This is a genomic window from Streptomyces alfalfae (assembly GCF_004127445.1).
In the GTDB taxonomy this organism is placed as follows: Bacteria; Actinomycetota; Actinomycetes; order Streptomycetales; family Streptomycetaceae; genus Streptomyces; species Streptomyces alfalfae.
The window spans coordinates 1-55,262 of sequence record NZ_QEXM01000048.1 but is presented as its reverse complement, the minus strand read 5'-3'; the positions used below and the strand labels follow the sequence as shown (position 1 = coordinate 55,262).

Below are 55,262 nucleotides of genomic sequence, written 5' to 3'. Positions count from 1 at the left end.
GACAGGGTCAGCGTCAGCATGACCGTGGCGCCGGTCAGACCGGCCGTGGCGGCGGAGCCGACGACCGACACGAAGGCGATGAGCAGGTACTCCTTGACGCCCAGGTTCACGTCGAAGATCTGCGCGACGAAGATCGCGGCGATCGACGGGTAGATCGCGGCGCAGCCGTCCATCTTGGTGGTGGCGCCGAAGGGCACCGCGAAGGAGGTGTACTCCTTCGGCACGCCGAGCCGCTCGGTGACCTTCTGGGTGACCGGCATCGTGCCGACCGAGGAGCGCGAGACGAACGCGAGCTGGATCGCGGGCCAGGCGCCCTTGAAGAACTGGAGCGGGTTGACCTTGGCGACGGTGGCGAGCAGCAGCGGGTAGACGCCGAACATCACCAGGGCGCAGCCGATGTAGATGTCGGCGGTGAACGTCGCGTACTTGCTGATGAGGTTCCAGCCGTAGTCCGCGATGGCGAAGCCGATGAGGCCGACGGTGCCGATCGGGGACAGCTTGATGACCCACCACAGGGCCTTCTGGAGCAGCGCGAGGACGGACTCGGAGAGCTCCAGGATGGGCTGCGCCTTGTCACCGATCTTCAGTACGGCGATACCGGCGACGGCGGCCATGAAGACGATCTGGAGGACGTTCAGCTCGGTGAAGGGCGTGATGACGTCCGTCGGGATGATCCCGGTGAGGAAGTCGATCCAGGAGCCCGCGTGGTCGGGGGCCTTGCCGTCCTTCGGGGTGAGGCCGGTGCCGGAGCCGGGGTTGGTGAGCAGGCCGATGGCGAGGCCGATGGCGACCGCGATCAGCGACGTGACCATGAACCACAGCAAGGTGCGGGTGGCCAGGCGCGCCGCGTTGTTGACCTTCCGCAGGTTGGTGATGGACACCAGGATCGCGAAGAAGACGAGCGGGGCGACCGCGAGCTTCAGCAGGCCGATGAAGGTGTCGCCGACCTTGGAGAGGGTGGTGACGAGCCAGGAGATGTCCTGGCTGCGGGCGAGCCAGCCGAGCAGGACGCCGAGGACGAGACCGCCGAGGATCTGCGCCCAGAAGGGAACCTTGAGGAACTTGGGTATCCGGAAGCCGGGGTCGGGCTTCTCGGGGCCGCTCGCCTGGTCGGCGGGCGTCGCGGAATTCGCGGACACGGACACACTCCGGTGAGGTAAGTCAGGGGGTGGGGGACGTACGGGAGCGGCGACCGCGAAGGGTCAGCGGCGTCGCTGCAGCGGGTCACATTCAGACGTGACAGGCCGCGGACATGCAGCGGCAGAGGTCGACATGCAGGCGCGCCACGAGCGGGACGCTCATGGCGTGGCGGTGCGCTGCTGCTGTCTTCATGGCCAATACGTTAACACTCGTACTTTGAGAACATCAAAGGCCTTGTTTGAGGGAAGCGGTGCTTCCGGTCCCCGGCCCGCAGCGTCCGGCCCCCGGCCCACTCCCCGCCCGCCGCCGCGATCCGGCCGGAACGCACGGGACCCCGGCCCCGGAGCGAGCTGCTCCGGAGCCGGGGTCCCGGCGACGTGTGTGACGAAGCTTACGAGCCCTGCGCCTGCGTCCGGCCGCCCCGCGAGTCGGCCTTCGCGCGCGCCAGGTCGTCCGCGACGTCCTCCTGGGTGCGGTTCGCCTCCAGGTTGGCCTTGGTGCGCTCCACGCGCGCCACCACGGTCTCCGAGGCGCGGTCGCGCTCCTTGCGCAGGACCACGAAGCTGATGGGCGCCGAGATGACGAGCGCGAGCAGCAGCACCCAGAGCAGGTTGGAGTCGCCGAGGCCGCGCGGCAGGATTTCGGCGTAGACGAGGCCCCAGACGACCAGGAAGCAGCCCACGAAGATCCCGAGGCGCATCAGCGTGTAGCGGAGCATGTCAATCCACTCTTCCGTTCCGAAATGGGCCCGAGCTGGACGAGCCCTCCCAGTGAAACACGGGCGGCTCGCCGCCCGGCAAGGGGGGCGGGCCCCGGCGGCGCGGGCCGCTACCGCAGCGGCAGCACCATCATGATGTCCTCGCGGTCGTCGTCCGGCGCGAGGCGGATGGCGTCGGGCACCCGGCCGACCTCCTTGTAGCCGCAGGAGGCGTAGAAGTTCTCCAGGCCGGTGCCGCCGCGGCAGGTGAGCCGCACCGCCTCCACGCCCTCCAGGGAGCGGGCCGCGTCCTCCGCGGCGGCCAGGAGGTCGCGGCCGTAGCCCTTGCCCTGGTGGCGGGGGTGGACCATGACGGTGTAGAGCCAGATCCAGTGCCGCATGAGGCGGTGGGTGTTGTGGGTGAGGAAGGCCGTCGCGGCGACGGCGCCCTCCTCGTCGTACCCCACGAGCAGCCGCGCCCGGCCCTCGGCCATGGCGACGAGGTGCCTGACGAACTCGGGGCGTATCTGCTCGGCCGTGGCGGGCGGCACGAAGCCGACGGCCCCTCCCGCGTTGGTGACGTCCGTCCACAGGGTGAGGACGCCGTCGCGCAGGTCGGGGCCGACCGGCGGGTCGAGGTGGAACGTGAGCGGCATACGGACCTCAGACCCGCATGGCCTGCGGGGACTCGCGCAGCAGCGGGTCGGGGCCCTCGTACTCGCGGATCGCCTCGTAGCGCGTGTTGCGCTCGACCGGCCGGAAGCCGGCCTCGCGGATCAGGTCGAGGAGGTCCTCGCGGGTCAGCTTGTTCGGGGTGCCGAAGTTGTCGGCGTCGTGCGTGATCTTGTACTCGACGACCGAGCCGTCCATGTCGTCGGCGCCGTGCTGGAGGGCGAGCTGCGTGGTCTGGAGGCCGTGCATGACCCAGAAGACCTTGACGTGCGGGACGTTGTCGAAGAGCAGCCGGGAGACCGCGAAGGTCTTCAGGGCCTCGGCGCCGGAGGCCATGGTGGTGCGCGCCTGGAGGCGGTTCCTGACCTTGCCGTCCTTCATGTCCACGAAGTCGTGCTGGTAGCGCAGCGGGATGAAGACCTGGAAGCCGCCGGTCTCGTCCTGCAGCTCACGCAGGCGCAGGACGTGGTCGACGCGGTGGCGGCGCTCCTCGATGTGGCCGTACAGCATCGTGCACGGGGTCTTCAGACCCTTCTCGTGCGCGAGGCGGTGGATGCGCGACCAGTCCTCCCAGTGGGTGCGGTGGTCGACGATGTGCTGCCGCACCTCCCAGTCGAAGATCTCCGCGCCGCCGCCGGTCAGCGACTCCAGGCCCGCCTCGATCAGCTCGTCCAGGATGTCGGAGGCCGACATCCCGGAGATCGTCTCGAAGTGGTGGATCTCGGTGGCCGTGAAGGCCTTCAGGGAGACGTTCGGGAGGGCCTTCTTCAGCTCGCTCAGCGAACGCGGGTAGTACCGCCAAGGCAGGTTGGGGTGCAGGCCGTTGACGATGTGCAGCTCGGTGAGGTTCTCGCCCTCCATCGCCTTGGCGAGGCGGACGGCCTCCTCGATGCGCATCGTGTACGCGTCCTTCTCGCCCGGCTTGCGCTGGAAGGAGCAGTAGGCGCACGAGGCGGTGCACACGTTGGTCATGTTGAGGTGGCGGTTGACGTTGAAGTGCACGACGTCGCCGTTCTTGCGCGTGCGCACCTCGTGGGCGAGGCCGCCGAGCCAGGCGAGGTCGTCCGACTCGTAGAGGGCGATGCCGTCCTCGCGGGTCAGCCGCTCACCGTCCCGGACCTTCTGCTCAAGATCGCGCTTGAGACCTGCGTCCATGCCCTCGCCCTTACCTCTCCCAGCGACCTACGTCAGACCTGCGGCGGATCGATCCGCGACCCGCCGCAAACTCCCGCCCACCGTACTCCGCCCGCCTCACTCCTCCTCGGGCAGCTCTCCGACCCGGTTCTCCCACTTGGTGGAGAGCACGATCGTGGTCCGCGTGCGGGAGACCCCGCGGGTGCCGCTGAGCCTGCGGATCGTCTTCTCCAGGCCGTCCACGTCGCTGGCCCTGACCTTGAGCATGTACGAGTCGTCGCCCGCGATGAACCAGCAGTCCTCGATCTCGTGCAGGTCCTTCAGGCGGCGGGCCACGTCCTCGTGGTCGGCGGCGTCGGAGAGCGAGATGCCGATGAGGGCGATGACGCCGAGACCGAGGGAGGCGGAGTCGACGGTCGCGCGGTAGCCGGTGATGACACCGGCCGCTTCGAGGCGGTTGATCCGGTCCGTGACGCTGGGCCCGGAGAGGCCCACGAGCCGCCCGAGTTCGGCGTACGAGGCGCGGCCGTTCTCCCGCAGGGCCTGGATGAGCTGCCTGTCGACGGCGTCCATAGGTGCGATGCCTTTCATTATTCAGCGATACCGCGAGTCTATGTGTAGAATCTAAGGCGCAACAGGGTCTAGTCCCTGTAAATCTTTCTCAACTTCAGCCGATCAGCAACGATCCTTCAAACGATCACTCAGGAGTGAGTCACCCCGTGTACTCGATCGAGATGGCCTACGCCCGTATGCGCGAGCTTCAGGACCTGGCCAACCGCTCGCGTGCCCACCAGATCGCCGCGCCCAAGGACGGCCGCAAGAAGCGCGCCGCCAAGAAGCGCTAGACCCCCCGGGAGCCCGAGCCGCCTCCGGAATGGCCGGAGCCGAGCTCTCCCTCCCAACGGCGGTACAGGCTGTGCGGCACTCCCGCCGCGTCCAGCGTCCGCCCGGCGACGAAGTCCACCAGGTCCTGGATGTGCGTCGCCCCCGCGTAGAACGCCGGAGAGGCGGGCAGCACGATCGCGCCCGCCTCGTCCAGGCTCACCATGTGCTTCAGCGTCTGCCCGTTCAGCGGCGTCTCGCGCACGCAGACCACCAGCCGCCGGCCTTCCTTGAGCGTCACGCTCGCCGACCGCTGCAGCAGGTCCTTCGAGAGCCCGAGCGCCACCCCGGCCACGCACGCCGTGGACGCCGGCACGATCAGCATCCCCTTGGCCGGGTACGACCCCGACGAGGGGCCCGCCGCCAGATCGCCCGCGGGCCAGTGCCGCACGTCGTCCACGGCCACGTCGAACGTGTCCGGCTTGCCGTCCGCCCCCCGCGCGAGCCACTGCCGCAGGTCATCCCGCCAGTGCGCGTCGCGGAAGGAGATGCCCGTCTCGTCGAGCAGCGTCAGGCGCGACGCCCGCGACACGACGAGGTCGACGCTCTCGCCCGCCGCGAGCAGGGCGCGCAGCACGGCCGCCGCGTACGGCGTCCCCGAGGCGCCCGACACCCCCACGATCCAAGGCCTACGCTGCGTATCTCCTGGATTCACGCTGTGAAGCCTATCCGGCGGCCGTTCAGACGGTGAGCCCGCGTACGAGCAGATCGAGCAACGCGCAGACGAACAGGGCGATTCCGATGAAACCGTTCACCTGGAAGAAGGCACGGTTCAGCCGGGTCAGGTCGTGCGGCCTGACGATCGTGTGCTCGTAGACGAAGGCGCCCGCGACGACCGCGAGGCCGAGCCAGAAGAACACGCCCGCCCCGGTGGACGCCGCGTACCAGGCGAGCAGCGCCGTGGTCACCAGGTGGCAGCCGCGGGCGCCCCAGATGGCGGCCGGGACGCCGAAGCGCGCGGGCACCGACTTCACGCCGACCTCGCGGTCGGTCTCCACGTCCTGGCAGGCGTAGATCAGGTCGAAGCCGCCGATCCAGACGCCGACCGCGAGGCCGAGGATCACGGCCTGCCCCGACCACTCGCCGGTGACCGCGATCCAGGCGCCGACCGGGCCCATGGCCTGCGCGATGCCGAGGATCGCCTGCGGGAAGTTCGTGAACCGCTTGCCGTAGGGGTAGACGACCATCGGGATCACCGCGACCGGCGCGAGCGCCAGGCACAGCGGGTTGAGCAGGGCCGCCGCGCCGAGGAACACCACGAGCGCGATCAGCGCGCCGGTCCACGCGGACTTCACCGAGACCGCGCCCGTGACGAGCTCGCGGTGGGCGGTCCTCGGGTTGCGCGCGTCGATCTCGCGGTCGATGACGCGGTTCGCCGCCATGGCGAACGTCCGCAGCCCCACCATGCAGACGGTCACCAGGAGCAGCCGCCCCCAGTGGATGTTCTCGTCCAGCAGGAACATCGCCGTCAGCGCGGCGATGTAGGCGAAGGGCAGCGCGAAGACCGAGTGCTCGATCATGACCAGGCGCAGGAACGCCTTGGTGCGTCCCGGGCGCGGGATGGCCGCTGAAGCGGAACTCACAGCCCGTACTCCTTCCAGCGGCGGTCGACCTTCGCCGCCGTCTCCGGGTCGGACTCGACCATCTCCGGCCAGCCCCCGTCCCGTGTGTAGCCCTCCTCGGGCAGTTTGCGGGTGGCGTCGATGCCCGCCTTGCCGCCCCAGAACTGCTGGTAGGAGGCGTGGTCGAGGTGGTCGACCGGGCCTTCGACGACGGTGAGGTCGCGGGCGTAGTCGGTGTTGCCGAGCGCCCGCCAGGAGACCTCGTGCAGATCGTGGACGTCGCAGTCCTTGTCGACGACGACGATGAGCTTCGTCAGCGACATCATGTGCGCGCCCCAGATGGCGTGCATGACCTTCTGCGCGTGCTTGGGGTACTTCTTGTCGATCGAGACGATCGCGCAGTTGTGGAAGCCGCCCGACTCCGGCAGGTGGTAGTCGACGATGTCCGGGACGATCACCTTGAGCAGCGGCAGGAAGAAGCGCTCGGTGGCGCGGCCCAGCGGGCCGTCCTCGGTCGGCGGGCGGCCGACCACGATCGACTGGAGCAGCGGACGCCTCCGCATCGTCACGCAGTCGATCCTCAGTGCGGGGAACGGTTCCTGCGGCGTGTAGAAGCCGGTGTGGTCGCCGAAGGGGCCCTCCGGCAGCATCTCGCCCGGCTCCAGCCAGCCCTCGATGACGACCTCGGCGTGCGCGGGCACCTGGAGCGGGACGGTCTTGCAGTCGACCATCTCCACGCGCTTGCCCTGGATGAACCCGGCCAGCATGTACTCGTCCATGTCACCGGGCAGCGGCGCCGTGGAGGCGTACGTCACGGCCGGCGGGCAGCCGAACGCGATGGCCACGGGCAGCTTCTCGCCCCTGCGGGCAGCCACCTGGTAGTGGTTGCGGCTGTCCTTGTGGATCTGCCAGTGCATGCCGATGGTGCGCTTGTCGTGGCGCTGGAGCCGGTACAGGCCGAGGTTGCGGACGCCGGTGTCGGGGTCCTTGGTGTGGGTCAGGCCCAGGTTGAAGAAGGAGCCGCCGTCCTCGGGCCAGGTGAACAGCGCGGGCAGCTTCTCCAGGTCCACGTCGTCGCCGGTCAGGACCACTTCCTGCACCGGCGCGTGGTCCGACTTCACCTTCTTCGGCGGCACGTGCGTCATCGCGCCGAGCTTGCCGAACGCCTCGCGCACCCCGACGAAGCCGTGCGGCAGCTCCGGCTTGAGCAGGCCGCCGATCTTCTCGCTGATCTCGGCGTAGGACTTCAGGCCGAGCGCCTTGAGCAGGCGCCGGTCCGTCCCGTACACGTTCATCGCCAAGGGCATCGCCGAGCCCTTGACGTTCTCGAAGAGGAGCGCGGGGCCGCCGGACTTCTGCACCCGGTCGACGATCTCGCCGACCTCCAGGTACGGGTCGACCTCGGCCTTGATGCGCTTGAGGTCGCCCTCGCGCTCCAGCGCCCGGAGCAGGGAGCGAAGATCGTCATAAGCCATGCATTCCAGTATCCGGCACCGGCTACCCTGGCCCCGTCACCGGGGGCACGCACACGCCCCCCGCCGCCACCCTTGGGGGATCGCGCCACCATGCTCAGGTATCTGCCGTTCCTGCTGGTCCTGGCAGTGTGGATCTATGCCTTCATCGATGTCCTGAACACTCCGGAGAAGGAGGTCAGACACCTGCCCAAGGTGGTGTGGGTCATCATCGTGCTGCTCTTCGGAGAGGTGCTGCTCGGCCCCATCGCCTGGTTCGCGACGGGCAAGGCGCGGCGCACCCGGCCCGGCGGCGTCGCCGGACGCGGCCGGACGACGTGGGTGGCGCCCGACGACAACCCGGAGTTCCTCAAGTCCCTGAAGGACGAGGACCCGGACGAGAACAAGCGGGACAAGGGCGGCGAGGGCTGAGCCGCCGTGGAACTCCGGCTGCTCGTGACCTTCGAGTAGATCGCCACCGTCCTCGGCTTCACCCGTGCCGCCACCGAGCTGAAGTACGCCCGGTCCAGCGTGACCAGCCAGGTCAAGGCCCTGGAGACGTCGCCGGCGCCGGTGAGCGGCTGCTGCCCTACGCCCGGCGGATCATCGGCCTGACCGAGGAGGCGCGGGCCGCCGCCGTCGGACGCGGAGGAGCACCAGGAAGAACGGCTGCGTGCGGGGGACGACGGTGGCCAGGGAGATCGAGGTGGCCTCGTACGCCCGGAAGAGGAACACCCAGTTGCAGACGGTGAACACCCGGCCGGGCGCGGCGAGGCCGAGCTTCCCGGGGGTGAGTCCGTGGTCGCGGAAGCAGCCGCGGGCGAAGGCGTACGCGCCGAGGGCGAGGGCGTCGAACAGGACGCGGAAGAACACGTCGTCGAAGGCGGACGCCCCCGACTCGACGACGAACGCCGAGGGTGCCGGAGAGCGTCATGGCGGCGGTGAGCTGGGCCGTGCCCGTGCGTTCGGCAGACGTGGTCGGTGTCGTGCCGGTGACGCTACGAACGGGCACAAGGCGGGGGCGGCCGAGGCCGCCCCCGCCTTGTGCCGGCCCGGGGTCAGACCCCGGCGTACGAGTGCTTGCCGGTGACGAAGATGTTCACGCCGTAGTAGTTGAACAGCCAGCAGGCGAAGGCGATCAGGGCGAGGTAGGCGGCCTTGCGGCCCTTCCAGCCCGCGGTCGCGCGCGCGTGGAGGTAGCCGGCGTAGGCGACCCAGGTGATGAAGGACCAGACCTCCTTGGGGTCCCAGCCCCAGTAGCGGCCCCAGGCGTCGCCCGCCCAGATCGCGCCCGCGATGATCGTGAACGTCCAGAGCGGGAAGATCGCGGCGTTCAGGCGGTACGAGAACTTGTCCAGCGAGGCCGCCGAGGGGAGCCGCTCCAGGACGGACGTGGCGAACTTGCCCGGCTGTCCGCCGCTCGCGAGCTTCGTCTCGTAGCTGTCCCGGAAGAGGTAGAGCAGCGCGCCGACGCCGCCGACGTAGAAGACCGCGCCGCAGAAGATCGCCGTGGAGACGTGGATCCACAGCCAGTACGAGTGCAGGGCGGGGACCAGCTGGTCGCTCTCGGTGTACAGGACGGTGACGGCCAGGCCGAGGTCGAGCAGGACCGTCGTGACCAGCGGCAGGCCGAGCCAGGCGACGTTCTTCTTCAGCACGAGCAGCGTCAGGTACACGCCGACGGCGACGGTGGAGAAGGTGATGCTGAACTCGTACATGTTGCCCCACGGCGCCCGCTGCACCGACAGGGCGCGGGTGAGGACGCCGCCGAACTCCAGGAGGAACGCGAGCACGGTGAGCGACACCGCGATGCGGCCGTACAGGTCGCCCTTCTCGTCGCCCGCCGACGCACCCGGACCGTCCGGCACGTCCCGGGAGCCGGTCACGGACCGCGTGACGACCTTGGGCCGCTCCAGGGTGGCGGTGCCGCCGCCCGTGGCCTTCGCGGTCACCTCGGGGGCCTTGGCGGCGGTCTTGGCGGGGGTCAGCGCGGCGGCGGTGCGGGCGACCTTGCTGCGGCTGCCGAAGAGCCACTCCGCCATGTGCGCGAAGAAGGCCAGGAGGTAGACGGCCATCGCCGAGTAGATCAGCACATTGCTGATGCGCGCGAGGTCCTCGTTCGGTTCGGCGGCGGCCAGGGTGGTGGCGAGATTCACTTCTCAGCCCCTTCGGCAGGTACGGCATCGGGGTCGGAGCCGGAGACGGTCTCCGCCTCCGGGGCGTGGTTCGGTTCGGGCGCGCTCGGTGCCTCGTCGTGCAGACGGGCGGCGAGGTCGGCGAGTTCTTCGGGGAGCTTCGCGGACTCGCTGCGGCCGAGGCCCGCCATCTCCACGACGGTCACGCCGTCGGCGCCCCGCACCGCGCGCACCCAGACGCGGCGGCGCTGGATGAACAGCGATCCGGCGAGGCCCGCGATGGCGGCGACCGCGCCGACCAGCGCCCACAGGGAGCCCGGCTCCTGCGAGATCTGGAAGGTCGCCCACTCCTTGATGTCCTTCTCGAAGGTGATCGAGCCCTGGCCGCCGGGCAGCTTCATGGTCTCGCCGGGCAGCAGCCGCTTCTTGAACAGCTCGCCCCGGGAGTCCTTGAACTTCGTCATCTTCCGGGTGTCGAGCTGGTACACGTTCTGCGGGACTCCGGAGTCCACACCGAGGCTGCCGTGGTACGCGGAGAGCGCGAGCACGGGGAAGTCCGGGGCGGGGAACTGCGAGAACATCTGGCCCTTGCCCTCGCCCGCGAACGTCGGCACGAAGAAGGCGTTGAAGCCGAGCTGCTCCTTCTTGCCGCTCTTGTTCTTGTAGCCGTCGAGGACCTTGATGGCGCCGGTCGCGGTGCCGTTCTGGTCGATGGGCAGCAGCGGCACGGAGTTGCGGTAGACGACCTCGCCCTTGCTGTCGCGGACGGTGACCGTCGGGGCGTAGCCGTGGCCGATGAGGTAGACCTTCGAGCCGTCGATCTCCAGCGGCTTGTTGACCTCGATGGACTTCTTCTTCTCGGGTCCGTCGACGCCCTCGGAGTACGTGACGTTCGCCCGGTAGGTGCGGGGCGTGCCGCGGTTGGGGCCCGACTTCTCGTACGTGCCCTCGAAGTCGTCGAGCTTGAAGCTGAACGGCGCCAGCTCCTCGGTGTCGAAGAGGCTGCCGGACTTGAAGTCGTCGTACTGGCTGAGGGTGTTGGCGAAGCCGTCGCCCTCGGTGATCAGCTTGCCGCCCTCGGACTTGAACAGCTGCCCGGCGGCGAACGCGATCAGCATCACGATCAGCGCGATGTGGAACATCAGGTTCCCGGCCTCGCGCAGATAGCCCTTCTCGGCGGCGACCGAGCCCGCGGCGGTGTGCGCGCGGAAGCGGCGCTGCTTCAGCACCGCGAGCGCGGCCTCGTGCACCTGCTCGGGCTCGGCCTCGGTGCGCCACGTCGTGTACGCGGGCAGCCGCGTCAGCTTCTTCGGGGCCCCCGGCGGCCGACCGCGGAGCTGGCCCACGAACTGCCAGGTGCGGGGCACGATGCAGCCGATGAGGGAGACGAACAGCAGGATGTAGATCGCGGAGAACCACACCGAGCTGTAGACGTCGAAGAGCTGGAGCTTGTCGTAGAGCGGCCCGAGCGTGCTGTGCCGGTCCATGAAGTCCTGGACCTTGAGCTCGTCCACGTTGTTCTGCGGGATCAGCGAGCCCGGGATGGCGCCCAGCGAGAGCAGCAGGAGCAGGATCAGCGCGACCCGCATCGAGGTGAGCTGCCGCCAGAACCAGCGGAACCAGCCGATGACGCCGAGGGAGGGCAGGTTCGGCGCGTCCTCCTTGGGCGCGGTCGAGAGCTGCGCGCCCGCCGCGTCGAGGCCGCTCTGCTCGCTCTGCTCTTCGGGGGCTTCGGTCTTGCTCATGGTTCAGATCCCCACCGAGTAGCTGTTCGACCAGACCTGCATCTGCTGCACGACGCTGTCCCACACGCCGGTGACGAGCAGCAGGCCCGTCGCGATCATCATGATGCCGCCGACGCGCATCACCCACGCATAATGCCGCTTCACCCACGCGAAAGCGCCGAGCGCCTTGCGGAAGGCGACCGCCGCGAGGATGAACGGGATGCCGAGCCCGAGGGAGTACGCGACCCCGAGGATCGCACCGCGCTGCGGGTTGGCATCGTCGGCGGCGAGGGCGAGGACGGAGGCGAGCGTCGGGCCGATGCACGGCGTCCAGCCCACGGCGAAGAGCGCGCCCACTATCGGCGCGCCGATCAGCCCCACCGTGGGCCGTTTGTGGAAGCGGAACTCGCGCTGGGTCAGCCAGGGCATGAGCCCCATGAAGAAGAACCCGAGCACGATCATCACCACGCCGAGCACGGTGTTGATCGTGCTCTGGTGCTCCTTGAGGGTGCGTCCCAGCGCTCCGAAGAAGACGGTGGCGGAGACGAAGACCACGGTGAAGCCGAGCACGAAGAGCCCGGCGCCGGCCGCCATCCGGCCGCGCCGCGCCTCGCCGAGGTCCTGGCCGCTGACCCCGGTGACGTACGACAGATAGCCCGGCACGAGCGGCAGGACGCAGGGGGAGAAGAAGGAGACGAGGCCGCCGAGCACGGCGACCGGGATCGCGAGGAGCAGGGCCCCGCTCATGACGGTCTGGTTCGGTCCCGTGATGGCCGCGAGGGTCGACATCACTTCTCCGCGAGCACGGGGGCGATCATCTTCCGCAGCTTCTCCTCGTTCAGCGGCTGCTGCGAGCGGGCCGCGATCTCGCCGTCACGGTCGACGACGAGTGTCGAGGGGATGAAGTTCGGGTTCATCGTGCCCTTGGGGAAGCGCAGCATCAGCTTGCCCGTCGGGTCGTACAGGCTCGGGTAGTCGACCTTGTGCGCCTTCTCGAACGCGAGGGCCGGGCCGCGCTCGGGGTCCCGGGTGTTGATGCCGACGAACTCGACGCCCTCGGACTTCGTGTCGGCGGCCACCTTCACGAAGTTCGGCGCCTCGGCCCGGCACGGCGCGCACCAGGAGCCCCAGACGTTGATGACGAGGATCTTGCCCTTGTACGCCTTGGCGAGGTCGAGGTGCTCGCCCTCAAGGGTCTCGCCGTCGAGGGAGGGCAGCGGCTTGCGGTCCGCCTTGGCGGCGGTGGCGATGCCGTCGGAACCTGCGACGAAGTTCGTGTTGCCGCCGCCGCCCGACGTGCCGCCCGAGCCGCAGGCCGACAGGGTCAGTGCGGCGACCGCGGCGCCGGCGGCCAGCAGGGCGGCACGGCCGCTGCGGCCACCGGCGCGGCGGCTACGGCTGAGGTCGGTGCTGTGGGGGGCGCGGCGGGCGGCACTCATGTGAAAAGTTTCGCATGTCTGTTTCGGGGATCTTCCGCACCCCCCGCGGTCGCGGAAAGTCCCATTTCAGAACGGTTGCCGAACGCCCGTCAGGACGTCTTGCCGAGCGCCTTCCAGCCACCCGCCGGCGCCTGGCCGACCTCAAGGCCCTGGAGCCGCTCCAGGACCTTGGGGTCCTGCACGTCGAGCCAGTCGCAGAACTGCCGGAAGGAGACGAGACGCACGTCCTTCTTGCCCGCGATGTGCTTCAGGGCCTCCTCGACGGCGTCCATGTAGATGCCGCCGTTCCACTCCTCGAAGTGGTTGCCTATGAAGAACGGGGCGCGGTTGGACTCGTAGGCGCGCTTGAAGCCGGCTATGTAGGCGTCGGTGGCCTGCTTGCGCCAGCCCGGGTAGTTGGCCGGCGGCGCCTTCGTGGAGTTCTTCGACTGGTTGGCGAGGATGTTGTAGTCCATCGACAGGACCTCGAAGGAGTGGCCGGGGAAGGGCACGCCCTGCAGCGGCAGGTCCCAGACGCCCATCTTCTTCTGCGGCCACTTCTGGCGGCCGCCGGGCGAGGACGCGTCGTAGCGCCAGCCCAGCTTCTTCGCGGTCGGCAGCAGATTGTCCTGGCCGAGCAGGCACGGCGTACGGCCGCCGACGAGTTCCTTGTCGTAGTCGAAGGGCAGCGGCGGCAGATCGGTCCAGCCGGTGTTCGTCCGCCACTTCTTCACGAACGACGTGGCCTGGTCTATCTCGTCCTGCCATTGCGCGGGCGTCCAGTTGGCGACGGTTCCCGTGCCCGAGCAGAAGTGCCCGTTGAAGTGCGTGCCGATTTCATGGCCTTCGAGCCATGCCTGGCGAACGTACTTCAGCGTCTCCTTGATGTGACCGTCAGTGAGATATCCGATGTCGGAGGCGCCGACCGAGTTGTTCGGCGGCCGGTACATGCGCTTCTTCGATTCCGGGAGCAGATAAAGCCCGGAGAGGAAAAACGTCATGTGCGCGTTGTGGTCCTCGGCGAGCTTCAGAAAGCGCGGGAACAGTCCGTTGCCGACCTCGCCCGCGCCGTCCCAGGAGAAGATGACGAACTGCGGGGGCGTCTCGCCCGGCTGCAGCGGCACCGGCTTGGCGGGCTGGTGGGGCTGGGGGCCCGTGTACGCGGTGGACCCGTCGCCGATGGGCTTCACCGGGTGCTTTCCGGCGCCGCCCTGCCCGTCCTTGGCCTTGTCCGCGGGCCCCGAGGAGTCGCCACCGGCCCCGGAGCCGCATGCCGCGAGCCCGAGAGCGGCGGCTGCGCCCGCTCCGAGTCCGAGCATTCCCCTGCGGCTGATGTCGAGCATTCCATCCCCATTCGTCGTGCCCCTGGCCCCGTCCGCTGTATGTGCCATGCAGACGGTTGACCAGTTAGAGGGCATGACGAAGTGCGGGGTTCCAGCACATCGTCCTTATTTAAGGAGTTTTACCCGCAGAGCCCCTTCAAGGGCCCGGAAAGAGACATACAGTCGCCGCGTGATCACGTGACGTGAATAAGAACGCGACGGCCCCCGGGAGGAAACCGCACCGCCTCCCGGGGGAAAGCCGTCAGGCCCCGAAGGCCTTACCGGCCGCCTTGTCCTTGCCCTTCACCGGCTTCGCGCCGGCGAGGAGATGGGCGGGGACGAGATCGCGGGCGGGCTCCGAATAACCCACCGAGACGATGCGGTCACCGCGGTAGGTGAACGTCGTCAGGGAGGCGAGCGTGCACTGCCGCTTGCGCGGGTCGTGCCACAGCCGCCGCTTCTCCACGAAGCTGCGCACGATCCAGATCGGCAGCTGGTGGCTGACGCAGACCGCCTCGTGCCCGCGCGCGGCGTCCTTCGCCGCGTCCAGGGCGCCCATCATCCGGACGACCTGCTCGACGTACGGCTCGCCCCAGGAGGGCTTGAAGGGGTTGACGAGGTGCTTCCAGTTCTCCGGGTTCTTCAGGGCGCCGTCGCCCACGCCGAAGGTCTTGCCCTCGAAGACGTTGGCCGCCTCGATGAGCCTGCCGTCCGTCGCGAGGTCGAGGCCGTGCGCCTTGGCGATCGGCGTGGCCGTCTCCTGGGCGCGGTCCAGCGGCGAGGCGACGACGTGCGTGACGTCGCGCTGGGCCAGGTGCTCGGCGACCCGGTCGGCCATCCGCCGGCCGAGCTCGGAGAGGTGGTAGTCGGGCAGGCGTCCGTACAGGATGCCGTCCGGGTTGTTCACCTCGCCGTGGCGCATCAGATGGACGACGGTCAGCTCGTCGCCCGCTGCCGTGCCGCTCATGCCGCGACCTCCGTGGCCTGCGCCGCGGCGCGCGCGGCGGCGGGCAGGGCGGCGGCGATCCGCTCGACCGCGCGCTCGTCGTGGGCGGTGGACACGAACCAGGACTCGAACGCCGAGGGCGGCAGGTAGACGCCCTGCGACAGCATCGAGTGGAAGAAGGCGGTGAAGCGGAACGACTCCTGCGCCTTCGCGTCGTCGTAGTTGCGCACGGGCTCGTCGGTGAAGAAGACCGAGAACATGTTGGACGCGTTCTGCACCGTGTGCGCGACGCCCTCCTTGCCCAGCGCCGCGCCCACCAGGCCCCGCAGCTCGGCCGAGACCGCGTTCACCTTCTCGTACGCCGCGTCGTCCAGGAGGCGCAGCTGCGCGAGGCCCGCGGCCGTCGCGACCGGGTTGCCGGAGAGCGTGCCCGCCTGGTAGACGGGGCCCGCCGGGGCGAGGTGCGCCATCACGTCGGCGCGCCCGCCGAAGGCCGCGGCGGGGAAGCCGCCGCCCATGACCTTGCCGAAGGTCATCAGGTCGGGGCGGACGCCGTCGACGCCGAACCAGCCCGCCTTCGACGTGCGGAAGCCGGTCATCACCTCGTCGGAGATGTACAGCGCGCCGTTCTCCCGGCAGAGGTCCGCGAGGCCCTGGTTGAAGCCATCGCCCGGCGGCACGACGCCCATGTTGCCCGGCGAGGCCTCGGTGATGACGCAGGCGATCTGCCCCTCGTGCGCGGCGAAGGCGGCGCGCACGGCGTCCAGGTCGTTGTACGGGACGACGATGGTGTCGCCGGCCTGGGCGCCGGTGACGCCCGGCGTGTCGGGCAGGCCGAGGGTCGCCACGCCCGAACCGGCGGAGGCGAGCAGGGCGTCCACGTGCCCGTGGTAGCACCCGGCGAACTTGATCACCTTGGCGCGGCCGGTGAAGCCGCGCGCGAGGCGGATGGCGGACATGGTGGCCTCGGTGCCGCTGGAGACCAGCCGCACCTGCTCGACGGGCTCGATGCGGGCCACGATCTCCTCGGCGAGCGCGACCTCGCCCTCGCCGGGCGTGCCGAAGGAGGTGCCGCGCGCGACGGCTTCCTGGACTGCGGCGATGACCTCGGGGTGCGAGTGGCCGAGGATCATCGGCCCCCAGGAACACACGAGGTCGACATACTCGCGGCCATCCGCGTCAGTCAGGTACGGACCGGCACCGGACACCATGAAACGGGGCGTACCACCCACAGCGCGGAACGCGCGCACGGGAGAGTTCACACCGCCGGGCGTCACGGCCGCCGCACGGTCGAAAAGAGTCTGCGAAACTGGGGCGCTATACGGGAAGCTCACACGAGCCATGGTGTCAGAGGGTTCGAGCATCCTGCGGACAGGTGTTTCACTCCACGTTTTAGCGGGTGAACGTGGGGGAGGTCACTGACACGATGATCGGGTTGCGTGGCGGGGGCCGCGAGGCCTAGAAAAGACAGGGCCGTGCCGCCCTGGCAAAGCAGTCGGGTGGAGATATGCATCGCGGTGGCGGACTGGGCGAGGGGACCGAAGGCCTGGGCCCGCGGCGTGCCCGGCGTGGCAAGCACCGACGCGACGCGGAAGCACAGCCCGCGCAGGCGTCCGAGCAGGTGCGGGACGCCTCCGGCGAGTCCCGGCGGGACCGGACCAGCAGCAGGAGTGGCGGGGTGGGGGTGACGTACAAGTACTTCGGCGCCCCGGACGGCGCGACGGCCGCCCGCGTGCCCATCTCGATGCGCCCCGAGGAGCTGGGCGGGGACGAGCTCGGCATGGGCGGCATGTTCACGAAGATCAAGCCGGAGACGATGGCCGCGATGGTCCTGACCGGCATCGAGGGCATACCCCTGCACAGGGTCCCCCCGCTGGAGCTGGTCGTCCTCCACCCCGACTACGCGGTGGTGAAACTCCCGATGACCGTCGTCGACCCCCTGCGCGGCGTCGGCGAGGAGTCGGTGGGCGCCGCCGCCTTCATCTGGTCCACGGTCCCCGACCGCGGCGGCCCCCGCGACGCCTTCAACGTCTACCAGCTCCTCCACGAGTGGCAGGACTTCAGCCACCGCCTGCACGACGCCGGCCACCAGGCGTACTGCCTGGTGTGGCCCTGAGCGACCGCCGGGTCCGCACCCACCGCACCTGACGCGGCTACCGCTGCCCGAGCGCCGCGAGCTGTTCCGCGAACGGCACGACCGGCTCCGGCGCGGACCGGTCGGGCCGCTCGGCGGGGCGCATGAGGCGCGCCAGCTCCGCGCCCGCCCGGTCGATCCGCCCGGCGAGGCCCTCCGCTCCCCAGTCCTCGGACGCCGCGTAGACCCCGGTGGGGACGACGACGGCCCGCAGGTAGGCGAAGAGCGGACGCAGCGCGTGGTCGAGGACCAGGGAGTGCCTGGCCGAGCCGCCGGTGGCGGCGACCAGGACCGGCTTGCCCGCGAGGGCGTCCTTGTCGGCGCCGCTGACGGCGTCGAAGAAGGACTTGAACAGGCCGCTGTAGGAGGCGGAGAACACCGGCGTCACGACGATCAGGCCGTCCGCCTCGCGCACCGCCTCGATCGCGGCGCCCAGCGCGGGGCCGGGGAAGCCGGTGGTGAGGCTGTGCGCGATCTCCACGGCGAGGTCGCGCACCTCCACGACCTCGGTCTCCACCTCGGCGAGGGGCCCGCCGGCCGCGGCTTCGGCGAAGGGCCCGGTGGCCGCCGCGAGGCGGTCGGCGAGCAGCCGGGTGGACGAGGGCGTGCTCAGCCCCGCCGATACGACGACGAGCCTCATGCCGTCACTTCCTTCCGGGTCCGCCGGCCGACGCGGGCGGCGTGGGTGGGGGCGTCCGGCACGTTCGCCGGGCGGTTCTCGGCGAACTCCTCGCGCAGCACCGGGACGACCTGCTCGCCGAGGATGTCGAGCTGTTCGAGGACGGTCTTCAGCGGCAGGCCCGCGTGGTCCATCAGGAACAGCTGCCGCTGGTAGTCGCCCACGGTGTCGCGGAACGACAGCGTCCGCTCGATCACCTGCTGCGGCGAGCCCACGGTCAGCGGGGTCTGCTCGGTGAACTCCTCCAGGGAGGGCCCGTGCCCGTACACCGGCGCGTTGTCGAAGTACGGCCGGAACTCGCGCACGGCGTCCTGCGAGTTGGCCCGCATGAACACCTGGCCGCCGAGCCCCACGATCGCCTGCTCCTCGGCGCCGTGCCCGTAGTGCGCGTACCGCCGCCGGTACAGCTCGACCATCCGCTTGGTGTGGTCCGCGGGCCAGAAGATGTTGTTGTGGAAGAAGCCGTCGCCGTAGTACGCGGCCTGCTCGGCGATCTCCGGGGACCTGATCGAGCCGTGCCAGACGAAGGGCGCGACGCCGTCCAGCGGCCGGGGCGTGGCCGTGAAGGACTGCAGCGGCGTACGGAACTTCCCCTCCCAGGTGACGACGGACTCGTCCCAGAGGCGGCGCAGGAGCGCGTAGTTCTCGACGGCGAGGTTGATGCCCTCGCGGATGTCCTTGCCGAACCACGGGTAGACCGGGCCGGTGTTGCCGCGCCCCATCATCACGTCGACGCGGCCGTCGGCGAGGTGCTGGAGCATCGCGAAGTCCTCCGCGATCTTCACCGGGTCGTTGGTGGTGATGAGGGTGGTCGAGGTGGAGAGGACCAGCTTCTGCGTGCGGGCGGCGATGTAGCCGAGCATGGTCGTCGGGGACGACGGCACGAAGGGCGGGTTGTGGTGCTCGCCCGTCGCGAAGACGTCGAGCCCGACCTCCTCGGCCTTGAGCGCGATCGCGACCATGGCCTTGATGCGCTCGGCCTCGGTCGGCGCCCGGCCGGTGGTCGGGTCGACGGTCACGTCACCGACGCTGAAGATCCCGAACTGCATGGTCGACACGGCGACCCACCTCCGCAGGTTGTTTATGGTTCAACTATACCTGCGGAACAGGGCCGGAAGGTTCCGTATTCCCCGGGGGCCGCCGGCCGCCTACCGCCCCCAGCGCGGGTCACGGCCCGTGGCGGCAAGGAGGCGCTCGAAGGCGGTGGCCCCGGCGGGGACGGGCCCGGGCTCCCCGAAGACGCCCGCCTTGCGGGCCATCGGGCCCATCTCCTCCACGGCCGTGGTGAGCCGCCGCACGACCGCATCCTCCCCGGCCTCGAAGGACTGGCCGGTGGCCGTGGCCAGGTCCCAGGCGTGCACCGACAGGTCGAGGAGCGCCATGCAGCCCACCGTCTCGGCCGGCATGTCCATCGCCCCCGTCGTGCCCCGGTCCGCGCCGGGCGCGGCCCAGGCGGCGACGAGCCTGTCCGCCTCGGCGGCGAACCGGTCACGCCAGTCCCCGCCCTCGGTCACGTAGGCGGGCGTCACCGAGAAGTCCGCGTCCCGCTTGGCGGCCAGCTCCTGGAACTGGACGACGACGTGGAAGAGGTGGTCGACCAGGGAGCGCACGTCGTACTCCGCGCACGGCGTGGGGTCGGCGAGGCGGTCGTCCGGCAGGGCGCGGACGACCGGTACGGCCCTGCCTGCGGCCAGGGCGAGTAGATCACTGATGCTGAGTGCGGCGGCACCGCCGCTGTCCGAGGTGTCCATGGGTCCGACGGTACGGAGGCGGGGCGGGCCACGGCTTGAACAAACGCGACGACACCCGTCCCTCGGTGACGCGCGCTCCCGCCCCGGCCGTGCCGCCGTTCTACGATCCCGTCATGCCCGACGCCCCACGCCGCGACACCCGAGGCATCGTCGACGCCGACGGGCTCTTCTCCCGGGTGCGGTTCCGCCGCCACGCGCCCGCCGAGGCGCTGCGCCCCTACCTGGAGCACTACTGGCTCATCGACTGGGACCTGCCCGAGCCCTACGCCTCCCACGTCGTCCCGCACCCCAGCGTCAACGTGGTCTTCCGGTCGGACGCCGGGCCGGGCGGGTCCGGGGAGGTGGCCGGGGTCGCTCCGGAGCTGTTCGGCACGAAGCTGGAGGGGCGGGGGCGGGTGTGCGGGGTGCAGTTCCGTCCCGGCGGGTTCCGGCCGTTCGCCCCCGAGCACCCCGTGGCGGAGTGGACGGGGCGCCGGCTGCCCCTGCACGAGGTGTTCCCCCGGGCCGCCGACGCCGCCGAGCCGATCCTCGCCCCCGACGACGAGCACGCGCGCGTGGCGGCGCTCGACGCCTTCCTGCTGGGCCTGTCCCCCGTGCCCGACCCCCGGGCCGACCTCACCATGGGGCTCGTCGACCGCATCCGCGAGGACCGCTCGATCCGGCGCGTGGCGGCCTTCGCCGACGCGCAGGGCCTGTCGGTACGGGCACTGCAACGGCTCTTCACCGCGTACGTGGGCGTGGGCCCCAAGTGGGTCATCCTGCGGTACCGCATCCACGAGGCCCTGGAGCGCGCCGAGTCGGCGTCGGACGTGGACTGGGCGGACCTCGCGGCGGAGCTCGGCTACGCGGACCAGGCCCATCTCGTACGGGACTTCACGGCGACGGTGGGGGTGCCGCCGACGGCGTACGGGGCGCGGTGAGGGGCGGGGGCCGGCGGCTGCCCGGGAGGCCTGGAGACCGGCCCCGCCACCACCGGCCGTGTCGCGCGGCTGCCCGGCCCGCGCTCCGGTTCAGCGCGGCCCGGGTGGGGCGGCTGCGGGGCGGGGGGAGCCGGGCGCGCGGCCGGGACGCGTGGCCGGGGGCGGGTGCGTGCCACCCTGGGGCCATGGTGATCGTCCGTTCCGCCGCTCTCTTCGTCCTGGCCGCCGCCTTCGAGATCGGCGGCGCCTGGCTCGTCTGGCAGGGCGTGCGCGAACACAAGGGCTGGGCCTGGATCGGCGCCGGCGTCATCGCCCTCGGCGTCTACGGCTTCGTCGCCACCCTCCAGCCCGACGCCGAGTTCGGCCGCATCCTCGCCGCGTACGGCGGTGTCTTCGTGGCGGGCTCCCTCGCCTGGGGCATGGCCGCCGACGGCTACCGCCCCGACCGCTGGGACGTCACCGGCGCCCTGATCTGCCTCGCGGGCATGGCCGTGATCATGTACGCGCCGCGAGGCCGCTGAACCGCCCGCATATCCTGGCTGCGGACCGGCGGCGCCGATGCCACCGGCCCGCGACGACCGCCCGCCAAGCCCGAGGAGCGCCCATGACCGCCGCAGCCAACCGCATCGCGATCGTGACCGGCGCGAGCAGCGGCATCGGCGCCGCCACCGCGCGCGGCCTGGCCGCCGCCGGCTACCGCGTCGTCCTCACCGCCCGCCGCAAGGACCGCATCGAGGCCCTCGCCGCCGAGCTGACCGAGGCCGGGCACGAGGCCATGGCGTACGCGCTCGACGTCACCGACCGAGCGGCGGTGGACGCCTTCGCCACGGCGTTCAAGAAGATCGCGGTCCTGGTGAACAACGCGGGCGGCGCCCTCGGCGCGGACACCGTGGCCAAGGGCGACCCGGACGACTGGCGTCAGATGTACGAGACGAACGTCCTCGGCACGCTGAACGTCACCCAGGCGCTCCTGCCCGCGCTCACCGCGAGCGGCGACGGCACGGTCGTCGTGCTCTCCTCCACGGCGGGCCACGGCACGTACGAGGGGGGCGGGGGCTACGTCGCCGCCAAGCACGCCGAGCACGTCCTCGCCGAGACCCTGCGCCTGGAGATCGTCGGCACCCCGGTCCGCGTCATCGAGGTCGCGCCCGGCATGGTGAAGACCGAGGAGTTCGCGCTGACCCGCTTCGGCGGCGACGCCGAGAAGGCCGCGAAGGTCTACGCCGGCGTGGCCGAGCCGCTCACCGCCGACGACGTGGCGGACACGATCACCTGGACGGTCACGCGCCCGCCGCACGTGAACATCGACCTCCTGGTCGTCCGCCCGCGCGCCCAGGCGTCCAACACCAAGGTCCACCGGGAGTCGTGACCATGACGCTCCCCGGCGACGAACCGGGCGCCCCCGCCTTCTCCCCGCACTCCCCCGACCCGCTCGAACGCCTGACGCACGAGTACGAGAGCCGCCGCCTCGCCGAGGAGAAGAAGAACGAGCGCATGGTGTGGTGGTACCTCGCGTACTTCCTCTTCGGCATCCACATCGTCGCGTTCGTGATGATCTACGCCGTCACGCACACGAAGTAGCCCGCGCGAGGGCGGCGGCTCAGCCCTTCACGCAGATGACCTGCTTCAGCTTCGCCACCACCTCGACGAGGTCGCGCTGCTGGTCGATGACCTGCTCGATCGGCTTGTAGGCGGCCGGGATCTCGTCCACGACGCCCGAGTCCTTGCGGCACTCGACGCCCCGCGTCTGCTCCTCCAGGTCCCGCGTCGAGAACCGGCGCTTCGCGGCGCCCCGGCTCATGCGCCGCCCCGCGCCGTGCGAGGCGGAGTTGAAGGACGCCTCGTTGCCGAGACCCCTGACGATGTACGAGCCGGCGCCCATGGAGCCGGGGATGATCCCGAGGTCGCCGCCGCCCGCCCGGATGGCGCCCTTCCGCGTGACGAGCAGGTCCATGCCGTCGTACCGCTCCTCCGCCACGTAGTTGTGGTGGCAGGAGATCACCGGCTCGAAGGCCACCTTCGCCTTCTTGAACTCCTTGCGGACGACGTCCTTGAAGAGCCCCATCATCAGCGCGCGGTTGTACTGCGCGTACTCCTGCGCCCAGAACAGGTCGTTCCGGTACGCCGCCATCTGCGGGGTGTCCGAGACGAAGACCGCCAGGTCGCGGTCGACCAGGCCCTGGTTGTGCGGGAGCTTCTGGGCCACGCCTATGTGGTGGTCGGCCAGTTCCTTGCCGACGTTGCGCGAACCGGAGTGGAGCATCAGCCAGACCGCGCCCGCCTCGTCGAGGCAGAACTCGATGAAGTGGTTTCCTCCGCCGAGCGTGCCCATCTGCTTCACGGCACGTTCGTGACGGAACCTGACCGCTTGTGCGACCCCGTCGAAGCGGCCCCAGAAGTCGTCCCAGCCCGACGTGGCCATGCCGTGGATGCGGCCTGGCGCCACCGGGTCGTCGTGCATCGCCCGGCCCACCGGGATCGCCTGCTCGATCTTCGACCGCAGGCGGGACAGGTCGCCCGGCAGGTCGTTCGCCGTCAGGGAGGTCTTCACCGCCGACATGCCGCAGCCGATGTCGACGCCGACCGCCGCCGGGCAGACCGCGCCGCGCATGGCGATCACCGAACCGACCGTCGCGCCCTTGCCGAAGTGGACGTCCGGCATGACCGCGAGTCCCTTGATCCAGGGCAGCGTCGCGACGTTCTGGAGCTGCCGCATCGCCGATTCCTCGACCGACGCCGGGTCGGCCCACATCCGGATCGGCACTTTCGCACCGGCTACTTCCGCGTACGACATATCGCCCTCATTCCCCCGTAATTAACTACAAGCCTAGAAGCGCAAATACCGGAGCCAAAGTCGACGAAAGGGGTGACGGAACGGCATCTACGGCAGCGCGTGCGATAGACATTGTGTCCACCGGTCGCCCACCAGCGGCAACCGAATATCCAGTGACGAGAGGGGCCATCACGGTGCAGCGGAAGGTCTACGTACCCGGTGTCGCCGCGCTCCTCGCGGCCGTGCTCGCCGGCTGCACCGGTGGCTCCGGCCTCGACGACTCCGGCGACTCCAAGCCGGGCGACACCGGCAGCACGAACGCCCCGGCCGAGCCGGGCAAGTACCAGACGCTGCCCGAGCCCTGCGGCGAGGTCGAACAGGGCACGCTCGACGCCATGCTGCCGGGCATCGCGGAGATGGAGGACGAGGAACAGCGCGAGAAGGCCTACGAGGGGACGCCCACGGTCACGTACGACACCGACCGCCGCGTGGGCTGCCGCTGGAAGGTCGAGTCCTCCGGCGCCTCCCACCACCTCCTGGTCGACTTCGAGCGCGTCGTCTCCTACGACGGCGCCGTCAGCGACGACGACCGCGCCATCGAGCTCTACGCGAAGAAGCTGGAGGCCGCCGACCTGCCCGAGGCCCCCGCCGCGCCCCCGGGGAGCGGCGCCGCCGAGGAGTCCGGCGCCCCGAAGACCCCCGCCGACGAGAACAAGGCCGACGGCGACAAGGCCGGGGACGGCAAGAAGGACGACGGCGAGGGCGACGGCAAGAACGGCGACGAAGACGGTGACAAGGCCGGGGCCGATGACGCCGGGAAGGGCGGTGAGGGCAGTGAGGGCAGTGAGGGCAGTGAGGACGACGGTTCCGGCACCCGGCCCGCCACCCCGCCCGCCGGTCTCGAACCCCGCGTCCTCGACGACCTCGGCGACGAGGCCTTCCTCGACGACGCCCTCACCACCGCCGCCTCGGCCACCCGTCACCGCACCGTGACTGTGGTGTTCCGCACGTCGAACGTGATCGTGACCGTCGAGTACGACGAGCAGCCCGGCCGGCGCACGGATGTCCCTGACAGCAAGGAAATGCAGGACAAGGCAGAAGAACTGGCCGAGAGCCTCGTGTCGAAGTTCGACGAGTAGGCGACGGCCCGGCGCGCGCGGGAGGGGTCGTGGACCCCGGGAAGCAGAACCGCCCCTCGTCCCATGCGCGTACCGTGGCCACTCGGACCCCGACGACGTCACGAGACGAACCGGACGTCACGAGACGAACTGAGTGAAGGAACCATGCACCGACCTGCACAGCGAAAGCGACAGCTCCGCAGCCGCCTCCTCGTCTGCGCGGCCGCCGTACCGGTGATCCTCGTCGCCTCCGGCTGCTCGTCCGACTCCGACTCCGGCTCCGACGAGGCCAAGAAGGACTCGGGCGCCAAGGCCTCCGCCTCGGCCAAGGGCGGGGACAAGGCGCCCACCGTCGAGAAGGCCGCGTACGGCAAGCTCCCCGAGCCCTGCGAGGTCCTGTCGGAGAAGTCGCTCGCGGACCTGGTCCCGAAGGCGAAGGACAAGACCGGCAAGGCCGGGACGTCCAACGACATGGCCGTGCGCGGCAGCTGCTCCTGGGACAGCCTGGAGAACAACGGCGTGGACGGTTCGCAGTTCCGCTGGCTGCGCGTCTCCCTGCTGCGCTTCGACTCGGACGCCTCACTCGGCAGCGGCGCCAAGCGCGCGCAGGAGAACTTCGCCAAGCAGGTCGCGGACGCCCGAGCGACCAAGGACGCCAAGAGCGTCAAGGAGGAGCCGCTGCAGGGCATCGGCGACCAGGCGACGCTCGTGCGCTACGACCTGAAGAAGGACAAGGACACCTTCAAGCAGCAGACGGTCGTGACGCGCGTCGAGAACGCGGTCGTCACCGTCGACTACAACGGCGCGGGCCTCGCCGGCGAGAAGGCCCCGGACGTCGGCGCCCTCTCCAAGGCCGCCGAGAAGGCCGCGAAGGAGGCGGCGGCCTCCGTCGTCTCCGCCAACAAGGGCGGCGGCAAGGCCGCCGGCCCGAGCAGCGCCCCGAAGGCCGACGAGTCCGAGAAGGACGGCGGCGCGAAGGGCGACGACGCCGGGAAGGACGAGGCGAAGAAGGACGGCGGCGACAAGAAGTCCGGCGACTCCGCGTCGGACGAGGCCCAGGCCGACGGCGCGAAGTCCGATGGCGCGAAGTCCGACGGGTCGAAGTCCGGCGGCTCCAGGACCAAGTCCTGACGCCGGGTCCCAATTCGCCGCATGAGCAAGCCGTTTGACGGAGCCCGGCCCCCGAGGGGCCGGGCTTCGGGCGTACCGGCCCGTGGCCCCGGTGCACCCGTGTGCCAGGCTGTGGCTCGCAACAAGCCGACACAGGCGCGCAGTAAGGCCGGCAGAGGCTGAACAGGGAGGGGTTCGCGGGTGGCCGCGATGCAGCTGACACGCATGCACCGGATACTCATCGGAGTGGTCGTCGCCGGTGCGGTCGTCATCGCCGGGATCGGCTTCGCGGGGTCGTACGCGGCGGTGCGCGAGCTCGCCGAGAAGAAGGGCTTCGGCAGCTTCTCGGTGGTCTTCCCCATCGGCATCGACGCGGGCATCTGCGTCCTGCTGGCCCTGGACCTCCTGCTGACCTGGATCCGCATCCCTTTCCCGCTGCTGCGTCAGACCGCCTGGCTGCTCACGGCGGCGACGATCGCGTTCAACGGCGCGGCGGCGTGGCCCGACCCGCTCGGCACCGGCATGCACGCGGTGATCCCCGTGCTGTTCGTCGTCGCGGTCGAGGCCGCCCGCCACGCCATCGGGCGGATCGCGGACATCACCGCCGACAAGCACATGGAGGGCGTACGGCTCACCCGGTGGCTGCTGTCGCCGCTGCCGACGTTCCTGCTGTGGCGCCGCATGAAGCTGTGGGAGCTGCGCTCCTACGACCAGGTGATCAAGCTGGAGCAGGAGCGGCTCGTCTACCAGGCCCGGCTCCGCTCCCGCTTCGGCCGCGCCTGGCGCCGCAAGGCCCCGGTGGAGTCCCTGATGCCGCTCCGGCTGGCCCGCTACGGCGTCCCCCTGGCCGAGACCGCCCCCGCGGGCCTGGCCGCCGCCGGCATCGAACCGGCGCTGCTGCCCCCGGCCCCCGAGGCGGCCCGCCCCCAGGAGGTCACCGGCCCCGCGGCCAAGCCCGCCGCGGCAGAGCTGCCCCCGGCACCGGCACCGGCCCCGGACCCGACCCCCGAGCCCGCACCCGCACCCGCCCAGCAGGCCCCCGACCCCGCACCCGCTGCCGCCGAGCAGGCCCCCACCGATGCGGAACAGGCCGCGCTGAGCCCGTGGTTCGCGGGCAAGGCTCCGCAGGAGGTGCCGTACGAGGGCGGCTACGACCCCACGTACGACCCGGCCGCCGAGCACCCTCAGCCGATGTCCCAGGCGATGTCCCAGCCGATGCCCGAGCAGCAGCCCGAGCCGGAGTTCCCCGTGCCCAACGGCTCCGGCGGCACCCGCCCGCTGGGCCGCCCGGACTTCCCGCAGCAGCGCGAGCCGCAGCCGCAGCAGGCCGCCCCCCAGGAGCCCGCGCCGCAGGAGCCCGCCCCGCAGGCCTCGCCCTCCGTCGAGGACCTCTACCAGGTCTTCCGGCAGTCGATAGCGGGCGAGGGCATGCCGACGCCGGGCGCGTTCCACGCGAACGTCGAGGCCGCGTACGGCCTGCGGCTGCCGCCCAGGGAACTCAACGCCTACATGGACCGGTTCACGGCCCGCCTCAACGACGAACTGATGGAAGACCACATCGCCTAGCCGCCGGTGCGGGCACACGCGAGAGGGCCCCGCTCCCGAAGGAAGCGGGGCCCCGTCCGCGTGATCGCCGGGTCCTAGGCGGAGAGCAGCTTCCTGACCCGCTCCGCGCCCACGGCGAGCAGCAGCGTGGGCAGACGCGGGCCCGTCTCCCGGGTCACGAGGAGCCGGTAGAGCAGCGCGAAGAACGTGCGCTGGGCGACCTTGATCTCCGGCGGCAGCTCCTTGGCCGTGGCGTCGGCGGAGAAGCCCGCGCGGACCTTCGGGACGCCGTACACCAGGTGCGTGAGCCCGTCGAGGGACCAGTGCTCGTCGAGACCTTCGAGGAGCAGCCGCAGCGATGCGCGGGCCTCGTCGTCCAGGGACGCGAGCAGCTCGGTGTCGGGCTCGGCGCGCACGATGGTGCGGGCCTCGGCCGGGACCTGGGTGGTGATCCAGTTCTCGGCGCGGTCCAGCCGCGGCCTGGCCTCGTCGAGGGACGTGATCGGGTCCGACGGGTCCAGGTCCCGCAGGATGCGCAGCGTCTGGTCCTCGGCGCCGGCGGTGATGTCGGCGACGGAGGCCAGCGTGCGGTACGGCAGCGGGCGCGGGGTGCGCGGCAGCTCACCGGCGGCGGTGCGCACCGCGCGGGAGTGCGCGGCGGCGTCGGCGGGCAGCGCCGAGCCGTCGGCGACCTTCGCCTCCAGCTTGTCCCACTCGTCGTAGAGCCGCTGGATCTCCTGGTCGAAGGCGATCTTGAAGGACTGGTTGGGCCTGCGGCGCGCGTACAGCCAGCGCAGGAGCGGCGCCTCCATGATCTTCAGGGCGTCGGCCGGGGTCGGCACGCCGCCCTTGGAGGACGACATCTTCGCCATGCCGGAGATGCCGACGAAGGCGTACATGGGGCCGATGGGCTGGACGCCGTCGAAGATCTGCCGCACGATCTGGCCGCCGACGACGAAGGACGAGCCGGGCGAGGAGTGGTCCACGCCGGACGGCTCGAAGACGACGCCCTCGTACGCCCAGCGCATGGGCCAGTCGACCTTCCAGACCAGCTTGCCGCGGTTGAACTCGCTGAGCAGGACGGTCTCGCCGAAGCCGCACGCCGTGCAGGTGTACACCAGCTCGGTGGACGCGTCGTCGTACGAGACGACCGTGGTCAGGTCCTTCTCGCACCGGCCGCAGTACGGCTTGTACGGGTAGTACCCGCCGGCGCCGCCGCTGCCGTCGTCCTCGCTCGCCGCGCCGGAGCCCTCGGCGGCCTCCAGCTCGGCCTCGTCGACGGGCTTCTGCTGCTGCTTGCCCTTGCCGGCCTTCGCGGGGTCCTTCTTGGTGCGGTACTGGTCGAGGATCGCGTCGATGTCGCCGCGGTGCTTCATCGCGTGCAGGATCTGCTCGCGGTAGGCGCCCGAGGTGTACTGCTCGGTCTGGCTGATCGGGTCGTACTCGACGCCGAGCTCGGTGAGCGCCTCGGCCATGGCGGCCTTGAAGTGCTCGGCCCAGTTCGGGTGCGCCGAGCCCGCCGGGGCGGGCACGGACGTGAGCGGCTTGCCGATGTGCTCGGCCCACGACTCGTCGACGCCGGGGACGCCGGCCGGGACCTTGCGGTACCGGTCGTAGTCGTCCCAGGAGATCAGGTGGCGGACCTCGTGCCCGCGGCGGCGGATCTCGTCGGCGACCAGGTGCGGCGTCATGACCTCGCGGAGGTTGCCGAGGTGGATCGGGCCCGACGGGGAGAGCCCGGAGGCGACGACGACCACCGGCGCGGCAGCGCCATCGTGTTTCGCGCCCGCGGCACGACGCTCCGACTCTGCGATGACCTCGTCCGCGTAGCGGGAGACCCAGTCGGTGGTATCGGTGCTCTGAGCTGCCACGATCGGCACGTCCTCTTGTTTCCTCGGGGTTCTTGGAAGCTGGCGTACGCCATTGTCCCAGACGGAGCGACCCGGTCCGGGGCCCTGCTCTATCGAGGGGAATCGGCGGCCGTCCTCATGGGACACTTGACACGCGCTCCGACGCACCTCATTTCAGCGAGAACAGCCGGACCTCGTTCGGCGGAACCTACGAGAACGGAAGCTCATGGCCCCGGTCACGTCCCTCACCGCATCCGTCCACCAGCGCCTCGCGGACGCCCTGACGGCTGCCCTGCCGGAAGCCGGCGTCGCGGACCCGCTGCTGCGACGCAGCGACCGGGCGGACTTCCAGGCCAACGGCATCCTGGCGCTCGCCAAGAAGCTCAAGGGCAACCCGCGGGAGCTGGCCGCGCAGGTCGTCTCCGGCATCACCGCCCCCGAGCTGATCAAGGACATCGAGGTCTCCGGCCCCGGCTTCCTGAACATCACGGTCGCCGACGAGGCGATCACCAGGAACCTCGCGGCCCGGGCCGCGGACGGCGACCGGCTCGGCGTGCCGCTGAACCCCGACGCGGGCACGACGGTCATCGACTACGCCCAGCCGAACGTGGCGAAGGAGATGCACGTCGGCCACCTGCGCTCCGCCGTCATCGGCGACGCGCTGCGGCACATGCTGGACTTCACCGGCGAGAAGACGATCGGCCGCCACCACATCGGCGACTGGGGCACCCAGTTCGGCATGCTCATCCAGTACCTGATCGAGAACCCGGGCGAGCTGGCCCCGGCCGACGAGGTCGACGGCGAGCAGGCCATGTCGAACCTGAACCGGATCTACAAGGCCTCGCGCGCCGTCTTCGACGCGGACGAGCAGTTCAAGGAGCGGGCCCGCAAGCGGGTCGTCGCCCTCCAGTCCGGCGACAAGGAGACGCTCGACCTGTGGCAGCGCTTCGTCGACGAGTCGAAGGTCTACTTCTACTCGGTCTTCGAGAAGCTGGACATGGAGGTCCGCGACGAGGAGATCGTCGGCGAGTCGGCGTACAACGGCATGATGGCGGAGACGGCGCGGCTCCTTGAGGAGTCGGGCGTCGCGGTCCGCTCCGAGGGCGCGCTCGTCGTGTTCTTCGACGACATCAAGGGCAAGGACGACCAGCCGGTCCCGCTGATCGTCCAGAAGGCGGACGGTGGCTTCGGGTACGCGGCCTCCGACCTCTCGGCGATCCGCGACAGGGTCGTCGGCCTGCACGCCACCACCCTGCTGTACGTGGTGGACGTCCGTCAGTCGCTGCACTTCAAGATGGTCTTCGAGGCGGCCCGCCGGATGGGCTGGCTGAACGACGACGTCACCGCGCACAACATGGGCTACGGCACGGTGCTCGGCGCGGACGGCAAGCCGTTCAAGACGCGTGAGGGCGAGACGGTGCGCCTTCAGGACCTGCTCGACGAGGCGGTGCAGCGCGCCGCCGAGGTCGTGCGGGAGAAGGCGCGGGACCTCACCGAGGAGGAGATCCAGGAGCGGGCCTTCCAGGTCGGCATCGGCGCCGTGAAGTACGCGGACCTGTCGACGTCGGCGAGCCGCGACTACAAGTTCGACCTCGACCAGATGGTCTCGCTGAACGGCGACACGTCGGTCTACCTCCAGTACGCGTACGCCCGTATCCAGTCGATCCTGCGCAAGGCGGGCGACAGCGCGCGCCCCACCGCGCACCCGGAACTCGAACTGGCCCCGGCGGAGCGGGCGCTCGGCCTGCACCTGGACGGGTTCGGCGCCCTGGTCGCGGACGCGACGGCGGAGTACGCCCCGCACAAGCTGGCCGCGTACCTCTACCAGCTGGCCTCGCTCTACACCGCGTTCTACGCCGAGTGCCCGGTCCTGAAGGCGGACACCCCGGCCCAGGTCGAGAACCGCCTGTTCCTCTGCGCCATCACGGCGAGCACGCTCCACAAGGGCATGGAGCTCCTGGGCATCAGGACGCCCGAGCGCCTCTGACCCACCGGCCGCGGGAGCGGTATCAGGCGTGACGCGCCTGGTACCGCCCTCAGCCCGCCAGCGCGCCCCCGAGGCGGCGCAGGCCCTCCGTGATCTCCTCCGGGGTCTGTGTGACGAAGCACAGGCGCAGGGTCGACCGGTCCGGGGCGCCCGCGTAGAAGGGGGCGCCGGGGACGTACGCCACGTCGTGCGTGATGACCTTCCGCAGCAGCTCCGTGGTGTCCACGGGGCCCGGCAGGCGGGCCCACAGGAACATGCCGCCCTCGGGGCGGCTCCACACCGCCCCCTCCGGCAGGGCGGACGGCAGGCCCGCGAGCATGGCGTCCCTGCGTTCGCCGTACACCGCGGCGACGCGGGCGACGTGGGCGTCCAGGTCGTTGTCCGCCAGGTACCGCGCCACGGCCAGCTGGTTGACGGTGGGCGTGTGCAGGTCGGCCGCCTGCTTGGCGACGACGCAGGCCCGCAGGAGCGCCGCCGGGCCCCGCAGCCAGCCGAGCCGCAGGCCCGGCGCCATGACCTTGGAGAAGCTGCCGAGCAGCACCGTGCGGTCCTCGGCCCCCGGGCACGTGGCGATCCACGGCACGCGCTCGCCCTCGAACCGCAGCTCCCCGTACGGGTCGTCCTCGACGAGCCACAGGCCGCGCCGCGCGGCCACGGCGGCGATCTCCGCGCGCCGCCCCGCGGGCAGCGTGCGGCCTGTCGGGTTCTGGAAGGTGGGGACGGTGTAGAGCAGCTTCGGCCGGTGCGCCGCGACGAGTTCGTCGAGAGCGGCCGGGTCGATCCCCTCGTCGTCGCCCGGCGCCGCGATGACGTGCGCCCCGGCGAAGGAGAACGCCTGAAGGGCCGCCAGGTAGCAGGGGTTCTCGACGAGGACGGTGTCCCCGGGCTCGACGAGCACCGTCGCGAGCAGCGAGAGCGCCTGCTGCGAACCGGTGGTGACGAGGATGTCGTCCGCCCCGGTGGGCAGCCCGCGCGCCGCCGTCCGCTCGGCTATCGCGGTACGCAGAGCGGGCTCGCCCTCCGTCGTGGAGTACTGCAGGGCCGTCCCCGGCGTCCCCGTCAGGACCGCCCGGAACGCCTCGGCCACCGCCGCCGAGTCGAACAGCTCGGGCGCGGGCAGCCCGCCCGCGAAGTTGATGACCTCGGGTCGCGCGGTGACCGCGAGGATGTCCCGTACGGGAGAACCCCCGACGGCGGCGGCGCGGCCCGCGATCGCGGGGACGGGGGCGACGGTGAGGGTCATCAGCGGCTCCTTCGTTTCGCGGCAGCGTAATCACCTGCGTGCCGCATACAAGCGACATTCCGCGATACGGACGTACGCGAGCGCCCCGGCTCTCCCCGGCCGGCCCGACCCGGACGACGGTCCTAGGGCGTCGACTCCTGCCCCTGGTCATCGTTCCGGTTCGTCTTCGTCCACTTCTTCGTGTCGAGCGAATACCCGTAGACCGGGCGGCCCTTGTCACCGCTCGTGGCGAACGGCTTGCCCGTGTCGTCGATGCGCACCGTGCCGCGCCGGGCGCCGCTGGACCATTCGAGCTCCAAGTACCAGCGTACGTAGCGCGAGTCGGCGGTGGCGTTGATGTAGAACGCCTCCGGGTCGCTCGCGCTCACCTTGTAGGGGAAGCCGCTCTCCCCCTGCTGCGGCGTGGGTCGGGGCACCGCCGCGTCCAGGTTGACGTCGAAGGAGTGCTGGGGCACGTTGCCCCCGCAGCCGACGCCGAGGTACCCCATCTTGTAGTTGTTCCACGCGAGCGGCGCTCCGGTGCCGGCGACGCGGACGTTCAGGGACTCCAGGACGACGGTCTCCTTGCCCGTGCCCTGCACGGTCAGCTTCACCGTCTGCTCCCCCGCGGAGACCCCGCCGTTCGCGGCCACCCAGCTGGCGGCGTCCTGTTCGTTGGGCGGCGGCGAGAGAACGCCGGGTCCCTTGTCGACCAGGTAGGGGTGCCCGCAGGGGTCCTGCCAGTACTGCGCCTGGGTGGAGACGGTCACCGGGACACCGCCCCGGGCCGCGCTGCCGCCGCCCTTGCCGCCGTCACCGCCGCCGGACGCCCCGGCCCGGCCCCGGCCCTTCTCGCCCGCGCCGTCCGGCTTCGCGGAGGCCGTGGCGTCCTTGCCCGGCTCGTCCTTGTCGGACGCCTTGCGGGACTCCTTCCCGGAGGGCGATGCGGAACCAGTGGCTCCGCGCCCCCACTCCCCCTCACTGCCGGTCACGCTCGGGGACCCCACCGACGCCCGCTCACGGGAGCCGCCGCCACCGCCCGAGGCTGCCTGCACGGCGACCGCGGTGGCGCCGAGCGCGACGACGATCCCGGCGGCCACGAGCACTCGCGCCCGGGGCAGCCGCCGCCCCTCACGCCGCCCCGCCACCGTGGTGGCCGGGCCGATGACGATGCCGGGGTCACCGTCGTCGGAGCCATCGAAGCCGCTGTCACCGCCGGGGGCCGGAGCCTGGCTGCCGGCGGCCGGAGCCTCCCGCTCCGGGGAGGGCGCCACGGCGGCGTCGGGCGCCACGGCGGCAGGACCCGACGGCCCCGACGGCTGCTGCTCCCCCTCCTTCCGGTCGCCCCGCGACGCGTCGGCCAGGATCCACCTGCGGTGGACCTCGACCATCTCCTCCCGCGAGGCCCCGCACACCCGGGCGAGCCGCTCCAGCGGAGCGAACTCCGTCGGCACGGCCGCGCCCTGCACATACCGGTGCAGCGTCGACGTCGACACGTGCAACCGCTTGGCCAGCACCCCGTAACTGAGCCCCGACCTCTCCTTCAGCTCCCGGAGCAACTCCGCGAGATCGCCCGCCCCCACGCTCTCCCCATCCCATCCACCCGTTCCAAGGAACGGCGTTTCCGCAGTTCACGGCCGCACAAACGTCCCAGCGTCCCGAAACGCCGTCTCATGGTGGCCCCTGGGACGGAACGCGGCACAAGCTGTGGCCATACAAGCACGCCGTGACCGGGCCTCACTCGGCGCGGCACACGTAGCTCCCATCACATCGAAAGAGACCAGCCATGCGCATCAGCACCAAGGCCGCCGCCACCCTCGCCGCCGTCACCGCCGCCCTCTCGCTCACCGCGCTCGGAGGCACCGCGTCGGCCGCGGCGCCGGCCGCCAAGTCGACCTCCGTCACCTGCACGGCCGCCAACACGAAGGTCACCGTCAAGCAGGTCGACCGCCCGATCAACCACCTGCTCGTGGAGGCCAAGAACACGGGTACGAAGACCTGCAACGCGTACGGCGCCCCGTACCTGCGCTTCGACCAGGGCCAGTCCGCCACGCCGTGGCTGGAGGCGAGCAAGCCCCACTCCGTCCTCTCCCTCAAGCCGGGCCAGACCGCCTACGCGGCCATCGGCACCTCCTCCCCCGAGGGCTCCGAGGGCCACCAGGCCGAGGAGCTGGACGTCTTCTTCTCCAACCGCGCGATGGACGGCAGCGTCGGCTCCCCGGCCTCGCCGAAGCTCCCCGAGGGTGGCGTGTACGTGGACAGCTCGGCGTACGTCACCTACTGGCAGTCGTCGGCCGCCGACGCCCTGGTGTGGTGACGACGCCTTCCACCGTCCACTGACACCACACCACCTTGCCCGGGTCGCGCTCTGTGACGCCCCACGCGTCGCAGAGCGCGGCCACGAGCAGGAGCCCCCGCCCCGACTCGTCCTCGGGGCACACCACTTCGGGGACGCCGCCCCCGCTGTCGTGCACCTCGACGCGGAGTACGCCCTCGCCCTCCGCGTCATACCGCAGGCAGAGCCGGAACCCCCGCCCGGGCGGGACGCCGTGCAGCAGCGCGTTGGTGACCAGCTCGGTGACACAGAGGGCGATGTCGTCGGCCTGAGCGCCCCCGATGCCCCAGTCGGCGAGAGCGGCACGGGTGAACTCCCGTGCGGCGGGGACGGACTGACGCCGGCGGCGGTAGAAGTGCTCGCGGGTTTCTCGATTCACACGGCGATGGTGACGCTGCGTGGCCATCATGGCGCAGTACGTGCACGCGTGCAGGGCTTCTGTACGGGCGTGCACGGGTGAGTCGATCTCCGCACCAGGGGAGTTGCGCGTCATGCCACCGAGGAACCGCCGCCGGAAGAACGCCTCCGCCATGAAGATGCTGGGCGCCCAGGTCGCCGCGCTGCGCCGCGCCGCGGGCCTGACGCAGCGGCAACTGGCGGAGCGCCTCGTGGTGGACGAGGAGACCATCGCGTCGATCGAACAGGGCCGGCGGCTGCTGAAGGGGGACTTCGCGGAGGGGCTGGACGAGATCCTCGAAGCGAAGGGCGTCCTGGCCGCGGCCGTGGAACACATGCCGGAGGTCGACCTCTTCCCTCGCTGGGCCGAGGAGTACATGGACCTGGAGCGGGAGGCGATCTCGCTTTCCTGGTACGACAACCAGGTGTTGCCGGGCATTCTGCAGTGCGAGGCGTATGCGAGCGCGGTCCTGCACTGCAAGGCACCCGCCCTCAACGAGGATGCGATCGCCGTGCAGGTCGCCGCCCGCATGGCACGCCAGGAGATCCTGCACCGCAGGGACCCACCGACGATCAGCTTCATCGTCTCCCAGGTGACGGTGGTGGATCGCATCGGTGGCGACGCGGTCTTCTACGAGCAGCTGAGTCACCTGCGCGAGTCGATGGACGCCCCCGGGGTCACCCTTCAGATCATGCCGCTCGGAGTCGAAACACACGCCGGGCTCGACGGCCCCTTCACGCTGCTGGAAACCCCGGATCACCAGCGCATCGCCTACATCGAGGCACAGCGCGGCAGCCAGCTGATCGCCGACCTGGATGAGGTGTCCCTGCTCGAACGCAAGTATGCGATGCTGCGGACACAGGCCCTCAACACCCAGGACTCCAGGGGCTTGTTGGACGGCTTGCTAGGAGAGCGATGAACACCGCAATGACGTGGTTCAAGTCCAGCTACAGCGGAGACGAGGGCGGCCAGTGCCTCGAAGCCGCGTACACGTGGCGCAAGTCCAGCCATAGCGGCAGCGAGGGCGGCCAATGCGTCGAGGTCGCGACGCACCCCACCGCCATCCACATCCGCGACTCCAAGAACCCGGAGGGCCCCGCCCTCACCGTCACGCCCGAGGCCTGGACCTCGTTCCTGACCGTCAGCACGCAAGCCGACGCCGGGTTGTAGTCGCGGCTCGTACGGGCCCCGGATCAACCACAGGCGGCTCAGGGAACCAGGACCACCTTCCCCGTGGTTCCCCTCCGTTCCATCTCCGCATGCGCCCGTGCCGCCTCCGCCAGGGGGAACGCCTGCCAGGCGGGTGCCAACTCGCCCTTCGCCGCCGCCTCCAGGGCCTCCCGCTCGCGGGCCGGGCCCTCCTCGGGGTGGGCGATGAGTTCGAGCAGGGCGTTGACGTGGGTGACGCCGCGTTCGGCGAGGAGTCCGCGGGGCGGCTCGAAGGCCTGCTGCGAGGACCAGCCGATGACGACGTACCGTCCACCGGTGGCGAGCAGGTCGAAGGCCGACGCCGCCTTGTCGCCGCCCACGCCGTCCAGGATTGCCGTGACGGGACGGCCGCCGCCGAGGCGTTCGCGCACCGTCTCCTGCCAGCCGGGGCGGTCGTAGTCGACGGCCACGTCGGCGCCGAGCGCCCGTACCGCTTCGGTCTTCTCGGGGCCGCCCGCCGCTCCGACGACCGTGGCCCCCAGGGCGTGCGCGTACTGCACGACCAGCCGGCCGATGCCCCCGGCCGCCGAGGTCACGAGGACCACGTCGTCGGGGCGGAGCCCGGCGATGCCCAGCAGGCCCATGGTGGTGGCGCCGGTCACCACCATCGTCACGGCGTCCTCGAAGCCCAGACCGTCCGGGACGGGGTGCAGGGCGGAGGCTTCCGCGACCGTCGACTCGGCGTAGCCGCCGGGTGCGCTGCGCGCCGTGACCACGGAGCGGCCCAGCCAGCCCTGGTCGACGCCGGGGCCGACCGCGTCGACGACGCCCGCGACCTCGCCGCCGAGGACGGCGGGCAGTTCCGGCAGCGGCGGGGCCTTGTCGGAGGCCTCGCCCCTGCGCATGACGGTCTCGACGAAGTGCGCCCCGGCGGCCCGTACGGCGATACGCACCTGGCCGGGCCCCGCGACGGGGTCCGGCCAGGTCTCGTACGTCAGGTTCTCGGCGGGCCCGAACTCATGCAGAACGACGGCGTGCACGGCATCCTCCTCGGATTGCTTCGACGCACGCCAGCCTGCTACCTCAAGCGGACTTCAGGTCAAGAGGCCGCCGACGGGCCGCTCAGAGCTGCCGCGCCACCTCGGTGGCCCAGTAGGTGAGGATCATGTTCGCGCCCGCGCGCCTGATGCCCGTCAGGGATTCCATGATCGCCTTGTCGCGGTCGATCCAGCCCCGCTCGGCGGCGGCCTCGATCATCGCGTACTCGCCGCTGATCTGGTACGCGGCCACCGGCACGTCGACCGCGTCGGCGACCTTCGCGAGGATGTCGAGGTAGGGTCCGGCCGGCTTGACCATCACCATGTCGGCACCCTCCTCCAGGTCGAGCGCCAGCTCCCGCAGGGACTCCCGGGCGTTGGCCGGGTCCTGCTGGTAGGTCTTGCGGTCGCCCTTGAGGGAGGAGCCGACGGCCTCGCGGAAGGGGCCGTAGAAGGCGGAGGAGTACTTCACGGTGTAGGCGAGGATCGAGACGTCCTCGTGGCCCGCCTGGTCGAGGGCGTCACGGACGACGCCGACCTGGCCGTCCATCATGCCGCTGGGGGCCACCACATGGGCGCCCGCGTCGGCCTGGACCTGCGCCATCTCCGCGTACCGCTCCAGGGTCGCGTCGTTGTCCACGCGTCCTTCGGCGTCGAGCACGCCGCAGTGCCCGTGGTCGGTGAACTCGTCCAGGCACAGGTCGGACATGATGATGAGGTCGTCGCCGACCTCGGCCCTGACGTCGCGCAGCGCGACCTGGAGGATGCCGTCGGCGTCGGTGCCCACCGTTCCGGCGCCGTCCTTCTTGGCGTCCTCGGGCACGCCGAAGAGCATGATCCCGGCGACACCGGCCTCCACGGCCTCGACGGCCGCCTTCTTGAGGGTGTCGCGCGTGTGCTGGAAGACGCCGGGCATGGCCCCGATCTCCACCGGGGCGCTGATGCCCTCCCGCACGAATGCGGGCAGGATCAGGTCGGCCGGGTGCAGGCGCGTCTCCGCCACCATGCGCCGCATGGCCGGAGTCGTCCGCAGCCGCCTGGGCCGCGACCCGGGGAAGGACCCGTACTTCGTCACTGACTTCACCTGGTTTCGTACCGCTCGTACCGCTGCTGTCGTGGGGTCGTGGGGCGGGCGCGCCGGGCGCCCGCCCCACCCCGAACCTATGGCGCTGTACGCCGTCGTCGCGAACCGGGACGCCGCTCGCTCGGGCGGGTCACCGGGTCCCCGGCCTCCAGGGCCGCGGCGCGCCGCTGCGCACCGAACTGGGCCAGCGCCTCGGCGAGCTTGTGGACCGACGGCTCGGGAGCCATCACGTCCACGCGCAGCCCGTGCTCCTCGGCGGTCTTCGCCGTGGCGGGGCCGATGCACGCGATCACGGTGACGTTGTGCGGCTTGCCCGCGATGCCGACGAGGTTGCGGACCGTGGAGGAGGAGGTGAAGAGCACGGCGTCGAAGCCGCCGCCCTTGATGGCCTCCCGGGTCTCGGCCGGCGGCGGCGAGGCGCGCACCGTCCGGTAGGCGGTCACGTCGTCCACCTCCCAGCCGAGGTCGATCAGGCCCGCCACCAGCGTCTCCGTGGCGATGTCGGCCCGCGGCAGGAACACCCGGTCGATCGGGTCGAAGACCGGGTCGTACGGCGGCCAGTCCTCAAGGAGACCTGCGGCCGACTGCTCGCCGCTCGGCACCAGGTCCGGCTTGACGCCGAAGGCAATGAGCGCGGCGGCGGTCTGCTCACCGACGGCCGCGACCTTGATCCCGGCGAAGGCGCGGGCGTCGAGCCCGTACTCCTCGAACTTCTCGCGCACCGCCTTGACGGCGTTCACGGACGTGAAAGCGATCCACTCGTACCGTCCGGTGACGAGGCCCTTCACCGCGCGCTCCATCTGCTGGGGCGTGCGCGGCGGCTCGACCGCGATGGTCGGCACCTCGTGCGGCACGGCGCCGTAGGAGCGGAGCTGGTCGGAGAGCGAGGCGGCCTGCTCCTTCGTACGCGGTACGAGGACGCGCCAGCCGAAGAGCGGCTTCGACTCGAACCACGAGAGCTGGTCGCGCTGGGCGGCCGAGCTCCGCTCGCCGACCACGGCTATGACCGGCCGGCCGCCGTCGGGCGAGGGCAGCACCTTCGCCTGCTTGAAGACCTGCGCGATGGTGCCGAGGGTGGCGTTCCAGGTGCGCTGGCGCGTCGTCGTGCCGCCGACGGTCACGGTGAGCGGGGTGTCGGGCTTGCGGCCCGCGGCCACCAGCTCGCCCGCGGCGGCGGCGACGGAGTCGAGCGACGTCGAGACCACGACGGTCCCGTCGGACGCGCCGACCTCGCTCCAGCAGCGCTCGGACGCCGTACGGGCGTCGATGAACCGCACGTCGGCGCCCTGCGCGTCCCGCAGCGGCACACCGGCGTACGCGGGCACGCCGACGGCCGCCGCGATGCCGGGGACGACCTCGAAGGGGATGCCCTCGGCGGCGCAGGCGAGCATCTCCTCGGCCGCGTACGTGTCGAGGCCGGGGTCGCCGCTGACCGCACGCACGACCCGCCTGCCGCCCCTCGCGGCCTCCATGACAAGATTGGCGGCGGCTCGGAAAGTCGCCGTGTCAGGGGCTGCTGACATGTCGTCAGTCGCCTTCGGCAGGGGTGTGTCCACACCTCCCCTGGCGTGCACGCGGACGACGTCGAGCACATCCGGCTCGGCGATCAGCACTTCCGCTCGGGTCAGCGCCTCGACGGCGCGCAGGGTCAGCAGTCCCGGATCTCCGGGTCCGGCACCCAGGAAGGTGACGTGCCCGTGTGCGGGAATGCCGGGAAGGTTCGAGGTGGGGCTCAAAGTGCTCGCTCCCCCATCAGACCGGCCGCGCCCTTGGCGAGCATCTCCGCCGCGAGTTCGCGGCCGAGCGCCATGGCTTGGGTCTCCGTCTCGGGCACGGGACCGGTGGTGGACAGCTGCACCAGCGTCGAGCCGTCGGTCGTGCCGACGACGCCGCGCAGGCGCATCTCCTTGACAATCTGCCCGTCGGCCATGGGGGTCTCCCCTGCTCGAACGAAGTCGAGAGCTTGGGGAAGGTCGGCCAGCGCGCCCACAGGTGCGCTGCAGCCGGCTTCCAGGGCGGCGAGCAGGGATCGCTCGGCGGTCACGGCGACCCGTGTGGACGGGTCGTCGAGCTCGGCGAGCGCGGCGGCGAGTGACGCGTTGTGCGCGGCGCACTCGATCGCCAGTGCCCCCTGGCCGGGGGCGGGCAGAACAGTGTCGACCGACAGGAAGTCGGTCACCTCGTCGATCCTGCCGACGCGGCTCAGTCCGGCGGCGGCGAGCACGACGGCGTCGAGCTCCCCCTTGTGCACGTATCCGATGCGGGTGTCGATGTTCCCGCGGATCGGCACGGTCTCGATGGTCATGCCGTGGCTGCGCGCGTAGGCGTTGAGCTGCGCCATGCGGCGCGGCGAGCCGGTGCCGACGCGGGCGCCCGCGGGCAGCTCCGGGAAGGTCAGGCCGTCGCGCGCGACGACGATGTCGCGCGGGTCCTCGCGGACCGGCACGGCCGCGAGCACGAGCTCCTCGGGCTGCGTGGTGGGCAGGTCCTTGAGCGAGTGCACGGCGAAGTCGACCTCGTCGCGGGCGAGCGCCTCGCGCAGCGCGGCGACGAAGACGCCGGTGCCGCCGATCTGCGCCAGGTGCTCGCGCGAGGTGTCCCCGTACGTGGTGATCTCCACGAGCTCGACGGGCCGTCCCGTCAACTGCGTCACGGCTTCCGCGACTTGGCCCGACTGGGCCATGGCCAGCATGCTGCGCCTGGTCCCGAGCCTCAGAGCCCTCTCGGTCATGCCCGGCCTCTATTCGGGTCGTCGTTCTCGTTGTTCGTGTGGTCCGCCCTGCTGACCGCCGCGACCGTCTGCGGGTCGAGGTCGAAGAGCGTCCGCAGCGCGTCCGCGTACCCGGCGCCGCCGGGTTCGCCGGCGAGCTGCTTGACCCGCACCGTCGGCGCGTGCAGCAGTTTGTCCACGACGCGGCGCACGGTCTGGGTGATCTCCGCGCGCTGCTTGTCCTCCAGACCCGGCAGCCGTCCTTCGAGCCGGGCCATCTCGCCGGCCACCACATCGGCGGCCATGGTGCGCAGGGCGACCACGGTCGGCGTGATGTGCGCGGCCCGCTGTGCGGCGCCGAAGGCCGCGACCTCGTCGGAGACGATGCTCCGCACCTGCTCGACGTCGGCGGCCATGGGCGCGTCGGCCGAGGCGTCGGCGAGCGACTCGATGTCGACGAGCCGCACGCCGGGTACGCGGTGCACGGCGGCGTCGATGTCACGGGGCATGGCGAGGTCGAGCAGGGCGAGCACGGCGGGGCGGGCATGGGCGGCCGACGGGAAGGGGCGGCGCCGCTCCGGCAGCCTGCCGGTGCGGCCGGCCGCCGCGACCAGCGCGGCGATGGCCTCGGCCTCGGCCTGCGGGTCGGGGGCCGTGCCCTCGCGCCGCTCGGCCGGGGCGTTGTCCACCCAGGCGGCGTGCTGCTCCAGGGAGGCCGCGTCCATGCCGGCGACGGCCGCCTCACCGGCCACGGAGAAGCCGCGGGCGGTGGAGAGGTCGAAGGGGCAGGGCTCCTCGGCCGTCTCGACGGGGCGCACGGCGGTGCCCGCCGAGCCGCTCCTGGCCTGCGCGGGCACCTCGCCGAGGCGGGCCTCGGCGGGCACGCGTCCCTCGACGGCCGCCGAGACGACATCCGCGGTCAGCACGAGGCCCGTCGCTCCGGTGCAGGAGACGGCGACATCGGCACGTGTCAGTTCTCGGGCGACGGAGTCCATGGGGACGGCGCGGGCCGTCACTCCGGCGGGACCCGAGTCGCCGAGGATCTCCGCGAGCCGCTCGGCCCGCTCGAAGGTGCGGTTGGCGACCACGATCTCCGTCACCCCGGCGCGTACGAGCGTCGCCGCGGCCAGCGAGGACATGGAGCCGGCGCCGATCACCAGGGCGCGCTTGCCCCTGACCCACTCCCCGACCGGCTCGCGCGCGGCGAGCTGTTCGAGGCCGAAGGTGACGAGCGACTGCCCGGCCCGGTCGATGCCGGTCTCGGAGTGGGCGCGCTTGCCGACCCGCAGCGCCTGCTGGAACAGGTCGTTCAGCAGGCGGCCCGCGGTGTGCAGTTCCTGCGCGCGCGCGAGGGTGTCCTTGATCTGGCCGAGGATCTGCCCCTCGCCGACGACCATGGAGTCGAGGCCGCACGCCACCGAGAAGAGGTGGTGGACGGCACGGTCCTCGTAGTGCACGTACAGATAGGGGGTCAGCTCTTCGAGGCCCACGCCGCTGTGCTGCGCGAGCAGCGTCGACAGCTCGGCGACGCCCGCGTGGAACTTGTCGACGTCCGCGTACAGCTCGATGCGGTTGCACGTGGCGAGCACGGCCGCCTCGGTGGCGGGCTCGGCTGCGAGGGTGTCCTGCAGGAGCTTGGCCTGCGCGTCCGCGTTCAGCGCGGCTCGTTCGAGGACGCTCACCGGGGCGCTGCGATGGCTCAGCCCCACGACCAGGAGACTCATGCCGGCATCACGGCGGGGACGTCCCCGTCGGGTCCCTTGCGGGGCTGCTTGGCGGCGACGGGCGGCACGACGTCGTCGGCCGCCAGGTCCTCGCCGGCCTTGCGCTGCTCGTGGAAGGCGAGGATCTGCAGCTCGATGGAGAGGTCGACCTTGCGCACGTCGACGCCGTCCGGGACGGACAGCACGGTCGGCGCGAAGTTCAGGATGGAGGTCACACCGGCGGCGACGAGCCGCTCGCAGACCTGCTGGGCGGCGCCGGCCGGGGTGGCGATGACGCCGATCGAGACGCCGTTGTCCTCGATGATCTTCTCGAGGTCGTCGGTGTGCTGCACGGGCATGCCCGCCACGGGCTTTCCGGCCATTGCCGGATCGGCGTCGATCAGCGCCGCGACACGGAAACCACGCGAGGCGAAGCCGCCGTAGTTGGCCAGGGCGGCGCCGAGGTTGCCGATGCCGACGATGACAACCGGCCAGTCCTGGGTCAGGCCGAGCTCGCGGGAGATCTGGTACACGAGATACTCGACGTCATAGCCGACGCCGCGCGTCCCGTAGGAACCGAGGTAGGAGAAGTCCTTGCGCAGCTTCGCGGAGTTGACCCCCGCGGCGGCCGCGAGCTCCTCGGAGGAGACCGTGGGCACCGAGCGCTCCGACAGTGCGGTCAGAGCGCGGAGGTACAGCGGAAGCCTGGCGACGGTGGCCTCGGGAATCCCTCGGCTGCGGGTCGCCGGTCGGTGAGTTCGGCCAGTTGCCACGGTGCTCCTGCGGGTAGAGCGGGGCTGCAGGCGGTCACTCGTCCCCAGACCGCCCCGTCCCCTGCAGGCTATGCCTTTGTGAACGCGTGCACAAAGATGGTGTCCGTTTTGCCCTGCCAACGTGACGGGGCTCACGCACGCCCGGCGCACCATCGTGGAACCGGCGCAGGGGCGGTTTCGTTCCTCACCTGAAGGGGGCAAAACCGCACACACTCCTCACGATCATCACCCCCGAGAACAAAACCGCCCCAAAGCGTAGACGACTTCGCGGGCACTTTGGACTACCCGGTCAGTAACCTGCGGGCCCGCCACCCCGGCCCAGACCGCTCGACCGGTGACCGAAGCCCCCTCCCGGCGACCGCGTCAGCCGGTCAGCTCCCGGCGCAGCCGCGCCTCGTCCACGCGCCAGAAGGTGTGCTGCTCCCCGTCCACGAGGACCACGGGGATCTGCTCCCAGTACGCCCGGTGCAGCTCCTCGTCCTCCGTGATGTCCTTCTTCTCCCACGGGGCGCCGAGCTCCCCGCAGACCTTCTCGATGACCCGCTGTGCGTCATCACACAGGTGGCAGCCCGGCTTCCCGATCAGGGTCACGGTGCGCTCCGCGGGCTTCTTCTTCTCCGTACGGCGAAAAATCGGGCTCATACCGCCATTCTCGCCCCGCCGCCCCCGTGCGGCGGGCGCCCGGCCCGCGCCCCGCTTAACGGCCCGGTCGCGGAGTGTTCACGGCCCCCGCATCCCGCCGACTCCGGAACCGCCCGCGGGACTGGCTATGCTCACGACATGGCCGCTCTCGGATGGCTCACCCCCCGTAGGCGCTCCGCCACGGCGCGGAGCGTGTTGGCAGGCGAGGCCTCGGCTGAGGCAGCACGCAAATCCTCCCAGGAGCTGGAGGAACTCGCCGGGCGCACCGCGCCCGACGTGGCCCCCGAGGAACCCGTCTTCCCCGTCGTCGGCGACGACAAGGCCGCCGCCTTCTTCGACCTCGACAACACCGTCATGCAGGGCGCCGCGATCTTCCACTTCGGCCGCGGCCTGTACAAGCGGGAGTTCTTCGAGCGCCAGGAGCTGTTCCGCTTCGCCTGGCAGCAGGCGTGGTTCCGGCTCGCCGGCGTCGAGGACCCCGAGCACATGCAGGACGCCCGCGACAGCGCCCTCTCCATCGTCAAGGGCCACCGCGTGGCCGAGCTGATGTCCATCGGCGAGGAGATCTACGACGAGTACATGGCCGAGCGCATCTGGCCGGGCACCCGCGCCCTCGCGCAGGCCCACCTCGACGCGGGCCAGAAGGTCTGGCTGGTCACCGCGGCGCCCGTGGAGATCGCCACGGTCATCGCGGGACGCCTCGGCCTGACCGGCGCCCTCGGCACCGTCGCCGAGTCGGTCGGCGGCGTCTACACCGGCAAGCTCGTCGGCGAGCCCCTGCACGGCCCCGCCAAGGCAGAGGCGGTCCGCGCCCTGGCCGCCGCCGAAGGCCTGGACCTCGCACGCTGCGCCGCGTACAGCGACTCGCACAACGACATCCCGATGCTGTCGCTGGTCGGCCACCCCTACGCGATCAACCCCGACGCCAAGCTGCGCAGGCACGCCCGTGAGCGGGACTGGCGGCTGCGGGACTACCGCACGGGCCGCAAGGCCGCGAAGGTCGGCATCCCGGCCGCCGCGGGCGTGGGCGCGGTCGCGGGCGGCACGGCCGCCGCTATCGCGCTGCACCGCCGCCGCCACTGAGGAACGCGCCCCCGGCGGCCCTCGGGGCCCATCGGCCGGCGCGCAATCCCCCGGTCCTACCCCGTCCCGCCCCCCGCCAGTCCCCCCGGAGGGACTCGGCCACAACACGCCTCGCGTGAACACGGAATGTGAACCGAACCGATCAGTAAACGGTCACTCTCCGCTGCTCATCCATGTGCGGATCGGTTACAGAAGCGACGTAATCGATGATTTGAGCAACTGGGTGTAGCGCTGCCTGTATGAAGCGTTATTCTCCTCAGACGCATGAACGGGCCTCGCTCGTCACCGCTTGTCGTCACGACGAGTGAACGGTCCGGAACTGCACGTGATGGAAGCTCTGCCTCTGGGAGTCCCGTGTACCCACACGTCGGGGTTGACGCCTCGGGCCTGGCTACGCTGCGCGCAACGGTCCTCGACCGCTTGCGCGGCTTCGTCCCCACCGCGTACGCCGTCCCCCCCGTCCCCGCCTTCGCCGCCCCGGCACCCGTCGGGCCGTGTTATGCCCTGGCGGACGGCGGTGCGGCTGTCAGCAGACGATCCCGCTCCGCCGCCGCCGCGACCACCACCCACCGCCGGCCCGCCGCCGACAGTGACAGCGCCCGCATGATGGCGCTCGTCGAACGCGCGCAGGCCGGCGAGTCCGACGCCTTCGGCCGCCTCTACGACCAGTACAGCGACACGGTCTACCGCTACATCTACTACCGCGTGGGCGGCAAGGCGACCGCCGAGGACCTCACCAGTGAGACCTTTCTGCGCGCCCTCCGCCGCATCGGCACCTTCACCTGGCAGGGCCGCGACTTCGGCGCCTGGCTGGTCACGATCGCCCGCAACCTGGTCGCCGACCACTTCAAATCGAGCCGGTTCCGCCTCGAAGTGACCACCGGCGAAATGCTCGACGCCAACGAGGTCGAGCGCAGCCCCGAGGACTCCGTCCTGGAGTCCCTGTCGAACGCGGCACTGCTCGAAGCCGTCCGCCGCCTCAACCCCCAGCAGCAGGAGTGCGTGACCCTGCGCTTCCTGCAAGGCCTCTCCGTCGCGGAGACCGCGCGCGTCATGGGAAAGAACGAGGGCGCGATCAAAACCCTTCAGTACCGCGCGGTGCGCACGCTCGCGCGGCTCCTCCCGGACGACGTGCGGTAACGCCGGCAGCGCTCCGGAGCGCCCAACTCACTGTCCGTGTCGGCCTGATGGCCGTCACGGCCCTTTGGTGATTCCTTGCGGTCCGATCATCTTTCGTCCGTAACCCAAGTGCCGCGACGCTCGTTGTGCGGGATGCAGGCTCCCTGTGGTCGCCACCTGACCGTTCCCTCCGCTCCCGAGGCGCGAGGGAGACGCCATACGCTCACTCGGACGTGTGGAAGCGCTCAGGCCAGGCGGCCCCCCTTGGGGAGTCGACCGTCATGACGAGAGGAGGTGCCGCCAGTGATCGCGAACGTATCGGCCCACCGGCGGGCGAACGCCTTCGCCCAGGCCCTGGACGACCATTCCGACCAGCGCCCGGCGGCCGAGCAGTCCGAGGACTCCGCGTCCACGCCCGCGGCCGTGGCCGTGGAGTCCCCCGAAACCACAGCGGCCAGCGCCGAGCCGACCGAGCGGGGCCGCATGCTGGCCCTGACGGAAAGCCTCGACGCGCTGCCCAAACCCGTCCTCGACCCCGAGGTCAAGGTCGTCCATCGCGCCCAGCTCGTGGCCGCGATGGAGGCCATGCTCCGCGACGGCGGCGCCGCGGTGCCCGAACAGCGCACCCGCAAGGGCGCGCACCGAGCGGGCCCGCTGCACAGGCTGCGGCCGCGCACCCGGCTCTCCAAGGGCATCGCCGCCGGCGGTCTCACCGTCGGCGTCGCGGCGGGCGCCTTCGGCGGAGTCGCGGCCGCCAGCTCCGACGCCCTCCCCGGCGACTCGCTGTACGGCCTCAAGCGCGGCATGGAAGATCTCAAGCTGGGCCTGGCCGACGACGACGCCGACCGCGGCCGGATCTACCTCGACCAGGCCTCCACCCGGCTGAACGAAGCGCGCAGGCTCATGGAGCGGGAACGCTCGGGCCCCCTGGACCACGAGTCCATCGGCGAGATCAGGCGAGCCCTCACCGGCATGCGGCACGACGCCAGCGAGGGGCACCGCCTGCTCCACCAGGCGTTCGAGCGGGACGGATCGCTCGGCCCCATGCAGGCGCTCTCCGCCTTCTCCCGCTCCCACCGGGACACGTGGAGCGACCTCCAGGGCCGGCTCCCCGTCCAGCTCGGCGACATGAGCGACCAGGTGGAGTCCGTGTTCGACGCCATAGAAGACGACGTCGAGCCGCTGCGGGCGAAGTTGCCCCACGTCCCGCGGAAGGACGGATCGGGCGGCGGGACACCGCAGAGCCCCAGCCGCCCGGACGACACCGGCCGGCACTCCTCGTCCCCCGAGAGCGGAGGGAGCGGCGACACCGGCGAGCCCCGCAAGGACAAGCCCGCCTCACCCCACCGCAGTGACGACGACGGCCTCCTCGGCGGCAGCGTCGGCGGTCTCCTCGACCCACCGGACGAGAAGACGACCCCCACCCCGTCGGACGGCAGGAGCAAACCCGGCAAGGAAACCCCGGCCAAGCCGGAGGTCACCCTGCCCCCGCTCCTGCCAGGACTGCTCCCGGAGCTCGGCCTCGACACGGACGACTCCAAGTAGCGGCCGCCACCGCGCTCGCGGCCCGTGGCTGAGGGGCGCTCTCCCGACGGGGGGCGCCCCTCAGCCGCGTACGCGTGCGCCCGTAGGCGCTCGTGGAAGAGGACCGGCCGACTCTAGAAGAACACCGACCGCCGCTGCACGAGCAGCTTGTACAGCGAATGCTGGATCTGCTCGCGCACCTGGTCCGTCAGGTTGAACATCAGCATCGGGTCGTCCGCCGCCTCCAGCGGATAGCCGTCCGTCGGGATCGGCTCGCCGAACTGGATCGTCCACTTCGTCGGCAGCGGCAGCGCCCCCAGCGGCCCGAGCCAGGGGAACGTGGGTGTGAGCGGGAAGTACGGGATGCCGAGGACCCGCGCGAGCGTCTTCGCGTTGCCGATCATCGGGTAGATCTCCTCGGCGCCCACGATCGAGCACGGGACGATCGGAGCGCCCGCCCTGAGCGCCGTCGAGACGAAGCCGCCCCTGCCGAACCGCTGGAGCTTGTAGCGCTCGCTGAACGGCTTCCCGATGCCCTTGAAGCCCTCCGGCATCACCCCGACCAGCTCGCCCCGCTCCAGGAGCCGCTCGGCGTCCTCCGCGCACGCCAGGGTGTGTCCGGCCTTGCGTGCCAGTTCGTTGACCACCGGCAGCATGAAGACGAGGTCCGCGGCGAGCAGCCGCAGATGCCGGCCCTGCGGATGGTTGTCGTGCACCGCGACCTGCATCATCAGGCCGTCCAGCGGCAGCGTCCCCGAGTGGTTGGCGACGATCAGGGCCCCGCCCTCGGCGGGGATGTTCTCGACGCCCTTCACCTCCACCCGGAAGTACTTCTCGTAGAAGGGGCGGAGCAGCGACATCAGGACCTGGTCGGTCAGCTCCTCGTCGTAACCGAAGTCGTCGACCTCGTACTCCCCCGTCAGCCGCCGCCGCAGGAACGCCAGGCCGCCCGCGACACGGCGGTCGAGGCCGCCGCCCCGTGGCTCTTCCTGGGGCCGCCGCGCCGGCTCCGGGGGCCCGGCCGCGGGCTCCGCGCCCCGCGCGTCCTCCCGCTGCCTGCCGGGCAGCGTCTTGACCTCGCTCACGGCCGCGGCGTCGCCCTTGCGGCGGGGCGAGGACCTGCGGCGCGGCGAGCGCTGCGCCGCGCCGCGCGACCGGTCGTCGTCGAACGGAATGACCTTGGCGTCCGCCATCGTTGACGCTCTCCTCAGTTGGCGCATCGGTTGCCGCCCGCGAAGGGCAGCGCGGCGATCCGGTCCACGGCCCCCGCGAGGGCACCCGGCGGCAGCAGCCCGGGACCGCGGCTGCGCACGAAGTCCGCGAAGGCCTCCGCGGTCGTGTACTTCGGCTCGAACCCCAGTGTCTCGCGCATCTGCCGGGTGGCCACGACCCTGCCGTGGGTCAGCAGCCGCAGCTGCTCCGGCGAGAAGTCCGTCATGCCCACGGTGCGCAGCGCCGAGCCGACCCAGGTGACGGCCGGCAGGAGCACCGGCACGGTGGGGCGGCCGAGCCGCCGGGAGCACTGGGAGAGCAGCAGCAGGCCGTCGCCCGCGATGTTGAAGGTGCCGCTGTTGAGCGTCCCGCGCCGCGGCTCGTGCGAGGCCAGGCGGAGCACCTCGACGGCGTCGTCCTCGTGGACGAACTGCAGCCGCGGGTCGTAGCCGAACACGGTCGGCAGGACCGGCAGCGAGAAGTACTCGGCGAGCGGGGAGTCGGCCGTGGGGCCGAGGATGTTGGCGAAGCGCAGCACGCAGACCGCGACGTCGGGGCGGCGGCGCGCGAAGCCCCGCACATAGCCCTCGACCTCGACGGTGTCCTTGGCGAATCCGCCGCTCGGCAGCGACTTGGGCACCGTCGTCTCGGTGAAGACCGCGGGGTCCTTGGGCGCCGAGCCGTACACGCTGGTGCTCGACTTCACCACCAGCCGCTTCACCGTCGGCGACTTCTGGCAGGCTCCGAGGAGCTGCATGGTGCCGATGACGTTGGTCTCCTTGACGGAGCCCCGGCTGCCGCTGCCGAGCGCGGTCGCCGTGACGTCCATGTGGACGACCGTGTCCACCCCGTACTCGGCGAGGATCTTGGCGATCGCGGGCTGCCGGATGTCGGCCCGGACGAAGTCGGCTCCGCCCAGATGGTGTTCGGGCGGCACCGCGTCGACGGCGATCACCCGGTCCACCTCGGGATCGCGCTGGACGCGCCGGACGAACCTGCCGCCCAGTTGCCGGGCCACTCCGGTCACGAGCACGACCTCGCCCAAGATCAGCGCCTGCCTTTCCCCAGCCCTCGCCGCGCACCGTCGTCCGCGTCCGTGACCACGCTAGCGGGTCCGTGTTGCGCTGTGATGTCCGTGCGCGGCGGGAAGTGACGACGGACACAGCCACACGTACGGACCAACCGTCCGGCGCTCAAGCACCGCGTCCGGCTCCCGGGCACCGGTCGGACCCTTCGCGTGTCCGCCCGGCCTTCCGAGTACCTCGTCCGGCTCCGGACATGCCGAAGCCCTCCCGCCGAAAAGGACGGGAGGGCTTCGAACGCGCTGTACAGCGGTCGCTTACTTCTTGTTGCGACGCTGAACGCGAGTGCGCTTCAGCAGCTTGCGGTGCTTCTTCTTGGCCATCCGCTTACGCCGCTTCTTGATAACAGAGCCCACGACTACCCTCGCTCACTTCTCTTCACTCGGTGCGGGGCAGCAGACTGGGCCCACACGACCTACGTCGGCCTAGCCTACCCGCCCCGGCGTGAGGGACGTAATCGAGGGGCAACGGACCCCGCGGCGAAGGGGCCCGGAGGCCCCCGCGCTCAGCCTGCCTCGACCCCCACATAGGACTCGCGGAGGTATTCGTGCACCGCCTGTTCCGGGACCCGGAAGGACCTTCCGACCCGGATGGCGGGCAGATGACCGCTGTGCACCAAGCGGTACACGGTCATCTTGGACACTCGCATCACCGAGGCGACTTCCGCCACGGTCAGGAACTGAACCTCGTTCAGCGGCCTCTGGTTCTCAGCCATGACACCCCACCTGAACCTTCCGCACATGACGGGCACCGGCTTCCCCTTCCGGTGACTCTTCGTCGCTGCGCGCTCACTCCCCAGACTAGGGGCGGATGATGCGAGTGGGGAAGAGGAGCAGCCATCGGCCGCCTACTGTGACAGACACGCTCGATTGAGTACATAGCGAGTAAGCGGTCGGTAGTAATCAGACCGCACAGCGTCATCAAGCGGAACGACGACGGACACCCGTCCCTCGGCCTCTCCGACGAACAGCGCGGGATCATCCGTATCCGCCAGACCGATCGCCTCAAACCCCAGCTGACCTGCTCCGCAGACCCATCCATGGTCTCCCACGACAAGCTCGGGAAGCGGTCCGCCGGCCTCCGCGGCGGCATCCAGAACCGCCCGAACCGGGAGTGGTGAGTGGGTGTGTGCGCCGGTCCCACTCCCGGCCGGCCGCGCGCCGGGTTCGCGCACCAACGCGACTCCTTGTACGTAGTCAAGGTTGTACGTGCGTAGGCCGAACCGGGTCGTTATGTCGACACTGTGACCCTGCGCGGGGGTGAGGACGGTGCATCCGGCCGCCGACAACGCGTCCGCCAAAGCGGCGTAGAACCCGAGCAGCCGATGCGGATGCCCGGTCCCGAAGAGTACGGGGAGACGTCTTCGCGCGGCCCCCGCGAGCCGTCCGGCGAAGGCGTCGAGCGCCGTCAGCGTCCGCTCCGGATCGATGACGTCGGCCCCGCTCGTGTACCCCGGATCGGCGGACACCCCGCACCTGTCGGCCATGAGCCCCAGCAGATCGCCGGGACCCCACCGCCACTCGGGGTCGAGCCCGAGGAGTATCCGCGGGTCCCTGGCCGCGAAGAGCCGGTAGCTCCGCAGACTCTTCTCCCGGGGGGTGGCCACGGGCCCGGCCAACCGAGCCGCCAACAGATGCGCACGCAGGGCGCCGGTGCTCAACACGCTGCCGATGCTGACGCACGGCGGCCCACCCGACGGCGAAAACCCCGAAAAGCACCCACAGTTGGGCTAACGCGGGCATAATCTGACGGCTGCGGCTGCGGCTGCGGCGGCTGACGGCCGCGGCTATGGTGCGCCGGCTGCCGTCGTACGGCTCGGGGGCCTACGGCAACAGCCCCCGCAGCGGGAACGCCGCCCGGCGAGCGGCGAGCACCGCCTGGTCGAGCCGGTCCGCCGGGTCGTAACCCGCCTCCCAGCCCCGCCAGTCCACGGGCCACCGCCCGTCCGTCATCCGCCCCGGCGCCAGCTGCCGCGTCCGCGCATAGGCCTCCTGCCGCCAGGACTCCGGGATCGGCGTCGCCGGCTCCACGGGCCGCCCCGCGGCGATCGCGACGAGGTGCGTCCAGGAGCGCGGCACGACGTCCACCACCGCGTACCCCCCGCCGCCCAGCGCGACCCAGCGGCCGTCGGCGTGCTCGTGCGCCAGCCCGTGGCAGGCGACCTGCACGGCCCGCTGCGCGTCGAGGGAGACGGCCAGATGCGCCAGCGGATCGTCGAAGTGCGTGTCGGCGCCGTGCTGCGTCACGAGGACCTGCGGCCGGAACTCCGCGAGCAGCTCCGGCACCACGGCGTGGAAGGCCCGCAGCCACCCGGCGTCCCCGGTGCCGGCGGGCAGCGCGACGTTCACCGCCGAACCCTCGGCCGTGCCGCCCGCGCCCGTCTCCTCCGGCCAGCCGGTCTGCGGGAACAGCGTCCGGGGGTGCTCGTGCAGCGAGACCGTCAGGACCCGCGGGTCCTCCCAGAACGCGGCCTGCACCCCGTCCCCGTGGTGCACGTCGACGTCCACGTACGCCACGCGCTCGGCGCCCAGCTCCAGGAGGCGCGCGATGGCGAGCGCCGCGTCGTTGTAGATGCAGAAGCCCGAGGCGCCGCCGGGCATCGCGTGGTGCAGTCCGCCCGCGAAGTTCACCGCGTGCAGGGCGTCGCCGCGCCACACCGCCTCGGCCGCCCCCACGGACTGCCCGGCGATCAGCGCCGACACCTCGTGCATGCCGGCGAAGGCGGGGTCGTCCTCGGTCCCGAGACCGTACTCCCCGCGCGCGGACGCGGGGTCCTCGGAGACCGCCTTGACCGCCGCCACGTAGTCCTCGCGGTGCACGAGGCGCAGCGTCGAGTCACCGGCGCGCTTGGCCGCGACCACGTCCAACTCCTGGTCGAGCCCGAAGGCGCCGACAAGACTTCGGGTCAGCCCGAGCCTGACCGGGTCCATGGGGTGACCCGGGCCGAAGTCATAGCCCGTTACTGCCTCGTCCCACATCAGCTGTGCGCGGCCGCTCATGCCCGTCACCGTATCGGTCCGCTCCCGGGGCGAAAGAGCGGGCGTACACGACGGTCGCAAGCACCAACACCAGAGGAACGAGCATCGCGCCCCGGTAGTTCCACGCGTCCCCGAGCCCGCCCACCAGCGGCGAACCGATCAAAAAGCCCACATAGTTGAAGACGTTCAGTCGCGCGACGGCCGCGTCCGAAGCCGCGGCGCCCTGTTCGTCGTAGGCGAGCCTGCCCGCCGCGGCGAACGTCTGCGGAACGATCACGCACAGCCCGAGCCCGACCACCGTGAACCCGGCGATCCCCGTCCACGCCCCGGGCGCAGCCGCCACGACCGCGAACCCGACGGCCGCCACCAGGGCCCCGCCCCGCACCACCGCCACGGCCCCGAAGCGCCGCACCCCCAGATCCCCGAGCCCCCGCCCCACGAGCGTCATGACCATGTAGACGTTGTACGGAACGGTCGAGACCTCCTCCGAGCCGCCCAGCACGTCCTGGAGGTACTTGGCGCTCCAGTTGGAGACCGTGGAGTCCCCGATGTACGCGAACGTCATCACCAGGCAGAGCGGCAGCAGCAGCGGAAAGGCGACACTTCCGCCCCGCACCGCCGCCGGACCGTCCGCCGGTTCCTCCACCTCGGCGTCGACGTACCACCGGCTCCCGACCAGCGCCGCGGGCAGCAGCACGGCCACGGCCGGCAGATACGACACGAACAGCGCCAGGTCCCCGCGCGCACCCGCCCAGGCCAGCGACGCCCCCGCGATCCCGCCGAAGCTGTACGCGGCATGGAAACCGAGCATGATGCTGCGCCCGTACGCCCGCTGAAGACTGACCCCGAGCATGTTCATCGAAGCGTCGAGCGCCCCCACCGCGAGCCCGAAGGCCCCCAGCGCGAGCGCCACCTGCCACAGCTCCTCGCCGGAGCCCACCCCGAGGAGCGAGAGCAGCACGACCGGCTGCGACCACCGCAGCACCCCGCTGGGCGGCATCTTCTCGACCAGCTTGCCGGTGGCCACGCTCCCCACCCCGGCCAGGAGGGGCACCGCCGCGAGGAAGACGGGCAGCAGCCCGTCGGATATTCCGTACCGGTCCTGGATCGCCGGGATACGCGTCACCAGCAGCGCGAAGGCCACGCCCTGCACCAGGAACGCGAACGCCAGCGAGGCCCTGCCGCGCCGCAGCACATGTGTCATGGCCGGGAAGCGTAGGGCTCCGCACCACCCGTGTCAGGAAGTGCCTGCATCAGGCGAGAAGGGAGGGCAACTCACGCAGGTCGCTGAAGAGTTCGGTCGCGCCCACGAGCCTCTCGGCGGGCGTCATGGCGGTGAACCCGTACACGTCCATCCCGGCCGCCAGAGCGGCCCGCACCCCGAGCGGGCTGTCCTCCACGACCGCACAGCGCTCGGGGGCCACCCCCATCCGCTCCGCCGCGTACAGGAAGAGGTCGGGTGCCGGCTTCCCCCGCCCCACGTCCTGGGAACTGAAGACCCGCTCCTCGTCGAACCACGCGTCGAGCCCGGCCTTCCGGTGCCCCACCCGAATCCGCTCATGGCTCCCGGACGAGGCCAGGCAGTAGGCGACCCCGTCGCTCGTCAGTTTCTCCAGGACCTCGACGGCCCCGTCCATGGCCTGGAGTTCCCGCTCGAAAGCGGCGAAGACCCGCCCGTGGAACTCCTCGTCGAAGTCGCCGGGCAGCCGCCGCCCACTGCGCTCGAAGACCAGGTCGTGTACGCGGTGGACCGCACCGCCCATGTAGTCGCGCAGGGACTCCTCGTAGCTGGTGGGGTGCCCGAGCTCGGTCAGATACGCCGCAAGAATGGTGTTGGAGATCGGCTCACTGTCCACGAGGACGCCGTCATTGTCGAAGATGACCAGGTCGTATCGCATGCGTCGACCCTAACGGCGGCTTTCCGGCCCGGAAGGCAGAAGCAGAGGGCCGACCCCGAGTACGGGAAAGGGCCCGGAACGCAGAAAACCCCCGCACCAAAAGGTGCGGGGGTTTCCCGTAAAAATAGTTCGGCGGCGTCCTACTCTCCCACAGGGTCCCCCCTGCAGTACCATCGGCGCTATGAGGCTTAGCTTCCGGGTTCGGAATGTAACCGGGCGTTTCCCTCATGCTATGACCACCGAAACACTATGAAACTGTCAACCGCACCACGCTCTGTGACAAACGCGGGGTTGTTCGTGGTTTCAGAACCAACACAGTGGACGCGAGCAACTGAGGACAAGCCCTCGGCCTATTAGTACCAGT

Annotated in this window: 56 protein-coding genes and 1 rRNA gene (1 of these 57 running past the window's edge); 17 read left to right on the top strand and 40 right to left on the bottom strand. The window is 71.1% G+C overall.

The features are described from left to right. The 5 genes from DCW30_RS29825 to DCW30_RS29805 all read right to left on the bottom strand — a co-directional run. Positions 1-1,139: the 5' portion of a dicarboxylate/amino acid:cation symporter gene (locus DCW30_RS29825; RefSeq protein ID WP_062774975.1), read on the bottom strand. 253 nt of this gene lie to the left of the window's left edge; 1,139 of the gene's 1,392 nt are visible here — the first part of the coding sequence; it begins with the start codon at positions 1,137-1,139; its stop codon lies off the left edge, out of view. A 392-nt stretch (positions 1,140-1,531) separates the two neighbouring features. Next, positions 1,532-1,858 carry a DUF4229 domain-containing protein gene (locus DCW30_RS29820; RefSeq protein ID WP_076685052.1) on the bottom strand — a complete coding sequence of 109 codons (327 nt, stop codon included), beginning with the start codon at positions 1,856-1,858 and terminating at the stop codon, positions 1,532-1,534. Between the two features lie 110 nt (positions 1,859-1,968). After that, complete coding sequence (locus DCW30_RS29815; protein WP_076685053.1) at positions 1,969-2,493, bottom strand: GNAT family N-acetyltransferase; 525 nt, start codon at positions 2,491-2,493, stop codon at positions 1,969-1,971. A gap of 7 nt (positions 2,494-2,500) precedes the next feature. Next, a complete protein-coding gene (gene mqnE / locus DCW30_RS29810) occupies positions 2,501-3,664 on the bottom strand; it encodes an aminofutalosine synthase MqnE (RefSeq protein ID WP_062774967.1) in 1,164 nt (387 codons plus the stop codon). Positions 3,665-3,760: 96 nt separating this feature from the next. Further along, positions 3,761-4,216, bottom strand: a complete 456-nt coding sequence (locus DCW30_RS29805) for an Lrp/AsnC family transcriptional regulator (RefSeq protein ID WP_030791839.1) — start codon at positions 4,214-4,216, stop codon at positions 3,761-3,763. Between the two features lie 146 nt (positions 4,217-4,362). Here DCW30_RS29805 and DCW30_RS37980 point away from each other — a divergent pair, with 146 nt between their 5' ends. Beyond that, a complete protein-coding gene (locus DCW30_RS37980; RefSeq protein ID WP_257788633.1) occupies positions 4,363-4,488 on the top strand; it encodes a hypothetical protein in 126 nt (41 codons plus the stop codon). Here DCW30_RS37980 and DCW30_RS29800 read toward each other — a convergent pair. Genes DCW30_RS29800 through DCW30_RS29790 form a run of 3 tightly spaced genes read right to left on the bottom strand, consistent with a single transcriptional unit; the run spans position 4,485 to position 7,562 of the window. After that, on the bottom strand, positions 4,485-5,180 hold the full coding sequence (locus tag DCW30_RS29800; RefSeq protein WP_076685054.1) for a UbiX family flavin prenyltransferase: 696 nt from the start codon (positions 5,178-5,180) through the stop codon (positions 4,485-4,487). The two genes, DCW30_RS37980 and DCW30_RS29800, sit on opposite strands and share 4 nt — an antisense overlap. A gap of 25 nt (positions 5,181-5,205) precedes the next feature. Then, entirely contained in the window at positions 5,206-6,108 is a 903-nt protein-coding gene (gene mqnP, locus DCW30_RS29795; protein WP_076685055.1) for a menaquinone biosynthesis prenyltransferase MqnP, read from the bottom strand. Continuing rightward, entirely contained in the window at positions 6,105-7,562 is a 1,458-nt protein-coding gene (locus DCW30_RS29790; protein ID WP_076685056.1) for a menaquinone biosynthesis decarboxylase, read from the bottom strand. The genes mqnP and DCW30_RS29790 overlap by 4 nt, the downstream gene beginning before the upstream one ends. A gap of 90 nt (positions 7,563-7,652) precedes the next feature. On the opposite strand from DCW30_RS29790, the gene DCW30_RS29785 reads away from it, so the two are divergent. Beyond that, positions 7,653-7,970, top strand: coding sequence for a PLD nuclease N-terminal domain-containing protein (locus tag DCW30_RS29785; protein WP_062774956.1), 318 nt, complete (start codon positions 7,653-7,655; stop codon positions 7,968-7,970). A 171-nt stretch (positions 7,971-8,141) separates the two neighbouring features. Here the strand turns inward: DCW30_RS29785 and DCW30_RS29775 are convergent, their stop codons facing one another. The 8 genes from DCW30_RS29775 to hemL form a co-directional block, all read right to left on the bottom strand. Then, positions 8,142-8,411 (bottom strand): hypothetical protein, encoded by a 270-nt coding sequence (locus tag DCW30_RS29775; RefSeq protein ID WP_418347104.1) that lies wholly within the window; start codon positions 8,409-8,411, stop codon positions 8,142-8,144. A gap of 185 nt (positions 8,412-8,596) precedes the next feature. Beyond that, positions 8,597-9,694 (bottom strand): c-type cytochrome biogenesis protein CcsB, encoded by a 1,098-nt coding sequence (ccsB, locus tag DCW30_RS29770; RefSeq protein ID WP_076685057.1) that lies wholly within the window; start codon positions 9,692-9,694, stop codon positions 8,597-8,599. Then, entirely contained in the window at positions 9,691-11,418 is a 1,728-nt protein-coding gene (resB, locus tag DCW30_RS29765; RefSeq protein WP_076685058.1) for a cytochrome c biogenesis protein ResB, read from the bottom strand. Before resB ends, ccsB begins: the two co-directional genes overlap by 4 nt. A gap of 3 nt (positions 11,419-11,421) precedes the next feature. Beyond that, positions 11,422-12,186: a cytochrome c biogenesis CcdA family protein gene (locus DCW30_RS29760; protein WP_076685059.1), complete on the bottom strand. Its 765-nt coding sequence runs from the start codon at positions 12,184-12,186 to the stop codon at positions 11,422-11,424. Further along, a complete protein-coding gene (locus DCW30_RS29755) occupies positions 12,186-12,836 on the bottom strand; it encodes a TlpA family protein disulfide reductase (protein WP_076685060.1) in 651 nt (216 codons plus the stop codon). Before DCW30_RS29755 ends, DCW30_RS29760 begins: the two co-directional genes overlap by 1 nt. Positions 12,837-12,925: 89 nt before the next feature. Then, entirely contained in the window at positions 12,926-14,158 is a 1,233-nt protein-coding gene (locus DCW30_RS29750) for a polysaccharide deacetylase family protein (protein ID WP_076685061.1), read from the bottom strand. A 241-nt stretch (positions 14,159-14,399) separates the two neighbouring features. Beyond that, positions 14,400-15,104, bottom strand: a complete 705-nt coding sequence (locus DCW30_RS29745) for a histidine phosphatase family protein (protein WP_076685062.1) — start codon at positions 15,102-15,104, stop codon at positions 14,400-14,402. Further along, entirely contained in the window at positions 15,101-16,426 is a 1,326-nt protein-coding gene (gene hemL, locus DCW30_RS29740; RefSeq protein ID WP_076688993.1) for a glutamate-1-semialdehyde 2,1-aminomutase, read from the bottom strand. Before hemL ends, DCW30_RS29745 begins: the two co-directional genes overlap by 4 nt. 164 nt (positions 16,427-16,590) lie before the next feature. Between hemL and DCW30_RS29735 the strand changes: the two genes are divergently transcribed. Next, complete coding sequence (locus tag DCW30_RS29735; RefSeq protein WP_079107311.1) at positions 16,591-17,199, top strand: hypothetical protein; 609 nt, start codon at positions 16,591-16,593, stop codon at positions 17,197-17,199. A gap of 37 nt (positions 17,200-17,236) precedes the next feature. Here DCW30_RS29735 and DCW30_RS29730 read toward each other — a convergent pair whose 3' ends face one another. The 3 genes from DCW30_RS29730 to DCW30_RS29720 form a co-directional block, all read right to left on the bottom strand. Further along, positions 17,237-17,857, bottom strand: a complete 621-nt coding sequence (locus DCW30_RS29730; protein ID WP_076685065.1) for a CE1759 family FMN reductase — start codon at positions 17,855-17,857, stop codon at positions 17,237-17,239. Beyond that, positions 17,854-18,945 (bottom strand): LLM class flavin-dependent oxidoreductase, encoded by a 1,092-nt coding sequence (locus tag DCW30_RS29725; RefSeq protein WP_076688995.1) that lies wholly within the window; start codon positions 18,943-18,945, stop codon positions 17,854-17,856. The genes DCW30_RS29730 and DCW30_RS29725 overlap by 4 nt, the downstream gene beginning before the upstream one ends. Positions 18,946-19,044: 99 nt before the next feature. Next, positions 19,045-19,647, bottom strand: a complete 603-nt coding sequence (locus DCW30_RS29720) for a TIGR03086 family metal-binding protein (RefSeq protein WP_076685066.1) — start codon at positions 19,645-19,647, stop codon at positions 19,045-19,047. A 113-nt stretch (positions 19,648-19,760) separates the two neighbouring features. Here DCW30_RS29720 and DCW30_RS29715 point away from each other — a divergent pair, with 113 nt between their 5' ends. The 4 genes from DCW30_RS29715 (at position 19,761) to DCW30_RS29700 (ending at position 22,148) form a co-directional block, all read left to right on the top strand. Further along, positions 19,761-20,567 carry a helix-turn-helix domain-containing protein gene (locus tag DCW30_RS29715; protein WP_076688997.1) on the top strand — a complete coding sequence of 269 codons (807 nt, stop codon included), beginning with the start codon at positions 19,761-19,763 and terminating at the stop codon, positions 20,565-20,567. A 185-nt stretch (positions 20,568-20,752) separates the two neighbouring features. Further along, complete coding sequence (locus DCW30_RS29710) at positions 20,753-21,088, top strand: YnfA family protein (protein ID WP_062774931.1); 336 nt, start codon at positions 20,753-20,755, stop codon at positions 21,086-21,088. 83 nt (positions 21,089-21,171) lie between these two features. After that, positions 21,172-21,936: an SDR family NAD(P)-dependent oxidoreductase gene (locus DCW30_RS29705; RefSeq protein ID WP_076685067.1), complete on the top strand. Its 765-nt coding sequence runs from the start codon at positions 21,172-21,174 to the stop codon at positions 21,934-21,936. Between the two features lie 2 nt (positions 21,937-21,938). Further along, complete coding sequence (locus tag DCW30_RS29700; protein ID WP_076685068.1) at positions 21,939-22,148, top strand: hypothetical protein; 210 nt, start codon at positions 21,939-21,941, stop codon at positions 22,146-22,148. A 19-nt stretch (positions 22,149-22,167) separates the two neighbouring features. Here the strand turns inward: DCW30_RS29700 and DCW30_RS29695 are convergent, their stop codons facing one another. Beyond that, on the bottom strand, positions 22,168-23,361 hold the full coding sequence (locus DCW30_RS29695; protein ID WP_076685069.1) for an RtcB family protein: 1,194 nt from the start codon (positions 23,359-23,361) through the stop codon (positions 22,168-22,170). A gap of 152 nt (positions 23,362-23,513) precedes the next feature. Here DCW30_RS29695 and DCW30_RS29690 point away from each other — a divergent pair, with 152 nt between their 5' ends. From DCW30_RS29690 to DCW30_RS29680, 3 genes are all read left to right on the top strand, one after another. Further along, a complete protein-coding gene (locus DCW30_RS29690; RefSeq protein ID WP_418347105.1) occupies positions 23,514-24,479 on the top strand; it encodes a DUF3558 domain-containing protein in 966 nt (321 codons plus the stop codon). A gap of 144 nt (positions 24,480-24,623) precedes the next feature. Further along, on the top strand, positions 24,624-25,589 hold the full coding sequence (locus DCW30_RS29685; protein ID WP_079250038.1) for a DUF3558 domain-containing protein: 966 nt from the start codon (positions 24,624-24,626) through the stop codon (positions 25,587-25,589). Positions 25,590-25,778: 189 nt separating this feature from the next. Continuing rightward, complete coding sequence (locus DCW30_RS29680; protein ID WP_237283395.1) at positions 25,779-27,134, top strand: DUF2637 domain-containing protein; 1,356 nt, start codon at positions 25,779-25,781, stop codon at positions 27,132-27,134. A gap of 74 nt (positions 27,135-27,208) precedes the next feature. Here the strand turns inward: DCW30_RS29680 and lysS are convergent, their stop codons facing one another. Beyond that, positions 27,209-28,993 (bottom strand): lysine--tRNA ligase, encoded by a 1,785-nt coding sequence (lysS, locus tag DCW30_RS29675; RefSeq protein WP_076685070.1) that lies wholly within the window; start codon positions 28,991-28,993, stop codon positions 27,209-27,211. 196 nt (positions 28,994-29,189) lie between these two features. Here lysS and argS point away from each other — a divergent pair, with 196 nt between their 5' ends. Then, positions 29,190-30,950: an arginine--tRNA ligase gene (gene argS / locus DCW30_RS29670; protein WP_076685071.1), complete on the top strand. Its 1,761-nt coding sequence runs from the start codon at positions 29,190-29,192 to the stop codon at positions 30,948-30,950. Positions 30,951-30,999: 49 nt separating this feature from the next. Here the strand turns inward: argS and DCW30_RS29665 are convergent, their stop codons facing one another. Beyond that, a complete protein-coding gene (locus DCW30_RS29665; protein ID WP_076685072.1) occupies positions 31,000-32,193 on the bottom strand; it encodes an aminotransferase-like domain-containing protein in 1,194 nt (397 codons plus the stop codon). Between the two features lie 122 nt (positions 32,194-32,315). Then, the gene (locus tag DCW30_RS29660; RefSeq protein WP_076685073.1) at positions 32,316-33,755 is read right to left on the bottom strand and encodes a helix-turn-helix domain-containing protein; all 1,440 of its coding nucleotides are present in this window, start codon (positions 33,753-33,755) and stop codon (positions 32,316-32,318) included. 203 nt (positions 33,756-33,958) lie between these two features. Here DCW30_RS29660 and DCW30_RS29655 point away from each other — a divergent pair, with 203 nt between their 5' ends. Further along, entirely contained in the window at positions 33,959-34,489 is a 531-nt protein-coding gene (locus tag DCW30_RS29655) for a DUF4232 domain-containing protein (RefSeq protein ID WP_062774909.1), read from the top strand. On the opposite strand, the gene DCW30_RS29650 is transcribed toward DCW30_RS29655, so the two are convergent. Beyond that, on the bottom strand, positions 34,446-34,916 hold the full coding sequence (locus tag DCW30_RS29650) for an ATP-binding protein (protein WP_076689005.1): 471 nt from the start codon (positions 34,914-34,916) through the stop codon (positions 34,446-34,448). The two genes, DCW30_RS29655 and DCW30_RS29650, sit on opposite strands and share 44 nt — an antisense overlap. 121 nt (positions 34,917-35,037) lie before the next feature. Here DCW30_RS29650 and DCW30_RS29645 point away from each other — a divergent pair, with 121 nt between their 5' ends. Both DCW30_RS29645 and DCW30_RS29640 read left to right on the top strand, forming a co-directional pair. Beyond that, positions 35,038-35,823 carry a helix-turn-helix domain-containing protein gene (locus DCW30_RS29645; RefSeq protein WP_241743561.1) on the top strand — a complete coding sequence of 262 codons (786 nt, stop codon included), beginning with the start codon at positions 35,038-35,040 and terminating at the stop codon, positions 35,821-35,823. Then, positions 35,820-36,074 carry a DUF397 domain-containing protein gene (locus DCW30_RS29640; protein WP_076685074.1) on the top strand — a complete coding sequence of 85 codons (255 nt, stop codon included), beginning with the start codon at positions 35,820-35,822 and terminating at the stop codon, positions 36,072-36,074. The genes DCW30_RS29645 and DCW30_RS29640 overlap by 4 nt, the downstream gene beginning before the upstream one ends. A 38-nt stretch (positions 36,075-36,112) precedes the next feature. Here DCW30_RS29640 and DCW30_RS29635 read toward each other — a convergent pair whose 3' ends face one another. The 7 genes from DCW30_RS29635 to DCW30_RS29605 form a co-directional block, all read right to left on the bottom strand. After that, complete coding sequence (locus tag DCW30_RS29635) at positions 36,113-37,093, bottom strand: zinc-binding dehydrogenase (RefSeq protein WP_076685075.1); 981 nt, start codon at positions 37,091-37,093, stop codon at positions 36,113-36,115. A gap of 82 nt (positions 37,094-37,175) precedes the next feature. Beyond that, on the bottom strand, positions 37,176-38,165 hold the full coding sequence (hemB, locus tag DCW30_RS29630) for a porphobilinogen synthase (protein ID WP_076685076.1): 990 nt from the start codon (positions 38,163-38,165) through the stop codon (positions 37,176-37,178). A gap of 86 nt (positions 38,166-38,251) precedes the next feature. Then, positions 38,252-39,910: a bifunctional uroporphyrinogen-III C-methyltransferase/uroporphyrinogen-III synthase gene (locus DCW30_RS29625; protein WP_062774900.1), complete on the bottom strand. Its 1,659-nt coding sequence runs from the start codon at positions 39,908-39,910 to the stop codon at positions 38,252-38,254. Beyond that, entirely contained in the window at positions 39,907-40,905 is a 999-nt protein-coding gene (gene hemC / locus DCW30_RS29620) for a hydroxymethylbilane synthase (RefSeq protein ID WP_062774898.1), read from the bottom strand. Before hemC ends, DCW30_RS29625 begins: the two co-directional genes overlap by 4 nt. Next, positions 40,902-42,608 carry a glutamyl-tRNA reductase gene (locus DCW30_RS29615; protein ID WP_076685077.1) on the bottom strand — a complete coding sequence of 569 codons (1,707 nt, stop codon included), beginning with the start codon at positions 42,606-42,608 and terminating at the stop codon, positions 40,902-40,904. Before DCW30_RS29615 ends, hemC begins: the two co-directional genes overlap by 4 nt. Further along, positions 42,605-43,360: a redox-sensing transcriptional repressor Rex gene (locus tag DCW30_RS29610; RefSeq protein ID WP_062774893.1), complete on the bottom strand. Its 756-nt coding sequence runs from the start codon at positions 43,358-43,360 to the stop codon at positions 42,605-42,607. Before DCW30_RS29610 ends, DCW30_RS29615 begins: the two co-directional genes overlap by 4 nt. A gap of 363 nt (positions 43,361-43,723) precedes the next feature. Further along, positions 43,724-44,002, bottom strand: a complete 279-nt coding sequence (locus DCW30_RS29605; RefSeq protein ID WP_076685078.1) for a glutaredoxin family protein — start codon at positions 44,000-44,002, stop codon at positions 43,724-43,726. 138 nt (positions 44,003-44,140) lie between these two features. Between DCW30_RS29605 and DCW30_RS29600 the strand changes: the two genes are divergently transcribed. From DCW30_RS29600 to DCW30_RS29590, 3 genes are all read left to right on the top strand, one after another. After that, positions 44,141-45,085 carry an HAD family hydrolase gene (locus DCW30_RS29600; protein ID WP_062774887.1) on the top strand — a complete coding sequence of 315 codons (945 nt, stop codon included), beginning with the start codon at positions 44,141-44,143 and terminating at the stop codon, positions 45,083-45,085. A 354-nt stretch (positions 45,086-45,439) separates the two neighbouring features. Then, positions 45,440-46,225 (top strand): ECF subfamily RNA polymerase sigma factor, BldN family, encoded by a 786-nt coding sequence (locus DCW30_RS29595; RefSeq protein WP_063802712.1) that lies wholly within the window; start codon positions 45,440-45,442, stop codon positions 46,223-46,225. A 282-nt stretch (positions 46,226-46,507) separates the two neighbouring features. Next, the gene (locus DCW30_RS29590; protein WP_076685079.1) at positions 46,508-47,749 is read left to right on the top strand and encodes a DUF5667 domain-containing protein; all 1,242 of its coding nucleotides are present in this window, start codon (positions 46,508-46,510) and stop codon (positions 47,747-47,749) included. A gap of 113 nt (positions 47,750-47,862) precedes the next feature. Here DCW30_RS29590 and DCW30_RS29585 read toward each other — a convergent pair whose 3' ends face one another. The 9 genes from DCW30_RS29585 to rrf all read right to left on the bottom strand — a co-directional run bounded on the left by DCW30_RS29585 (position 47,863) and on the right by rrf (position 55,142). Then, positions 47,863-48,921: a lysophospholipid acyltransferase family protein gene (locus DCW30_RS29585; RefSeq protein WP_076685080.1), complete on the bottom strand. Its 1,059-nt coding sequence runs from the start codon at positions 48,919-48,921 to the stop codon at positions 47,863-47,865. 14 nt (positions 48,922-48,935) lie between these two features. Next, positions 48,936-49,985 (bottom strand): NAD-dependent epimerase/dehydratase family protein, encoded by a 1,050-nt coding sequence (locus DCW30_RS29580; RefSeq protein ID WP_076685081.1) that lies wholly within the window; start codon positions 49,983-49,985, stop codon positions 48,936-48,938. A gap of 294 nt (positions 49,986-50,279) precedes the next feature. Next, positions 50,280-50,378 carry a 30S ribosomal protein bS22 gene (locus DCW30_RS29575; RefSeq protein ID WP_003948845.1) on the bottom strand — a complete coding sequence of 33 codons (99 nt, stop codon included), beginning with the start codon at positions 50,376-50,378 and terminating at the stop codon, positions 50,280-50,282. A gap of 149 nt (positions 50,379-50,527) precedes the next feature. After that, a complete protein-coding gene (locus DCW30_RS29570; protein ID WP_062770509.1) occupies positions 50,528-50,737 on the bottom strand; it encodes a helix-turn-helix domain-containing protein in 210 nt (69 codons plus the stop codon). A 132-nt stretch (positions 50,738-50,869) separates the two neighbouring features. Beyond that, positions 50,870-51,685, bottom strand: coding sequence for a phosphatase (locus DCW30_RS29565; protein ID WP_076685082.1), 816 nt, complete (start codon positions 51,683-51,685; stop codon positions 50,870-50,872). Between the two features lie 160 nt (positions 51,686-51,845). Next, on the bottom strand, positions 51,846-53,021 hold the full coding sequence (locus tag DCW30_RS29560; protein WP_076689006.1) for an acetoin utilization protein AcuC: 1,176 nt from the start codon (positions 53,019-53,021) through the stop codon (positions 51,846-51,848). Beyond that, positions 52,972-54,204 carry an MFS transporter gene (locus DCW30_RS29555; protein WP_103557437.1) on the bottom strand — a complete coding sequence of 411 codons (1,233 nt, stop codon included), beginning with the start codon at positions 54,202-54,204 and terminating at the stop codon, positions 52,972-52,974. The genes DCW30_RS29560 and DCW30_RS29555 overlap by 50 nt, the downstream gene beginning before the upstream one ends. 49 nt (positions 54,205-54,253) lie before the next feature. Continuing rightward, a complete protein-coding gene (locus DCW30_RS29550) occupies positions 54,254-54,898 on the bottom strand; it encodes an HAD family hydrolase (protein ID WP_076685083.1) in 645 nt (214 codons plus the stop codon). Positions 54,899-55,025: 127 nt separating this feature from the next. After that, positions 55,026-55,142 (bottom strand): 5S ribosomal RNA (rrf, locus tag DCW30_RS29545). Between the last annotated feature and the right edge of the window lie 120 nt (positions 55,143-55,262).

What these genes read in the sequence shown, in the direction of transcription:
- DCW30_RS29640 (WP_076685074.1), top strand. Translation starts at nt 35,820, where the DNA reads ATGAACACCGCAATGACGTGGTTCAAGTCCAGCTACAGCGGAGACGAG.
- DCW30_RS29650 (WP_076689005.1), bottom strand. Translation starts at nt 34,916, where the DNA reads ATGATGGCCACGCAGCGTCACCATCGCCGTGTGAATCGAGAAACCCGC.
- argS (WP_076685071.1), top strand. Translation starts at nt 29,190, where the DNA reads ATGGCCCCGGTCACGTCCCTCACCGCATCCGTCCACCAGCGCCTCGCG.
- DCW30_RS29710 (WP_062774931.1), top strand. Translation starts at nt 20,753, where the DNA reads ATGGTGATCGTCCGTTCCGCCGCTCTCTTCGTCCTGGCCGCCGCCTTC.
- DCW30_RS29560 (WP_076689006.1), bottom strand. Translation starts at nt 53,021, where the DNA reads ATGAGCGGCCGCGCACAGCTGATGTGGGACGAGGCAGTAACGGGCTAT.
- DCW30_RS29570 (WP_062770509.1), bottom strand. Translation starts at nt 50,737, where the DNA reads ATGGCTGAGAACCAGAGGCCGCTGAACGAGGTTCAGTTCCTGACCGTG.
- DCW30_RS29705 (WP_076685067.1), top strand. Translation starts at nt 21,172, where the DNA reads ATGACCGCCGCAGCCAACCGCATCGCGATCGTGACCGGCGCGAGCAGC.
- DCW30_RS29555 (WP_103557437.1), bottom strand. Translation starts at nt 54,204, where the DNA reads ATGACACATGTGCTGCGGCGCGGCAGGGCCTCGCTGGCGTTCGCGTTC.
- DCW30_RS29785 (WP_062774956.1), top strand. Translation starts at nt 7,653, where the DNA reads ATGCTCAGGTATCTGCCGTTCCTGCTGGTCCTGGCAGTGTGGATCTAT.
- DCW30_RS29735 (WP_079107311.1), top strand. Translation starts at nt 16,591, where the DNA reads ATGCATCGCGGTGGCGGACTGGGCGAGGGGACCGAAGGCCTGGGCCCG.
- DCW30_RS29700 (WP_076685068.1), top strand. Translation starts at nt 21,939, where the DNA reads ATGACGCTCCCCGGCGACGAACCGGGCGCCCCCGCCTTCTCCCCGCAC.
- DCW30_RS29645 (WP_241743561.1), top strand. Translation starts at nt 35,038, where the DNA reads ATGAAGATGCTGGGCGCCCAGGTCGCCGCGCTGCGCCGCGCCGCGGGC.
- DCW30_RS29730 (WP_076685065.1), bottom strand. Translation starts at nt 17,857, where the DNA reads ATGAGGCTCGTCGTCGTATCGGCGGGGCTGAGCACGCCCTCGTCCACC.
- DCW30_RS29790 (WP_076685056.1), bottom strand. Translation starts at nt 7,562, where the DNA reads ATGGCTTATGACGATCTTCGCTCCCTGCTCCGGGCGCTGGAGCGCGAG.
- hemL (WP_076688993.1), bottom strand. Translation starts at nt 16,426, where the DNA reads ATGGCTCGTGTGAGCTTCCCGTATAGCGCCCCAGTTTCGCAGACTCTT.
- DCW30_RS29755 (WP_076685060.1), bottom strand. Translation starts at nt 12,836, where the DNA reads ATGAGTGCCGCCCGCCGCGCCCCCCACAGCACCGACCTCAGCCGTAGC.
- DCW30_RS29605 (WP_076685078.1), bottom strand. Translation starts at nt 44,002, where the DNA reads ATGAGCCCGATTTTTCGCCGTACGGAGAAGAAGAAGCCCGCGGAGCGC.
- DCW30_RS29695 (WP_076685069.1), bottom strand. Translation starts at nt 23,361, where the DNA reads ATGTCGTACGCGGAAGTAGCCGGTGCGAAAGTGCCGATCCGGATGTGG.
- DCW30_RS29600 (WP_062774887.1), top strand. Translation starts at nt 44,141, where the DNA reads ATGGCCGCTCTCGGATGGCTCACCCCCCGTAGGCGCTCCGCCACGGCG.
- DCW30_RS29720 (WP_076685066.1), bottom strand. Translation starts at nt 19,647, where the DNA reads ATGGACACCTCGGACAGCGGCGGTGCCGCCGCACTCAGCATCAGTGAT.
- DCW30_RS29585 (WP_076685080.1), bottom strand. Translation starts at nt 48,921, where the DNA reads ATGGCGGACGCCAAGGTCATTCCGTTCGACGACGACCGGTCGCGCGGC.
- DCW30_RS29725 (WP_076688995.1), bottom strand. Translation starts at nt 18,945, where the DNA reads ATGCAGTTCGGGATCTTCAGCGTCGGTGACGTGACCGTCGACCCGACC.
- DCW30_RS29655 (WP_062774909.1), top strand. Translation starts at nt 33,959, where the DNA reads ATGCGCATCAGCACCAAGGCCGCCGCCACCCTCGCCGCCGTCACCGCC.
- resB (WP_076685058.1), bottom strand. Translation starts at nt 11,418, where the DNA reads ATGAGCAAGACCGAAGCCCCCGAAGAGCAGAGCGAGCAGAGCGGCCTC.
- DCW30_RS29805 (WP_030791839.1), bottom strand. Translation starts at nt 4,216, where the DNA reads ATGGACGCCGTCGACAGGCAGCTCATCCAGGCCCTGCGGGAGAACGGC.
- DCW30_RS29615 (WP_076685077.1), bottom strand. Translation starts at nt 42,608, where the DNA reads ATGAGTCTCCTGGTCGTGGGGCTGAGCCATCGCAGCGCCCCGGTGAGC.
- DCW30_RS29820 (WP_076685052.1), bottom strand. Translation starts at nt 1,858, where the DNA reads ATGCTCCGCTACACGCTGATGCGCCTCGGGATCTTCGTGGGCTGCTTC.
- DCW30_RS29665 (WP_076685072.1), bottom strand. Translation starts at nt 32,193, where the DNA reads ATGACCCTCACCGTCGCCCCCGTCCCCGCGATCGCGGGCCGCGCCGCC.
- hemC (WP_062774898.1), bottom strand. Translation starts at nt 40,905, where the DNA reads ATGACCGAGAGGGCTCTGAGGCTCGGGACCAGGCGCAGCATGCTGGCC.
- DCW30_RS29750 (WP_076685061.1), bottom strand. Translation starts at nt 14,158, where the DNA reads ATGCTCGACATCAGCCGCAGGGGAATGCTCGGACTCGGAGCGGGCGCA.
- mqnE (WP_062774967.1), bottom strand. Translation starts at nt 3,664, where the DNA reads ATGGACGCAGGTCTCAAGCGCGATCTTGAGCAGAAGGTCCGGGACGGT.
- DCW30_RS29715 (WP_076688997.1), top strand. Translation starts at nt 19,761, where the DNA reads ATGCCCGACGCCCCACGCCGCGACACCCGAGGCATCGTCGACGCCGAC.
- DCW30_RS29760 (WP_076685059.1), bottom strand. Translation starts at nt 12,186, where the DNA reads ATGTCGACCCTCGCGGCCATCACGGGACCGAACCAGACCGTCATGAGC.
- DCW30_RS29745 (WP_076685062.1), bottom strand. Translation starts at nt 15,104, where the DNA reads ATGAGCGGCACGGCAGCGGGCGACGAGCTGACCGTCGTCCATCTGATG.
- DCW30_RS29550 (WP_076685083.1), bottom strand. Translation starts at nt 54,898, where the DNA reads ATGCGATACGACCTGGTCATCTTCGACAATGACGGCGTCCTCGTGGAC.
- DCW30_RS29685 (WP_079250038.1), top strand. Translation starts at nt 24,624, where the DNA reads ATGCACCGACCTGCACAGCGAAAGCGACAGCTCCGCAGCCGCCTCCTC.
- DCW30_RS29815 (WP_076685053.1), bottom strand. Translation starts at nt 2,493, where the DNA reads ATGCCGCTCACGTTCCACCTCGACCCGCCGGTCGGCCCCGACCTGCGC.
- DCW30_RS29680 (WP_237283395.1), top strand. Translation starts at nt 25,779, where the DNA reads ATGCAGCTGACACGCATGCACCGGATACTCATCGGAGTGGTCGTCGCC.